A 57,197-nucleotide genomic window follows, 5' to 3' on the forward strand; every position below is an offset into this window, starting at 1 on the left:
TGTAGCGCCAGAGAAGTAGTGACCAATCCAAGCGTCTGGCTGGTCTTGCCAACCAGTTGCTGTGCCAGTCTGTTTGGGACATAGCGGAGGACCTCAATGGATTTCTCCACCTTGTGGCGTGTGGCTTCGGATACATTGGCAGATTTATTGAGTACCCTGGACACAGTCTGGTAGGAGACGCCCGCATGGCGAGCAACATCTTCCAAAGTTGCGCTTTTAGACTTCATCGTCCGGTTCCTTATGTTGTTATCGCTAGATTGTAACAGGGGTCACCCCAAAAAACGTCTACCGACCTGACTCATGGCATACGATAACACAAAAAAGATACACGCTCACACACAAGCACAATCATAACCCTCTTACACAACTAGTCAGAAATGGCTAATTTATTTGCAGTTAATCACACATCGAGAATCAAATGTTTGCCTGTTTTTACATTTAGGCATTTTATTACACACGTTATGTGAACGTAATACAAAACAAAATGAGGATAACAATGAAAACTACCCTACGCACGCTTTCTATTGCGTTGGCTACTGCGCTGACTTCACCTTCACTGCTGGCCGCAACGTCAGTACCGATTGATTTCCATGGCTACCTCCGTTCCGGTGTGGGGGTTTCTGGCGATGGCGGAATGCAGGAATGGCAAAAAAATAAATTGGGTCGTCTGGGGAACGAAGCCGACACCTACGGTGAGCTGGAACTGGGTTCTGAGGTGTATAAGAAAAACGATGTCAGCTTCTACCTCGATTCGATGGTCAGCATGGTCTCCGATGGTTCAAACGATAACGAAACCACGTTTAACGACGATGCACAGTTTGGTCTGCGCCAGTTGAACCTGCAGATCAAAGGGCTTGTACCAGGCGATCCAAACGCGGTGATTTGGGGCGGTAAACGCTACTACCAGCGTCACGATCTGCACATCATTGATACCAAATACTGGAATATTTCCGGCTCCGGCGCCGGGATCGAAAACTACACAGTCGGCCCAGGCGCAGTGTCATTGGCCTGGATCCGCGGCGACGCCAACGATGTCGACTATCGCGTAGATGGCGATAACGATGTCAACATCAACTATATCGACCTTCGCTATGCAGGCTGGAAGCCATGGAGCGGTGCCTGGACTGAGTTCGGTATCGACTACGCCATGCCAAACCCAACCAACAAGCAGAAGGATTACGGCGGCCTGTATGATGCCGACAACGGCGTGATGCTGACCGGCGAAATCAGCCAGGATATGTTCGGCGGATACAACAAACTGGTGCTGCAGTATGCGAATAAAGGCCTGGCGCAGAACATGGTCTCCCAAGGCGGCGGTTGGTACGACATGTGGAACAACGTCAACGATGCTACTGGCTACCGCGTTATCAACACCGGTCTGATTCCTATTACCGACAAGTTCTCCTTAAACCACGTGCTGACCTATGGTTCAGCGGATGACACCACCGAATTCACCGATAAATCACGTCTGGTGTCGCTGGTCGGTCGTGCACAGTATCAGTTTACCGAGTACGTGCGCTTAATTGGCGAAGTGGGTGGTTTCTACCAGAAAGATTCTTACACCAACGGCACCAGCTATAAGCAGAGCGGCGAGAAATACACCATCGCGTTAGGCCTGGCGGACGGCCCAGACTTTATGTCTCGGCCGGAGCTGCGCGTATTTGCCTCTTACCTGAATGATTCCGAACAGGGCAATGCCTTTAACGATGGTACCGCCAGCGATACCTGGAACTTCGGCGTACAGGTGGAAGCCTGGTGGTAATGTGTTTATCTGACTGAGTCATTATTTTTGCATTAATTCTATCTTCTGTTATTGGCAACAATTTTACTCTTTGCCACTCCATCATTGTTTCTATCATCTGGCCTTTGGGATAACGCTATTATTGGGTTATCCCTTTTTTTATATTTAAGGAAATAAAAAACCCCGATATCAAACCGGGGCTTTTAATACAACACACCGTACCGTTAATTATTCCCAGCGAAATGTTCATCCAATAACTGGCGTAACGTATCGGACTGTTTGCCAAATATCGCGTGCACCTGCTGCCCCAGAATAATCACCCCCAACGCACCTTCATTCTGTAATGCCTGAGAATCAACAACCGCCAGATCTTTGACCGTGACGCGCAGGCGAGTAATACAGGCATCGACATTCTCAATATTACTCTGACCGCCAAAGGCGCTAATCAGACGCTGAATTTGCTGCTGCTCACCCTCGCTTAACGGCACCGACGGCTTGGGCTGGGAGAAGTAGTGCAGGAAAGATTTAAGGCTAACCATCATCGACGCTCCTTGGTTATCTACAGAGGTAAAAAAGCCTGCTCGGTTGAGCAGGCTATGGATCACAGCGGATTAAGCTTTACGACGAACGATACGACAGTCCCAGGGCTGAAGCACCTGTGCACCGCTGGCATCGGCACCCGTCGCGGCAAGCTCATAGCCTTCCGGCAGTGAGATAGTCTGCGTCTGCGCGGTAAAGTTCTGCACAAAGACAAAGGCGCTTTCACCGTCAGTTCGCGCCGTTGCGACCACGCCCGGCGGGAAGTCGCTTGCCACCGCACGCGGTAGCGCCAGGTCATCCATCAGTGAAGTGAAGAAATCACGCTGGAAGGCCAGATCGTTGCGAGACGCAATATGCCACGCTTTCCCCTTTCCAACGCTATTCACCGTCACCGCCGGGCGACCTGCGTAGAAATCATCACGATAGGAGGCCAGCGCCTGCGCCGTCTCAGTGTGAATCAGCTCGCACAGATGTCGCACCTGGTATGGCCCCTGCAGCCCAGCCATATTGCCCGCCAGACCCTGAATCTGATTACGTTCACCGTCGTCAAGGCAATCTATCTCTTCCGCCCAGATACCCAGTAGCTTACGCAGTGGGCCAGGGAAACCGCCGAGGTGGCACAGATCGCTCTCATTCACGATCCCCGTCCAGTAGGTGGTCACCAGATGGCCGCCGTTCGCTACAAAAGCTTCGGCGCGCTCGGCAAAGCCTTCGCGCACCATATACAGCATCGGTGCAATAACCAGCTGATAGGCGCTCAGATCACCGTCGGCATCAATAACATCGACCGCGACCCCTTGCTCCCAGAACGGGCGATAGTGCTCATTCACCGTCTGCTCATACTCCATGCCCTTGTTGCGCGGCCCCTGCGCATCATCCATAGCCCAGCGGCTCTGCTGGTCAAAGATAATGGCGACCTTCGCATCAGTGCGACAGCCGACAACGCCCGGCAGCTGGCTCAGAATACTCCCCAGCTTGCTGACCTCGCGACCCACGCGGGTATCAAGATGCCCCACGTGGTCAATAATCGCGCCGTGGAATTTCTCCACCGAACCGCGGCTCTTGCGCCACTGGAAGTACTGCACCGAATCCGCACCGTGGGCCACCGCCTGCAGCGAAGAAAGGATGTGCATACCCGGTTTTTTCAGCTTGCTGGTCGGCTGCCAGTTGGTCACGCTCGGCGTCGACTCCATCAGCACGAACGGCTTGCCGCCCTTCAGGGTGCGCATCATGTCGTGATACATCGCGGTATAGCAGGCCAGCGTAGTCTCGTCTTTATCGCGATGCCACATCGGGTAGCTATCCCATGAGATAAAGTCCAGCGGTTCGGCGAGCTGCGAATAATCGTAGTCGTAGAAATACTCCATAAAGTTGGTGGTCACCGGCAGATCCGGGTTTACCGCCTTTAACGGCGCGATTTCATGACGACAGAATTCGGTCACCTGCGCGGTGTTAAAGCGCCGCCAGTCGAGATTCAGACCATGAATAGAGACTTCACCATGCGGTGACGGCGACTCAATCTGCTGCCAGTCGGTGTAGGTGTGGCTCCAGAAGGTGCTCCACCAGGCATGGTTCAGGTTATCCAGCGTTTTGTAGCGCGCTTTCAGCCAGTCACGGAACTTCACCTGGCAGCGTGGGCAATGGCATTCACCGCCGTATTCGTTAGAGATATGCCAGCCCAGCACCGCCGGGTGCTGTGAATAACGTTCCGCCAACAGCGTGTTGATTTTCAGCGTTTTTTCACGATAAACCGGCGAAGTCATACAGTGGTTATGTCGGCCGCCGTGCAGCGCAGGCACCCGATCGCGCCCTACGCGCAGCACTTCCGGGTACGCTTTTGACATCCACGCAGGCCGCGCGCCGCTTGGCGTCGCTAAAAAGACGTGGATCCCCGCGGCATACAGTTTATCGATAACGTCGTCCAGCCAGCCAAACTCAAATACGCCCTCTTGCGGTTCAAGTTTGGCCCAGCTAAATATCCCCACCGACATGACATTACAATTTGCCTGCTGCATCATCGTAATATCCTGGTCGATAATACCGGGATAATTCTCCCACTGCTCCGGGTTATAATCTGCGCCATGCAATAACGCATTAACCTTTGGGCTCAAAGGCGGAAATTTTTGCATAATAAAATCCTGAAAAAGAGTGTTGCGAATTAATTAAATACTTTTACCGACGGCAGGACTTTTCCTTTGCAGTCAAATAAGGCCTGATTCTCGCGGGCATTACCTTCTTTCCATTCGTCATGGATATATTTCATGCCCGCTTTCGTGGCCCAGGTATTTCCCGGAACAGCAATCCAGGTAGGTTCCCAATAAAATATCCCTTTGCCACGATGGTCAGGGACATCAATAACGGCCTGCATTAAGTCATGAATATAGTTATATTGCCCCTGAACCGTCCCCGGATAGCCGCCGTCTTTCTCTTCTTTCGCCTGGAAGCTGTTTTCCGCGTTATCGCAGTTTTCCAGCGTGTAGCCGTAAGCGGCTTCGACCACAATGACATCTTTGTTGTAGCGTTTGCTGATGTCATCCATGTTGGCCTTCAGCGCGCTAATAGGGCCATTCCAGTAGGTGTACATCGACAGGCCAATCACATCATACGGCACGTTGCGTTTGCTGATTTCATCAAACCACCAGCGGAAGGTATCGTTTTTGGTGCCTTCAGCCAGATGAAGCATAATTTTAACCTGCTCACCGCCCTTCAGATTCTCTTTCAGCCCGGAAATCGCCGCATTCAGCAGGCCGGCTAAACGGTCAAACTCGCCGCCGCCCTGCCCCCAGCTTTTGCCTTCCGGCCAGAGAATCCCGCCGTTAATTTCGTTGCCAATCTGTACCATATCCGGCAGTACGCCCTCCTGCTTGAATCGAGCGATGGTGTCACGGGTATAGTCGTGAATCTCAGTTTTCAGCTGCGGGTAATCCATCTTCTCCCAGGCTTTTGGTTTGTACTGTTTGCCTGGGTCAGTCCAGAAATCGCTGTAGTGGAAGTCCAGCAGCAGCTTCATGCCCTGCGCTTTTGCCCGCTTCGCCAGCGCCAGCGTGCTGGCAAGATCGTTATCACCGCCGCCGTACGCCTTACCGTCGGCATCTTTCGGGTCAACCCACAGGCGCAGACGAACATAGTTCACGCCGTTGGCTTTAAGAATAGCCAGCGCGTCCTGCTGCTGGTTTTGTTCGTTGTAGAAACGGGCGCCGTGCTTCTCAGCATCCAGCAGCGTCGAGATATCGGCCCCTTTAATAAAATCCGCTGGCATGGCGTTAAACGGCTTCGTTTGCAGCGTCTCAGCCGCCAGCAAAGAGGCGGAAAAACTACAGGAGAGACAAACAGCAAGCAGAGCGGGTGCAAATCTTTTCATGTGGTTATCCTTTGGTGCTGCCGGAGGTCAGGCCGGACACGAAGTATTTCTGTAATGCCAGATAGAGAATCGCCACCGGTACGGCAATCAGCACGGCTCCTGCCGCGTAGGTGGTGTAGCTGGCGCCCATTTTTTGCGCCACCAGGTTGTATAACCCGATAGGCAGCGTGTATTTATCCGGCGTACGCAGGATGGTGCTGGAGAGGATGAAATCCCCCAGCGGGCCGGTGAAGGAGAACAGCGCCACCACCGCCACAATCGGCTTCGACAGCGGCATGATGATTTCAATGAAGATGCGGAAGTTACTGGCCCCGTCCATGCGGGCGGACTCATCGAGATCTTTAGGGATCGCGTCGAGATAGCCCTTCATCAGATAGGTATTCATCGGGATCATCCCCGCCACGTAGATCAGCACCAGCGCGAAGTGGCTATTGATCAACCCCAGCAGTTGGGAGAGCACGAAAATAGCAATCAGCGCGGAAAACTGCGGGATCATCTGCAGCAGTAAAAACAGCATCAGCCCGTTCTGACGCCCTTTAAAACGGAAGCGTGAAAACGCATAGGCGGTAAAGCTGACGCTAATCAGCGTTAGCACCATGGTCAGGAAACTGATTTTCATCGAGTTCCAGTACCAGGTCATGTAGTTCACCTGGCCGTTAAACAGGTCGGCGTAGTGTTGGAACGACAGGTTTTCCGGAATAATCGACGTACTCAGCAGGCTGTTCCCGGCGTTGAGCGACGCGCCAATAGTCCAGATCAGCGGGTAAATAATGATGGTGGAAACCAGCACGATAACCAGCCAGGAGAGCGACAGCCGCACCCATTTTTCACGTTTAATACTTTGTGATTTAGCCATGTGATTCCCTTACGCCATATCGTCGTTTTTGAAAGATTTCGTGGCGCGGAACTGCCACAGCGCCAGACCGACGACAAAAATCGACAGCAGTATGGTAATGGTCGCCGCAATGGCGTACTGGGAAGAGGACATGGTCAGCTTATAGATCCACGATACCAGAATATCCGTACCGCCCGCGTTCGACCCGGCCACCGCCGGCCCACCGTTGTTAAACAGGTAGATGATGTTGAAGTTGTTAAAGTTGAAGGTGTATTGCGTGATGATGATTGGCGCAATCGAGTAGAGCACCAGCGGCAGCGTAATCGTGCGCAGCTTGGTCGTCGTGCTGGCACCGTCCATCGTTGCCGCCTCGTAGAGATCGTCAGGTATCGCCTGCAATACCCCGGTGGTCATCGCAAACACAAACGGGAAACCAAGCCAGGTCTGCATCATAATCAGCGCGGTTTTGGTCCAGAATGGGTCGGTCATCCACGCTTTTGGGCTGATCCCAAAGAACGACAGAATGGCATTGTTAATGACGCCAAACGAGTCGTTGAACATTCCGGCAAATACCAGAATGGTGACAAAGCCCGGCACCGCCCACGGCAGAATGAAGATCGTGCGGATAAGCGGTTTAAAGCGCAGATCTTTCTGGTTCACCAGAATCGCCAGCAGCACGCCCACGGTGCATTGCAGCGTGGTGGCCAGCAGCGTCCAGACTACCGTCCACTGCAGCACGTCGAAGAAGGTCGAGCGCCAGATGGAGAGCGTGAAAATATTGACGAAGTTCTTCAGCCCCACCCAGTCCACCAGCTTTGCCGGCGGCGTGTGGTAAAGGTTGTAGTTGGTAAAGGCGATAGAGAACCCAAACAGAATCGGGAAAATCACCACGAACACCAGCAGGATGAATCCTGGGGTGATCATTAAATAGGGAAAGCCATCGCTCAGCAGCATCTGATACTGTTTACGCACGCTGTTCAGCTGCTGGCCCTCATCACGCTTCTTCCCGTTCGTCCACGCATCGCGCAGGGAGAGATAATAAATAGTGACGCCAAAGCCGATAATCAGCACGCTGATGATCCCTTCGGCTAACAGGAAGATGGAGTTATCGCGCGGAACCTCCTCTCCCAGCGTGTACAGCCCCCACAGTCCTTCGCTCAGGAAGTCGTAAAACACGCCTATAAAGCTGCTAAGCAGCACCAGGAAGATAAGTCCCTTCAGCCACTGGCGGTGATAAAACTGGCCAAAGCCAGGCACAATGGCCAACAGCAGGCCGCACCACGCATGGCGTCCGGCCCCCTGTGCTCTGTTTACATTTTCGCTGGGATTGATAATCACACACGGCTCCTTCTGAAAACGGGAGGTCCCCCTCCCGTCCGTGACGTCAGTGCTTACTGGTTACTCGCCTGCATGGCTTCGATCTGCATTTTGATCTGTTTTTCGGCGTTATCGAGCGCGGCCTTCGGCTCTTGCTTGCCGGTCAGGCTCAGCTCAAGCGCAGCGTTGGCAGGACCCCACACTTCACCCATCTCTGGGATCCCCGGCATCGCCGTGGCGCGGGCAGCCTGCACCGCAACGGCGCTGGCTTTCTCATCATTCTTGATAATCGGATCGTCAATCATCGCCTTCTGCGGCGGGATTTCACGCGTCGCGATATAGCGCGTTTTCACGTACTGCGGCTGGTTGATAAATTCGATGAACTTCTGCGCCATCGCTTTATCTTTACTCCAGGTCGACACCACGTAGCCCTTCACGCCAAGGAAGGAGCTCATCGGTTTGCCGTCCGGCAGGTTTGGCAACGGCGCCACGCCGTAGTTGATGCCCGCCGCTTCATACGGCTGGAAGGCCCACGGCCCGTTGATCACCGCCGCCGCTTTCTTCTCGGTGAACAGCGAGTCGATAGCATTCAGGCCGTTGTCACCGATAATCCCCGACGGGAAAATCTTGTCGGCATAGAATTTCTTCAGGTAAGTGACCGCTTCTACCGCACCCGGCTTGTTCAGGCCAACGTCCTGGGCGTTGTAGCCACCTTTGCTGTTATCGCCAAAGATGTAGCCACCCATCGGGCCAATCGCCCCCCAGCTGTAATAAATCTGGTCGAACTTGGCGAGCAGGCCGTATTTATTCTGCGCACGTTGGCTTTTCGAGTAGTCGTACCATTCCGGGAGGCTGGCTAACGGCTTATCGATTAAATCTTTGTTGTAAATCAGCACCAGCGTTTCGACCGCCTTCGGCACGCCATACAGAGCGTTGTCCATACGAAAAGCGTTAATTGACGCAGGGGTAAACTCATCAATCTGCTTCTGGTCGAGCTTAATCGGCGCCAGCAGTCCCTGAACCACCGCCCCACCGAGCTGATCGTTTGGAATGACCAGTACGTCCGGGCCAATCCCCGCCGGGCCATCAAGACGAAGCTTTTCCAGCTGCTGCGCGTAAGGCATCTCCTGCACGTTGACCTTAACGTCGTACTGTTTTTCGAAATCGGCGATGGCATCCTTAATTCCGGCAGATTTCTTTATGTCTTCCCAGACGTTAAGCTGCGTAGCCGCATGAGCCTGCAGGCTAATCAACTGCCCCGCGGCCAGAGTGGTAAGGATAAGTGCGGCAATGGTGTTCTTTTTCATTATCAACCTCATGTGAAGGTGTAACAATTTATCGTTTTTAACTACAGGGTACAGCATGATTTGACGCTTATAATGCTTGCTTTGCAAAGGGTCACTCAGTTTTTTACGTTTTGTTATACGCTACGCTTTGAGTGATGATAAAACCACTGACAACTGCGAGTTGTGTGATCGTCATTGCAGAAATGAAACATCGATATAGGGCGCATAAATAGCGGAAGTTATAGTCGCATCATGATTTTCACGCTGTTGAGCATCGTTTAGCCAGATTGTCATACGTAATACACAAATGACATTCAACGGCCCTCATCCCAACGGCAGGCAAAGGTTAATAACTTCGGGGAACGTCGATGTCTAATATCCGACTGAGGAATGTCACGAAACGCTTTGGCAGCACCGTCACGCTGCATAATGTCAATCTCGATATTGAAGACGGCGAATTTGCCGTGTTTGTTGGCCCGTCCGGCTGCGGTAAGTCGACGCTGCTACGTATGATTGCCGGGCTGGAAGAGGTCAGCGACGGTGAAGTACTGATCGGCGACGAAGTCATGAACGATGTTGCGCCATCCCATCGCGGCGTGGCAATGGTGTTCCAGTCTTACGCGCTCTACCCCCATATGACCGTCGCGGAGAACATGGGCTACGGCCTGAAGGTCAACAAAGTGCCGAAAGAGGAGATTCGCCGGCAGGTAGAGATGGTGGCCAAAACGCTGCAGCTTTCACACCTGCTGGACCGTAAGCCAAAGCAGCTTTCCGGCGGCCAGCGTCAGCGCGTGGCTATTGGCCGTGCCATTGTGCGTAACCCGCGCGTCTTTATGTTCGATGAACCGCTGTCAAACCTCGATGCCGAACTGCGCGTGGATATGCGCCTGCACATTGCGCGCCTGCACCAGGAGCTGAAAACCACCATGGTGTATGTTACCCACGATCAGGTCGAAGCGATGACGCTGGCCGATAAAATCGTGGTGATGAACTACGGTAAGGTGGAGCAAATGGGCTCACCGATGGATCTCTACTACAACCCGATCAACAAATTCGTCGCCGGTTTTATCGGCTCACCGAAGATGAACTTCCTGCCCGCCACCGTCGCCGAGTGGCAGCCAGGTTCCTTGACCGTGAACCTGGCCCAGCAGCATACGCTGACCCTGGCGATAGAGACCGCCCCGCTCACGCCGGGTGCCACCGTGACCCTGGGTATTCGCCCGGAACACCTCTCTACCGATACCAGCCGCGGTACGGTACTGGCCTTTAACTGTGAAGTGGTCGAACGTCTTGGCAACAACACCTATCTCTTCGGTCAGTGTTACGGTCACGACAACGTGAAAATCCTGCTGCCGGGGGATGTCCACTTCCGCCCGTGGCAGCAAATTGACCTCGCTTTCGACAATCAGCACTGCATGATCTTCGACGAAGACGGTCTGCGCATCAGCGCCGATATTGCCGCCCCTAATCAGCATTAATCCCCCGCCTTCCGCGCACGGCCTGCCGCCGTGCGCTTTAGCTAATTTTCGCAAAAGCTCAGACCCCTACTCCGTCATAAATTAGAAAATAACGTTATTGGTCGAGCCCTTCGCCATCAGGCAGGCTGTCGTTATCAATCCGACGGAGATATCCCATGCAGCGCTGTTGTTGTCATCCCGCATTTGCACCACCCCAACATTACGGCATTTATCTGCAAAATGGAGAGTTCAATGAGTCTGACCACCCTGCCCATTCTCAGCCTGGCGCGCTACCACCAGCCGTCTGAACGCGCTGAGTTTCTGCTGGCGCTTCGCCACGCCGCCCGCGACGTTGGCTTTTTCTACCTGACCGAGCATGGTATCAACGATGCCCTTCAGCAGTCGCTGCAGTCAGAATCACGCCGCTTCTTTGCCCTGTCCGACGAACAAAAACAGCAGGTGGCGATGATCCACTCCCCGCACTTTCGCGGCTATAACCGCAGCGCTGCCGAGCTAACGCGCGGACAGCCTGACTGGCGGGAACAGTTTGATATCGGGGCCGAACGCCAGGCCGTTTCACTGCGAGAGCACGACCCGCGCTGGCTTCAGCTGCAGGGCCCTAACCTGTGGCCTGAGGCACTGCCGTCCCTGCGCCCGGTACTGCTGCAGTGGCAGCGCTCGATGACCGAGATGGCAATGACGCTGCTGCGCGCCTTTGCTGAGGCGCTCCAGCTGCCGCCCGAGGCGTTTGACACCCTATACGGCCAAAAGCCCAACGAACATATCAAGCTGATCCGCTATCCCGGCCAGCAGGAGACGCAAAACAGTACCCAGGGCGTGGGGGCGCATAAAGACTCCGGTTTCTTGAGCTTCCTGTTGCAGGACGACCAGCAAGGGCTGCAGGTGGAGGTCAGCGACGGCCAGTGGATTGACGCCAAACCGCTGCCCGGCAGCTTTGTGGTCAATATTGGCGAGCTGCTTGAGCTGGCAACCAACGGCTACCTGCGTGCCACCGTTCACCGCGTTGTCTCACCGCCGGCCAACAAGCAGCGCCTCTCCATCGCCTTCTTCTTAGGCGCGCAGCTGGACGCCGTGGTGCCGGTTTACTCTCTGCCGGAACCGCTAGCGCGAGAAGCCAACGGCCCGCAAAGCGACCCGCAGAATCCGCTGCTGCGCGACGTGGGCTGGAACTACCTGAAAGGCCGACTGCGCTCTCACCCGGACGTGGCGGAACGCTATTACCGTGATGTGCTGCGCGCGCGCAGTGAACAGCTGATTGCCTGATAACCATTAAAACAAGGAACACACCATGAAACATGCCGCATTCAAACTGGCAGGGGTTGCACTATCTCTTTCTCTGGCCTGGAGCGCATCTGCCGCGCCGCTGCGTATCGCCGCCGACCCGGTACCACACGCGGAAATTCTCAACTTTATTAAAAAGCAGGACCCGAAACTGGATCTGAAAATTGTCGAACTGACCAGCGGTGTTAACGCCAACGAACTGCTGGCCAACGGCGACGTCGATGCCAACTACTTCCAGCACGTGCCGTATCTGAAAGATCAGGAAAAGGCGCTGGGCAAAACCTTTGCCGTTGCTGCCACGGTGCACATCGAGCCGCTGGGGATCTATTCGCACAAACATAAAGATCTGCAATCGCTGCCGGAAGGGGCGACCGTCGCGGTACCGAATAACACCACCAACCTGAGCCGTGCGCTGTTCCTGTTGCAAAGCAAAGGGTTGATTAAGCTGGCAGCGAAGTTTACTGACCCGGCGACAACGCTCGCCACACCGAAAGATATCGCCGAAAACCCGCATAAACTGAAGATCCTCGAAGTGGAATCGCCGCAGATCCCACGCTCGCTGGACGACGTTGACCTGGCGGTGATCAACGGCAACTACGCGCTGGAGGCAGGGCTGAATCCGGCCAAAGATTCGCTGGGGCTGGAGAGCGCCACGCATAACCCGTACGCCAATATTCTGGTGACGACCCCGCAGCTGGCCAACGATCCGCGCATCAAACAACTCGCCAAAGACCTGACTTCGCCGCAGGTGGCGGACTTTATTCGCCAGCACTACAACGGCTCGGTGATCCCGGTTAGCGCGCCGCAGTCATGATCGTCATAGAAGGGCTGAGCAAGCAGTATGCCGGAAGCGGCCACCCGGCACTCAACGACGTTTCGTTTACCGTTCCCAAGGGGGCTATTTACGGCATTCTTGGGCGGAGCGGCGCGGGTAAAAGCACCCTGATTCGCTGTCTGAACTTACTGGAGCGGCCCAGCGCGGGCCGTATCCTGTTCAACGGGGAAAATATCGTGCAGTACGACAAGGCGCAGCTTCGCGCCCATCGTCTGCGCACCGGCATGATTTTTCAGCACTTCAACCTGCTACACGCCCGCAGCGTTGCCGACAACGTTGCCGTGCCGCTGGAAATAGCCGGCGTCCCGAAAGCGCAGCGCCAGCAGCGCGTGGCGGAACTGCTCGCACTGGTCGGGCTTGGCGATAAAGCCAACGCCTTCCCTTCCCAGCTTTCCGGCGGGCAAAAGCAGCGCGTAGGCATTGCCCGCGCGCTGGCCGCAGATCCCGACGTGCTGCTGTGCGATGAGGCCACCAGCGCACTGGACGCCGAAACCACCGCCAGCGTACTGGCGCTGCTGGAGACGATAAACCGTCAGCTAGGGCTGACCATTGTGCTGATCACCCATCAACTTGAAGTGGTCAAGAACCTTTGCGATCACGCGGCGCTTCTGGAAGGTGGGGAGTTACAGGAAAGCGGCAAAATCGCCGACCTGCTGGCCTCCCCCTGGTCACGCCTGCGGGAGATTTTACTGGGGGACGGTGATGAAGAGCGCCGCTTCCTCGCCCGCCACGGCATTGAAGGGAGACACCTATGCATAGTCGCATGAGCTGGGAAGATTTATGGCCGCTGCTGGTCGACGGCACGCTGGATACGCTGTACATGGTGGGGTTCGCCACCCTGTTTACCGTCTTAATCGGCCTGCCGCTGGGCGTGCTGCTGTTTCTCTCCCGCCGCCAGGGGATTGTCCCCATGCCACGCCTCAATGCAGTGCTGGGAGCGATTATCAACACCGGGCGTTCGCTGCCGTTTATCGTGCTGCTGATTGCCCTTATCCCCTTCACCCGTCTGCTGGTTGGCACCACGCTCGGCAGCACGGCGGCCATTGTGCCGATTACCATCGGGGCGTTTCCTTTCTTTGCTCGCCTGACTGAAAGCGCGCTGGATGAGGTGGACTACGGGCGCATTGAAGCGGTGCTGTCGATGGGCGGCAATGCCTGGCACGTGGTAAGCAAAGCGCTGCTGCCCGAAGCGCTTCCGGCGCTGCTGGCAGGTACCACGCTGACTATCGTCATGCTGATTGGCTTTTCATCTATGGCGGGGGTCATCGGCGGCGGCGGGCTGGGTGATTTAGCCATTCGCTACGGCTATCAACGGTTTAACGACCAGATAATGATCGGCACGGTGCTCATTCTGGTCCTGATGGTGCAGGGTGTGCAGATGGGAGGTGACAGGTTAGTCCGCGCGTTAGCACACCGCCGATAATTCAAGATAATTCTGATGGAGCGGGAGATTTCACGTAATAAGCATAAGAAATGTCGAGTATACTTGTACTACTTTGCCCCAGAAAAGGACTGGCAGTGACAACTCGACACCTGATCGGTCTGATAACCGGTGTGCTGATTATGGCGATTCTCCTGCCTATCCTGCTGAGCATCTGGCTTGCCCAGCGGGAAGCGCATCGGCAGTTTATCACCGAGCAGGAAACCTACGCATCGCGGGTCCTCATACGTACCGAGCAGGTTATGGATCAAGCCAAAGGGGCGCTACGGCAGATGGATACCCTGAAGGATACGGGCTGCAGCCCAGCGCATCTCCAGGAAATGCGCCGCCTCTCCTACTCGTGGCGCTATATTCAGGAAGTGCTCTATCTTGATGGGCTGACAACCAGGTGTTCCTCGCTCGAGAACGCCGGGAAGCCGTTCACCTTCCCGGAGCCCGACCGTATTATCCCATCCGGCTATCGTGCCTGGTACACCGAGCGTAACGATCTCGGTATTCACCGCTATATGGCCGCTTTCGCCTCCGATCACCATATGGTGATTATCGACCCCGTCTCGTTTATCGACGTTATCCCGTTCAGCAACTCGAAAACTCAGGTGGCGCTTATCAGCACCCATAACAGCCGGGTGCTCGCCAGCAGCGCACCGCTGGACCAACATGCCTGGCAGCAAATTCAGCTGCAGCATCTGGAGACGCTGACCAAAGACAACGTCGTTTATACGGTACGACAGTATCCCGACCTGCAGGTGTCGATCATGACCTGGTCTTCAACCCTGCCGCTGTCAGAGCGCCTGCGCCACCAGTTGCTGCTGTGGGTTCCGGCAGGCATGCTGTTGAGCCTGCTGGCAAGCTGGCTGATTTTCCAGGTGCTGCGCCGTTTGCAGTCACCGCGTCAGCGTATGCTCGATGCGCTGAACAATGCCGGGATTACGGTCGACTACCAGCCGATTGTGTCGCTAGCCGATGGCAAAGTGGTGGGATGTGAAGCGCTGGCGCGCTGGAAGCAACCGGACGGCAGCTATCTGTCACCGGAGATTTTTATTCCGCTTGCCGAACAGACCGGGCTGATTACACACCTGACCGAAAACGTGGTGAAATCGGTGTTCCGCGATCTCGGCAAATGGCTCAGCCTGCACCCGGATCAACACGTCTCCATCAACCTCTCCGTCGCCGACTTTCACTCCGTGATGCTCCAGACGTTGCTGCACCAGCAGATGCGAATCTGGCACGTACAGCCGCAGCAAATTGCCCTCGAATTAACTGAACGCGGCTTTGCTGACCCGAAAACCACGCTGCCGGCGATGTCCGCCTACCGCAAGGCCGGGCACGCCATCTATATCGATGACTTCGGCACCGGCTACTCCAGCCTCCGCTACTTGCAGGACCTTGAGGTCGATACCTTAAAGCTTGATAAATCCTTCGTTGATGCACTGGAATACGCCCAGGTGACGCCATACATCATTGAGATGGCGAAAACCCTGCAGTTGAACGTGGTAGCGGAAGGGATTGAGAGCCCCTGCCAGGAGAAGTGGCTGCGCGAGCACGGCGTGCAGTTTGGACAGGGCTGGCTTTACAGCAAGGCCCTGCCGAAAGAGGCGTTTATTATCTGGGCGGAAAACAACCTGCGGGCGCACGCTACTTCAGATAGGACTTAATCACCTGCATCACCACCTCGAGGTCGGCTTCGCGCTGGCCCTCTTCGGGCTCTTTGACCACGTGATCGGTAAGATGGCCCTGAATCACCTGCAGCATCATGCCGTTGACAGCCCCGCGAATCGCCGCCAGCTGCTGTAGCACCTCCGCGCACTCGTGCTCGCGATTGAGCATTTTCTCAAGCGCAACGCTCTGCCCCTGAATTTTCTTCAGACGCGTCAATAACATCTTCTTGTGACGAACGGTATGTGACATGGCCGGGATCCTGTTCTTAACTCCTGCGCAAGCATACCACGCGCGGCTATCACTGCGCATTTTTATACTAGGGGGTAGTATTACAATACTGGGTGGGAGTATAGTGATTTCACTTTTTTGCAAGGATCCTTCGCGATGACCGACTTCACGACACTCTTACAACAGGGCAATGCCTGGTTCTTTATCCCTGGAGCCATTCTGCTTGGGGCGCTGCACGGCCTTGAACCAGGCCATTCCAAAACCATGATGGCGGCATTTATCGTGGCGATCCGCGGCACGCTAAAGCAGGCGATATTGCTGGGGCTGGCGGCGACGCTGTCGCACACCGTAGTGGTGTGGGTCATTGCCATGGCCGGGATGTGGTTTGGCCGCGGCTGGGATGCACAAACCGCCGAGCCGTGGTTTCAATTGCTTTCCGGGATAATCATTATTGTTATCGCGCTGTGGATGCTATGGCGCACCTGGCGTGAGTCGCGCGGGGCGCATGATCATCATCATCACGACCATGATCACCACCATCACGATCATGCACATCATCATGACCACGATCTGGTTGATGCCGACTGGCAGGATGCCCACCAGCGCGCCCATGCCGAAGAGATCAACCGCCGCTTCAAAGGCCAGGAAGTCACCACCGGGCAAATTGTGGTGTTTGGTCTGACCGGTGGGCTCATCCCCTGCCCGGCCTCGATTACCATTCTGCTTATCTGCCTGCAGCTTAAACACGTGGCGCTGGGTGCGACGCTGGTACTGAGTTTTAGCATCGGGCTAGCGCTCACGCTGGTCGCCTCCGGGGCCATTGCCGCCATTGGTCTGAAGCAGGTAAGTAAACGCTGGAGTGGGTTTGGGGAACTATCGCGAAAAGCGCCGTGGTTCTCCGGCGCGCTGATTATTCTGGTGGGGCTTTACATGATGGGGCACGGCATCAGTGCACTGATCTGATGCCGTGTGCAGGGCTTAGCTTAACTGCCAGCTAAACTGGTAGCGAACCCGGCGGGCAGGCAGTAAAAACTCTGGCCCCATGCTCGGGCTCCAGGAGTCTCGCCGCCTACCTCCATATGGAAGGCATCGAGGTTCAGTCAGCAGCCCGGCTCCTCACGCAGCAGATGGTGATGTGTCGCCTCATGCAACTGCCGTTGGCTATAGCGACTGAGGCCGAAGTGGAACTCACCGCGCCAGCAGTGCGCGCCATATTCCAGCTGACGGGTTTCGCAGCGCAGCCCATTTTCCGTCGGACAGATATACAGCGTATGCAGCGCCAGGTCGGTAGTCAGCAAACCTAGCGCACGCGTCGCCTTTCCGGCCAGCTGCTGCGCGCCGCGATTGGGAACATAGTGCAGTTCCTGCATCGCCACCTGCGCCTTTTCCCGCGTGCGCGGCGACACGTGCGCAGCCTGGTTTATCATCCGCGACACGGTCTGGTAGGAGACGCCGGCAACGCGGGCCACATCATGCAGCGTGATTGTTTTCATACTTTTCCACTTAACTGTCATACCAGGTGCAGTGTAACCGGAAACGAGCATCACGCTGTGAGCGCTTCGTAAAATCAGGAAGGTTGCTCCACTTCAGCCGTCCGACGCTGCGCTACACGGGGAAGTTGGAACCACGGCAGGAAAATCTGAATCAACGGGCCAATCGCCAGCGCATACAGCACGGTGCCCACGCCGAAGGTGCCGCCCAGCAGCATCCCGATAACCAGCACCGACAGTTCGATAGTGGTACGAATTCGGCGGATTGGCCAACCGGTGCGGGCGTGAATGCCGGTCATCAGGCCATCGCGCGGCCCGGCGCCAAAACCAGCACCGATATACATCCCGGTCGCCATCCCGTTCAGCACCACCGCCAGCAGCAGCAGCACGGCGCGAAGCCAGAGTGATTCCAGCGGTGGCATCAGCGAGAGCGTGGCATCGGCCGCCAGCCCCAGCACGATAACGTTGCTGATGGTGCCTAGCCCCGGACGCTGGCGCAGTGGGATCCATAGCAGCAGAACGGCTGCGCCAGTGAGGATCATCACCATCCCAATATCAAGGGAGGTTAACCCGGATACGCCAAGGTGGAACACGTTCCACGGATCGGCCCCGAGGTTGGCACGAACATAAACGGCGGTCGATACCCCGTAGAGTATTAACCCAATGTAGAGCTGGATCAGTCGGCGTAGCATAGAGACCTCGGCCTGTAGAATGAGGCTTCCATCATCGGTAAAAATGGCATTATGATTAATGACCAGTTTTTAAAAAGTGGACTGCTCCCATGATTCGACGCTCCGCCACCCAATCATTAGTTCGCCTGCTCGGCCACTGGCAGGACGGCCCCTCTCCGACGCCGCTGTGGCGGCAGCTCACCGATGCGCTGCGGCTGCTAATTCTTGATGGCCGCCTGCCGCTCGGCACACGCCTGCCGGGAGAGCGGGAGTTTGCCAGCGCGTTAGGGGTCAGCCGCACCACCATTGCCAGCGCGCTGGCCCAGCTGCGCGACGAAGGCTATGTCCAGAGCAAGCAGGGTAGCGGATCGACGGTCACGCTCAGCGTCGAAGGCTACCAGCGTGCGCCGCGCATGCCGGCCTCGCCGACGCTGGATATGTCCACCGCTGCGCTGGCGGCCGGCGCGGAAATCCACCAGGCCTACAGTCACGCACTGGCGGTGCTGCCCGGCTATCTCAGCAATACCGGCTACGATCAGCAGGGGCTGCCCGCCCTGCGCGAAGCCATCGCTCAGCGCTATAGTGCGCGCGGGCTGCCAACGCAGGCCGACGAGATTATGCTGGTAAACGGTGCGGTCAGCGGGCTGGCACTCATTCTGCGCAACCTCACCGGGCCGGGCGATCGGGTGGTAGTTGAAACGCCGACCTATCCACTGGCGATTTCCGCGATTGAGGGTGCGTCCTGCCGCCCGGTCGCGCTACCATTGCCCGATAAAGGCTGGGACACCGACGGACTGGCGGCAGTTATCGCCCAGACCGCACCACGCCTGGCGTATCTGATGCCCGATTTTCAAAATCCCACCGGGCAGTGCATGGACAGCGCCACTCGGCAGATAGTGGCGGACCTGGCCGCGCGAACCTGCACGACGCTGGTCGTCGACGAAACGATGGTGGATTTGTGGTACAACGCCCCGCCGCCGCCACCGCTGGCGGCGTTTAACCGCGATGCGCCGATCATCACCGTGGGTTCAACCGGGAAAAGCTTCTGGGGTGGGCTTCGTCTGGGTTGGATCCGCGCTTCATCGCGCACCATCGCGGCGCTGGTCCAGACCCGCGATACCCTTGATTTAGGTTCACCGCTGCTGGAACAACTGGCAACCTGCTGGCTACTGGAAAATGAGCATCAGCTACTGCCCGAACGACGTCGGCTGCTGACGGCGCGGCGGGATATGTGCGCGGCGTTAATGCATGAATACTTCCCGCAGTGGAAATTTGTGCTGCCGGAGGGAGGACTGTCGTTCTGGGTTGAGTTGCCGGAGATGATGGCAACGCGGTTTGCTGCACGAGCGGAAGCTTGCGCGATTCATCTTGGGGTGGGAACACGATTTGGTCTGGCGGGCAGCGGAGAGCGCAATTTACGCATTCCGTTCACGTTGGACGATGAAACCCTGCATCGCGCCTTTTCGACGTTACAGCCGATTTGGGCAACGTTAGCAGGCCAGCATGGCGCAAACAAAGTGCGGAAAATAATTTAACCGCGCGCAAGGGGAGAACGCCCCAATATCATAACCGGCCTGAAACATTATATTCTTTAACGTTATAAAGTGCGGCTAAAGAATATATTAGTGCTGAGGAGGGATCGGAAAGCCTTTCAGGGAAATAACGAAAGATTCTCCCTCTTTTTTAATCTTAGCCCCGGTATCGCACCAGTCTGAGGCAATGCGGAAGAACTCATCGCTGCCAACATTCCAGTTGAGAAGAACATGCTTCACGTAGCCTGAACGTAACAGGTCGCAGGCTTCGCTATAGTTACACGCTATCGACGTTTGCTGTTTCATTTTCTCTTCTTTAGGATTTTACGTAATGCTTTGATTTCTTTAGGTGTGAATGGAGCAACATCCTCTTCCGTATGCTGGCTGTCGATGTCATCTTCACACACGCCCGCCTCTTCTTCTGCTACAAACCCCAGCAGCAGCAGTTTTTCTGCCGCAGCGCCTAAAGTCAGGCCATGGACTTCGGCAAAGTGGCGAAGTCTCTCTTTTACCGCTTCATCAATTTTTACGTTAAGCACTGCGACTGTCATATAAACCCCTTCCCGTAAAGACGCGCCGTCCGTATGCGGCTTTTGTGTTAACAAAATCAGCAAATCGACGCGGCCAAAAATGGTTTCTGTATTATTTCTGTAATAACTAATACATGAAACCAACAGCACATTCCAGAAATATATTTATAACACAAAGGGTAATATAAATACCCAATGTTAATTTAAAGGCAATTTATGACACATAAATGACAATATTATTACAGATAGATGAATGTTATTTGAATACAAAAGGTTGTTAGCGATAAATAACCACAATCAATATAGGGATTAGATTGGTCTTAGCGAGGGGGAATTTTACGGCGGTAGAAATGGGTGGGGGCCCTGCCAGCTACATCCCGGCACACGCGTCATCTGCCCTGGCTGCTTCCTTCCGGACCTGACCTGGTGAACAGAGTAGCGTTGCGGGAGAACCAACAGGGCCCCCATTGAGAGCGTTGTTATCCAACGCGCCGGCGCATTATCACTGCTGAGGCGGGCAATTGCAAGCTATCCGCTACTGCCTGCTGGATTCTTGCGCAATCCGCCCTTCACAGGGGGCATCAGGCTGATTATGCTGACGGTTCTGCTTTCAGGAACTCACTATGGACGAATTCGGCTCTTTCCCACAGCGCGTATGGCAAATCGTGGCTTCCATCCCGGAAGGTTACGTTACCACCTACGGCGATATTGCCCGACTGGCCGGCTCCCCACGCGCCGCGCGTCAGGTCGGCGGCGTACTGAAACGGCTGCCGGAGGGCTCCACGCTGCCGTGGCATCGGGTGGTGAATCGTCACGGCTTGATATCCCTGACTGGCCCGGATCTACAGCGCCAACGTCAGGCACTGCTTTCCGAAGGGGTGCAGGTGTCAGGAAGCGGGCAGATTGATATGCAGAAGTATCGCTGGAACTACTAGCATTTGTAGCTTGTAGGCCGGATAAGGCAACGCCGCCATCTGGCAATATGCGCCGTGATTGCCTGATGGCGCTTCGCTTATCAGGCCTACAAAAGTAATGCTGAATTCACGGCAAAAAAATGCCCTCTCGTGGAGGGCATTCGCGTTTATGGAACCTGTACCGGCGAGGCATCCTGAACCGGCACCGGCGTTTGCTGTACCGGCACCAACGTCAGGTCGGATTTGGTACCGCCATGGTTGATAACCTCTTGCACAGTATCGGTAATAAAGACCAGCTTATCGTTGATGGTCACCGCCGCGCTCAACAGAATACGTGCATTTGGCTGGATATCTGCCGGGTTATACGGCAGCACAAAGCTAAACGGCGCCTGTTTCCCTTCGGTACGCGTCACTTTCTGCGACAGTACTTTCGATGGTGCATCGGCCAGCGAGGCATCGGACAGGGTGACGGTCAGCACGGCATCCGGTGGCAGCGCCACTTTCTGGCGGATCCACACGTTACCGGAAACGTTCGGCCCCTGAATGGCCTGCGTAGCCGCCGCTGCTTCTGTCGCAGGTGTCTGATTCTGACTTTGCTGGTGCGTCTTCGCACAGCCAGCCAGGGCCAGTGCAATCGCCAAACCGCTTAAGATCGGCACGAGTTTCATTAGCATTCTCCTTATTGCTCACCCATCAAGAGGCTGTTTTCTCATTTGAGTGACAATGCATTAACAAACGTAACCGCTTTAGTGTGGCATATAATTCACATGATTACCTGCAAACGCCCCATTATTCAGACAATTGAACCCATCGGACCACTCGCGAAACTGCGTTATAATGAGAGTATTCACCTGCTGTTGTGACCGTAAAATTATAGAGGGTATCAATGAGCCAAGCGCTTTCGAATCTGCTGACATTATTAAATCTGGAAAGAATTGAAGAAGGACTGTTCCGTGGCCAGAGTGAAGATCTGGGGCTGCGTCAGGTCTTTGGCGGCCAGGTTGTCGGCCAGGCGCTGTATGCGGCAAAAGAGACCGTCCCTGCCGACCGTCTGGTGCACTCCTTCCACAGCTACTTCCTGCGCCCGGGCGACAGCCAGAAACCTATCGTCTATGACGTTGAGGTACTGCGCGATGGCAACAGCTTCAGCGCGCGTCGCGTGGCGGCTATCCAGAACGGCAAACCGATTTTCTATATGACCGCCTCCTTCCAGGGCCCGGAATCCGGCTACGAGCATCAGAAAACGATGCCTGCCGCGCCGTCACCGGACGGCCTGCCGTCGGAAACCGACATCGCCCGCTCGCTGGCACACCTGCTACCGCCACAGGCCAAAGAGAAATTTCTCTGCGATAAGCCACTGGAGATCCGCCCGGTCGAGTTCCACAATCCGCTGAAAGGGCACGTGGCAGAGCCGCGTCGTCAGGTGTGGATGCGCGCCAACGGCACCGTACCGGATTCCCTGCATATTCATCAGTATCTGCTCGGCTACGCCTCTGACTTCAACTTCCTGCCGGTTGCCCTGCAGCCGCACGGTGTGGGCTTCCTGGAACCGGGTATGCAGGTTGCAACCATCGACCACTCGATGTGGTTCCACCGTCCGTTCGATATGAACGAATGGCTGCTGTATAGCGTTGAAAGCACCTCTGCCTCCAGCGCCCGCGGTTTTGTGCGCGGCGAGTTCTACACTCAGGACGGCGTACTGGTGGCTTCGACGGTACAGGAAGGGGTTATGCGTAACCGCAACTAAGCGATATCAACCACGCCCGCGATAAAACGCGGGCGAGCAATACGGTGCAGAGAGTAGAGTGCGCGATGCAACGGGGTAATTAATGGATGATACGGCTCAGCAGGGAGCTAATTCCAGGCAGACGTTTCTTCTTGTTGAACGGCTTCACGCCGGTCGCACGGCAGTTATTGCAGTAGCAATCGAACGCATCGCGGGCGGCAATGGTCAACTCTTTCGCGTCTCCGGCGATAAACGTTGCCCTGCGGTCGGTGTTCAAAAACTCACCGCGAAACATTTCAATAATGGGGTCGTATTTAACGCGGGCTTTGTGACCATCGATAAATAATGTGCTGGTATGCATTTGAAACGTTCCTTGAATTGTTGTGCCATCCTGGCGCGGGTAAAGCTGGCTTTGCCCGCAAATCTTTGCCGATGATATCGACGGGGTGGGAGAATACTCTGCGGCGAAAAAGATAAACAGTTGTTTTAAGTAAAATGCTTTTACTGAGACGTATGTAATTACTTACGGTTCGTAAGGTTTTGCAGACACCATACCAGCCCATAGAGTGACGGCGATCACAAAAACCATTGGCGCTGCCGCACAAATAAACAACCCGCACGTAGGCGGGTTAAATAACGGTCAGAATAATTTTTTTCAACTTCTGATGCCTTCCCGGGGTCAGCATGAACGCCTCGCCCGGGCTACCTGGATTAGGCGTTGTAGGCATTCTCGCCGTGGCTGTTCACGTCCAGACCTTCACGTTCCTGGTCTTCCGGTACGCGCAGACCGACGGTCAAATCTGCCACTTTATAGCCGATGAAGGCCACGACACCGGACCAGACGATGGTGATGGCGATGCTTTCAAGCTGCACCAGCACCTGATGGCTCATGGTCACGCCTTCTGCATAGCCCACACCGCCCAGCGCCGTAGAAGCGAAGATGCCGGTCAGGATACAGCCGATAATGCCGCACACGCCGTGAACACCGAACACGTCGCATGGGTCATCCACGCGCAGCCAGCGTTTCAGGGAAGTCACGCCCCACAGACCCGCCAGACCAACCACGATACCCAGAATCAGCGCACCGCCGACACCGATATAGCCACACGCTGGGGTAATACCGACCAGACCAGCAATCGCACCGGAACACGCCCCCAGCAGAGAAGGCTTACCGCGCAGCGCCCACTCGCCAAATACCCAGCCAAGGATCGCCGCAGCGGTTGCCACCACGGTATTCACAAAGGCCAGACCGGCAATTTCGTTGGCCGCACTGGCAGAACCGGCGTTGAAGCCAAACCAGCCAAAGTAGAGGATCGCGGTGCCGATAAATACCATCGGCAGGTTGTGCGGTTTGAACGCTTCTTTGCCAAAGCCCACACGTTTGCCAATCAGGTAAGCACCCACCAGGCCTGCAACAGCGGCGTTAATATGCACCACCGTACCGCCCGCAAAGTCGAGCGCGCCGTGGCTCGCCAGCAGACCGCCACCCCATACCATGTGCGCAATCGGCACGTAGGAGAGGGTCAGCCAAATCACCACGAAAATCAGCACTGCGGAGAAGCGAATACGTTCCGCCAGCGCACCAACGATAAGGCCCACGGTGATACAGGCGAAGGATCCCTGGAACGCAACGTGGATGTACTGATAGAACGAGCCCATCAGGTCAGTAATCTTAATATTTTTCAGCATCACCCAGTCGAAGCTGCCGAAGAAGCTGCCGCCGGTGCCAAAGGCCAGCGAGTAGCCGTAAACGACCCACAGTACGCAGACTACCGCAAAGGTCACCGCAACCTGGGTCAACATGGAGAGCACGTTTTTACCGCGGATCAGTCCGCCGTAAAACAGCGCAATCCCCGGGATGGTCATAAACAGCACCAGCGCGGTACACAGCATCATAAAGGCGTTATCGGCTTTATCGACCACCGCCGGTGCCGCCATCGCCAGACCCGGCAGCAGCGCCAGTGCGCTCAACCCCGTTTTTACCATTGTTTTTTTCATCATCTCGATCCCTATCACTGTGCTGGCTGGGAATTACAGCGCCGCTTCGTCGGCTTCGCCGGTACGAATACGGATTACGCGCTGCAGTTCGGCGACAAAAATCTTACCGTCGCCAATTTTTCCGGTGTAAGCGGCTTTGCTAATCACATCGACAACCTCATCGAGCTGATCGTCGGCGATAGCCACATCAATTTTTACTTTCGGCAGGAAGTTAACGCTGTATTCCGCGCCGCGATAAAGCTCTGCATGACCCTTCTGACGACCGAAGCCTTTCACTTCCGTCACCGTTAAGCCCTGAATGCCAATGGAAGACAGCGCTTCGCGAACGTCTTCAAGTTTGAATGGTTTAATTACCACGGTAACCAGCTTCATAGATCCCCTCCAGTCAGAATTCGGTAATGGCTACGAACACGTAAGAGGTAAAGCAAGGGGCATGCCAAAAATGAAAAACGCCCTGCTCTGCGGTGAAAATCAGGGTTTATGGCGGCAAGATGATGGGCGTTAAATGAAAAACGCACCATGCGGGTGCATGATGCGTGTTACAACAGCAATCTGTTAGAAAAATGCCTGACGGTGGTGCATTACGCGGTCAGCGCATCATCCTGGGCGCTGGCCGCCAGCTCTTCACCGGCCAGCTGTAGCTGATACATCTGCCAGTAACGCCCTTTGGCTTCAAGCAGTTGCTGGTGAGTCCCCTGCTCGACGGCCTGTCCACGGTGAAGCACCATAATGGTATCCGCTTCCACGATGGTCGACAGACGGTGGGCGATGACCACCAGCGTCGTGTGCTGGCGTACAGCGGCCAGCGCGTGCTGTATGGCGCGTTCGGTGCCGGAGTCAATGTTGGCGGTGGCTTCATCCAGGATCAGCACCTGCGGGGTCTCAACCAGCACACGGGCCAGCGCCAGTAACTGCTTCTGCCCGACCGACAGGTTGTTACCCTGCTCGCCCAGATGGGTATAGATACCTTCACTCATCCCTCGCGCCAGTTCGGCCAGCTGCACCGTTTCCAGCACCTGCCAAACCTGTTCTTCACTGATATCACGCCCCAGCGTGACGTTGGCAAAGAAGGAGTCAGCCAGCACTACCGGATCTTGTTGCACCACGGCGATGCCCTGTCGCAGCACCTGATGGCTCAGGCTTTGTAACGGACGGCCGCCGAGGCGGATTTCCCCGGAGTTTGGCGGGTAATAGCCCATCAGCAGGCTGGCAAGCGTACTCTTGCCGCTGCCGGTATGCCCCACCAGCGCCACAAAACTGCGTGCTGGAATAGACAGCGAAATGTTTTGCAGCACCAGCTTGTCATCGCGATAGGCAAATGAAACATCGTCGATATCAATATCGCCGCGCTCCAGCGGAGCAATGTCCGTTCCATACTGCTGGCGCGGGCGGTCCATCAGTTCAAACACGCGCTCACCGGCCACCACCGCCTGCTGTAACATCGACTGCTGAGTGGTGAGTTCAATCAACGGCTCGTTCAGACGCCCCAGATAGCTGATAAACGCATACAGCACGCCGACCTCAATGGAACCCTGCGCGCTAAAGCCGAACAGCATCAGCAGGCCGCACAGCACCAGCGAAGAGAACAGGCTCAGCAGCGGGCGCAGCAGGAAGCCGTCCAGACGCAGCGTTTGCATACGCGCCAGATAGTGTGAACGGCTCACATCGCCGATCCGCTCGCCAAAGCGCACCTGCTGGCGGAACTGCTGAATCACGCTCATGCCGTTGATGACTTCGTTGAAGCCATCGTTAATATCCGCCAGATAGGCGCGAACGCGGCGCACAATCGGCGTGCTGTAGCGTTGATAAATCACCATCACGATCATCACCGCCGGGAAGATAGCGATCGCCACCAGCGCCATACGCCAGTCGAGGCTGAACATCGCCACCAGCATTGCGCCAATCAACGCCGCACTGCGCAGTACCGTCGCCACCACCGTCACGTACAGATCGCGGATCACTTCCGTGTCGTTGGTGACGCGGGAGATAAGCTGGCCTACCGGCTGGGTGTCAAATTCGCTCAGCGGCTGACGCAGCGCAGCGTCCATCACGTCACTACGCAACTGTTGCACCACGCCGACCGCCGCCCGGTTAAACAGCAGCGACTGGCTGTAGTGCAGCGAAGCAGCCAGCAGTTGAAGCCCGATATAGGCAGCCGCCAGCCCGGCAACCGTCCCCAGCGGCAGACTGTTTTTCGCTACCATATTGTCAATAAAGTAGCTTATCAACAGCGGCCCGCTCACCTCGGCGGCGGCAGCCACCCACAGCATCACCACCGCAATCGACAGCGGTTTACGCCACGGCGAACCGTAGGCCAGCAGGCGCTTCAGGGTTGGCCACAGTTGCCCAAAACTACGCATCGGCCACCTCCGATTTCTCTTCTTCCGGCACGTCGTTCAGCGCGGCCTCAAGCTGTTGATAACGGTGCATATCGCGGTACCAGCCCTGCTCCGCTGCCAGTTGGTCATGCTGACCGCGCTGGGCAATATGCCCGTGCTGCATCACGATAATTTCGCTGGCGTCAGACAACGCTGAGAGACGGTGCGCACTGATAATCACCGTGCGGCCTTCGCCCCACTGGCGCAGGTTGTGCAGGATCTGATGCTCCGTACGGCCATCAACCGCCGACAGCGCGTCGTCGAGGATCAGAATTTCCGCCTCCAGCAGCAGCGCGCGCGCAATAGAGATACGCTGCTTCTGTCCGCCGGAGAGCATCACACCGCGCTCGCCGACTTCGGTATCGTAACCCTGCGGCAGGCGTAGAATATCTTCATGCACACAGGCCAGCCGCGCCGCGTGCTCAATTTCTTCCTGCGTCGCGCTCGGATGGCCCAGCGCAATATTGCTGGCGACGGTGTCGGAAAAGAGGAACGGCGTCTGGCTGACCACTGCCAGGCGGCTGCGCCAGGCATCCAGCTGCAATTGACGCAGAGGAATATCGTGGAAGCGGATCTCACCTTCATCAACGTCAAAATGGCGCTGGATAAGCGACAGGATGGTGGATTTCCCTGACCCCGTCGGCCCGCAAATGCCGAGCATACGGCCCGGTTTCAGGGTCACATTGACGTCACAGAGCGTTGGTTTGTCGGTTTGCGGGTAGCTAAAGCGACCAATCGCCAGTTCCAGCGTACCACGCCCTTCGGGTACCGGCTGCGTGCCATCGTCCACCACCGGCGCTTCCGCCAGCAGAGTACGAATGCGGCTGTAGGCGGCGCTGCCACGTTCGACAATGTTGAACATCCAGGCCAGCGCTAACATGGGCCAGATCATCAGCCCAAGATACATCATAAAGCTGGTGAGCTGGCCGAGTGTCAGTTCGCCCTGCATCACCATCCAGCTGCCGCCGGCAATCGCCAGCAGGTTAGCCATCCCAATGGCAATGTAAATCGTTGGGTCAAAACGGGCATCAATGCGCGCCACGCGCATGTTCTTCACCCCGGTGTCCGCCGCATCGGCGGCAAACTGGGCGGACTGACGGTCCTCAAGGCCAAAGGCTTTGATCATGCGGATGCTGGTCAGGCTCTCCTGGGTGCGGTCGTTGAGGCTGGAGAACGCTGCCTGCGCCACTTTGAAGCGCTCGTGCAGCAGGTTGCCGTAACGATGGATAACCAGCGCCATGATGGGCATCGGCAGCAGCGCCAACAGAGTTAACTGCCAGCTAAGCTGCGTAGACATCACAATCAGCACCGCGCAGCCCATCACCAATGAGTCCACCAGCGTCAGCACCCCCTCCCCGGCGGCAAATACCACGCGGTCTACATCGTTGGTGGCGCGGGCCATCAGGTCGCCGGTGCGGTGACGCAGGTAGAATTCCGGATGCTGACGGCTTAGCTGACGGTAGAAATCTTCACGCAGTTCGACCGCCAACTGATAGGAGGCACCGAACAGCAGTACGCGCCAGACGTAGCGCAGCAGGTAGACCACCACGGCAATCAGTACCATGGTGCCGAGCCACATCATCACCTTCCCGGCAGTGAAGTGGTGTTGTGTCACGCCATCCACCACGATCCCGACCACTTTCGGCGGGATGAGCTGGAGTATGGCGATGATAATCAGCAAGGCGACAGCGCCGAGATAGCGCCGCAATTCCCGGCGGAAGTACCAACTTAGTTGAGCAAATAATCGCACGCGGTAAAATCCTGAACGTCGATTCTCTTCGTCCTGCGCTGCCGCCCTGGCAGCTCGACGGGCGAAGAGAAAATCCCAGAAAAAGTATTATTCGATGGGGAGAGCAGTGGTGTATTTAATCTGTTCCATCGCAAAGCTTGAGGTGACATCCGACAGTCCGGGGACGCGGTTCACCAGGCTTTTATAAAAGTCATCGTAGCGTTTCATGTCCGCCACCTGGACGCGCATCAGGTAGTCATACTCCCCGGCCATGCGCCAGAAGCCCAACACTTCGGGCATTTGCGTCACTTCGCTCACAAAAAGGCTGTACCAATCGCTGCTGTGGTGCTGGGTCTTTATCAGCACAAACGCCGTTAACCCAAGCCCAAGCTTTTCCGCATCCAGTAAGGCGACGCGGCCAAGCAGTATACCGTCATCTTCCAGACGTTTTAGTCGTTTCCAGCACGGTGTGGTGGTCAGATTAACGGCATCTGCTAACGCCTGCAAAGAGAGCGTGCAGTCATTTTGTAGTAGGGCCAACAGCTTTCGGTCAATTTTATCTAACATTTCGGTCACCGGGAGAATATTTTTCTCTCTTAATTCTATTTTAAAGGCTAGATGGCAACAAATTTTTCTGCACTTTTCGCTAAGCTAGGCACAAAATGACAAACGGAAAATAATGATGAACAGCACCTGGGTCAAACACGCCATCAGCGAAATTAACGCCGACTACCAACGCAGCGCCGACACGCATTTAATCCGCCTGGCGCTGCCTGCCTTTCCCGGCATCCAGCTCTACCTGAAAGATGAAAGCACGCACCCGACCGGCAGCCTCAAGCACCGTCTGGCGCGCTCGCTGTTCCTTTACGGTCTGTGCAATGGCTGGATCAAAGAGGGCACCACCATTATTGAATCGTCGTCCGGGTCAACGGCGGTTTCCGAAGCCTACTTCGCTCGCCTGCTCGGCCTGCCGTTTATTGCGGTGATGCCTTCCTGCACGGCAAAACGTAAGGTTGAGCAGATTGAGTTTTACGGCGGCCGCTGCCACTTTGTCGAAAGCGCGTGTGAAATCTACGCAGCTTCTGAAACGCTGGCCCGCGAGCTGAACGGCCACTATATGGATCAGTTCACCTACGCCGAACGCGCCACCGACTGGCGCGGCAACAACAACATTGCCGACAGCATTTTCCGCCAGATGTCGCACGAACCCAACCCGGTACCAGCGTGGGTGGTGATGAGCGCGGGTACCGGCGGCACCTCAGCTACCATTGGCCGCTACATTCGCTGTCAGGGCTATGAAACGCAGCTGATGGTGGTGGACCCGGAGAACTCCGTGTTTATGGACTACTGGCAGCACCGCGATGTAAATCTTCGCGGCAACGTCGGCAGCAAAATTGAAGGTATTGGCCGCCCGCGCGTCGAGCCGTCGTTTATTCCTGACGTGGTGGATAGCATGCTGCGGGTGCCGGATGCCGCAAGCGTCGCCACCGCCCAGTGGCTGGAAACGCAGCTTGGCCGTAAGGTCGGCGCATCTACCGGGACGAATATGTGGGGTGCGCTGCAACTGGCCGCGAAAATGCGTGATGAAGGGAAAACCGGGTCTATCGTGACCCTGCTGTGCGACAGCGGCGAGCGCTACCTCGATACCTATTACAACCCTCAATGGGTGGCGAATAATATTGGCGACACCGCACCGTGGCATCAGGCAATCAACACGCTGCTCGGGAAATAAAAAAAGCCAGGCATCAACTGAGCCTGGCTTGCTGGAAGGTCTCTCTATTCGGGGGAATAAGGAAGATTAGGTGTGTCCAGCCAATGAGCTAAATAGTGAGAAACCGCCTGGTTTTTGCAGTTCCCGATAATTGGTAGATGGGGTAACGCCGCTTTCAGCTGCCCCATCGCATTCCCCATGATCACGCCGCGCCCTACGAGCCCCAGCATTTCACGGTCGTTCATCGCATCGCCAAAGGCCATGCACTCATCCATGCCCACGCCCAAGTGACGACTCAGCACCGACAGCGCCGCGCCTTTATTACTGCCAAGCGGTAGGACTTCCAGACAGTCAACGGCGGAGAAGCAGATATCAGCACGCTTATCGAACGCTTCGACTAGCTGAATTCGCAGACGACAGAGATCGTCGTGATCGCCGCAGAAGCAGACCTTCGTCACCTGATGCGCCGGCATCATGCGCAGGTCACGAAGCTGATAGCGGAAACCGCTATAAACGTGCGCCTTGAGCATTTCCGGAATTTCACGACCGGTAAACCAGCCGCTATCGTTAAAGACATGCATGCTGGCCTGCGTATCCCAGTGGGTATGCAGCACCTCTTCCGCCACCTCCGGCGCGAGATCGCTACGATGCAGCACTTCACCCTGCTGGGTATGAATACGCGTACCGTTGCCGGTTATCAGGAAGGCATTCAGCGACAGTTTCTCCACCAGCGGACGCATTTCCAGCACGTGACGACCGGTGGCAAAGGTCAGCGTGATATTTCGTTCGCGCAGGCGCTTCAGTACCGCCACGGTTCTCTCGCCTAAACGATGGTCCGGCATCAAAAGGGTGCCATCCATATCAAATGCTGCCAGTCTTGCCATCTTTTATCCCGCCTGTGATCGCTCTCTCTTGCCACGTAGTATCGGCTGGGATATACGGAAGTAATACTGAATAGTTGATATTTATTGTTCCGGGTTTATATGCGCCAGTTAAATCGTTTAAATCAGTTCCAGCGCCTGTGGCAACCGTCGCAGGGAGAAGATCAGCAGGCCACCATCGCCGAACTGGCCGCCCGCTGTTTTTGCAGCGAGCGCCACGTGCGTACCCTGCTGCGTCAGGCACAAGAGGCGGGCTGGCTTAGCTGGCAGGCACAGTCAGGGCGCGGCAAGCGCGGGCTGTTACGATTCCACACTGCGCCGGAAACGCTGCGTAATGAGATGATGGAAACGGCATTGAACCGCGGTGAACAGCATAACGCGCTGGAGCTGGCGCAGATTGCCCCGGTTGAGCTGCGGGCGCTGCTGCACCCGTTTCTCGGCGGCCAGTGGCAAAACAATACGCCAACGCTGCGTATCCCTTACTACCGTCCGCTGGAGCCACTGCATCCCGGCTTCCTGGCTGGTCGCGCCGAGCAGCACCTTGCCGGACAGATATACTCCGGCCTGACTCGCTTTAACCATGAAGCCTCACAGCCGCAGGGAGACCTGGCGCACCACTGGTCGGTTTCAGACGATGGGTTGTGCTGGCAGTTTTATATTCGTTCGACCCTGCACTGGCACAACGGCGATACCGTTGAGACCGAGCAGCTTCGCCGACGATTGCTGATGCTGCTGGAGTTGCCCGAACTGGCGAAGCTTTTTTCCAGCGTGAAAGCCATTACCCAAACGCACCCGCAGTGTCTGACCTTTACGCTCCATCACCCGGACTATTGGCTACCGCACCGGCTGGCAAGCTACTGTAGCGTGCTGGCACATCCGGACGAACCGTCGCTGGGTACCGGCCCGTTTATGCTGAAAATTTTTGAACCGGAACTGGTGCGTATTGAGAGCCATCATCGCTTTCACCAGGGCCACCCGCTGCTGCAGGCTATTGAATACTGGATCACCCCACAGCTTTTCGAGCAGGGATTGGGGACCAGCTGTCAGCACCCGGTGCAGATTGCCATTGGCAAACCAGAGGAGCTTGGCGAGCTCAGACTGGTCAGTCACAGCATCAGCCTTGGATTCTGCTATCTGGCGCTGCGTCAGAGCCAACACCTGAGCAGCGCGCAGGCTCAGCGGATCATCGGGCTGATTCATCGTTCCGGCCTACTGCAAAGCCTGCCGCTCGGGGAAAACCTGATTACCCCGAGCGAAGAGATGCTGCCCGGCTGGGATATCCCGCTACCAAAAGACGCGCCCGACGTTGCCCTGCCGTCCCATCTGACGCTTCTCTACCATCTGCCGGTGGAACTGCACACCATGGCCGAAGAGCTCAAAACCGCGCTGGCGCAGCTTGGCTGTGACCTGACGGTGATTTTCTATGATGCAAAAAGCTGGACCGGTTGTCCGGACCTGCCGCAGGCGGACCTGTTTATGGGCGACCGCCTGATTGGCGAAATGCCGGAATACGCGCTGGAGCAGTGGCTTCGCTGCGATGCGCTATGGCCCGCGCTGTTTACCGAGTCACAGTCCCGTCGCGTTCACCTGGCGCTGGATGAAGCGCAATCGCTGTCGGATGATACTCAGCGCATCGCCGCCCTGAAGGCTATTTTTACCCGCCTGATGAGTGAAGCGATGTTGACGCCGCTGTTCAACTACCAGTATCAGGTCAGCGCACCGCCGGGGGTCAACGGCATTCGCCTGAACGCGCGCGGCTGGTTTGACTTTTCCGCCGCCTGGTTACCGCCGACCACGCGGTGAAGAAGCTGGTCGCCACGCGCCGCAGGCGTTACCATAGCGGCTTTTAGAGTTACTGACAGGAAAAGCCATGAAACGTGCCGTTGTCGTCTTTAGCGGTGGACAAGATTCCACAACATGCCTGGTGCAGGCGCTGCATCAATATGATGAAGTTCACTGCGTCACGTTTGATTATGGCCAGCGCCATCGCGCTGAAATTGACGTTGCCCGTGAACTGGCCTTAACGCTGGGCGCTCGCGCGCATAAGGTGCTAGACGTCACCCTGCTCAATGAACTGGCGGTCAGCAGCCTGACCCGTGACAGCATTCCCGTACCGGACTACGAACCAGATGCTGACGGTATTCCGAATACCTTCGTGCCAGGGCGCAATATTCTGTTCCTGACGCTGGCGGCTATTTATGCCTATCAGGTAAAAGCCGAAGCTGTTATTACCGGCGTATGTGAAACCGACTTCTCTGGTTATCCGGACTGCCGCGATGAGTTTGTGAAGGCGCTGAACCATGCGGTTAGCCTGGGCATGGCAAAAGACATTCGCTTTGAAACGCCGCTGATGTGGCTCGACAAAGCCCAGACCTGGGCGCTGGCGGACTACTGGGGCAAGCTGGAACTGGTGCGTAACGAAACGCTCACCTGCTACAACGGCATTAAAGGCAATGGCTGCGGCCACTGTGCGGCCTGTAATCTGCGGGCAAACGGGCTGAATCATTATCTGGCGGATAAGCCAGGGGTGATGGCGATGATGAAGCAGAAGACCGGGCTGAAATAAGTCTGGAGACAATCTCGGGGTCGCTTGCGCTCGCCCGGGCTACCGTCATGTCATGTAGCCCGGGCAAGGCGTTTACGCCGCCCCCGGGACAAGCACATTACTCAACCATCGCTTCCAGATGCTCCCGCAACTCCCCTTCCAGCGCCAGCGCCTTCTGCGTTTTCAAATCGATACAGACGAAGGTAATCAGCGCGTCGGCAACCACCTGCCCTTCGGGCTCCAGCGTTACTACCTGACTTAACACACCGCTTTTACCGTTCAATTGCTGCACCTTGCTGGACACCGTTAACAGATCGCCCAGCACCGCCGGGCGGCGATAATTAATATTGATGTTCACCACCACAAAAGCGATGTGGTTCGCGCTCATCCACTGGAACCCCGCGCTGCTCTCCAGCCCATCCCAGCGGGCCTCCTCGAGAAACTCCAGATAGCGAGCGTTGTTAACGTGCTGGTAGACGTCCAGGTGATAACCGCGAACTTTGATTTGTGTCTGCATAGCGCCATAGCCTTATTATTTTGTTTTTAAATAGAGTCAGAGGTCACACCACTGGTATGACCTCTTTAGTCTGGCAAATTTTCAGACGAGTGCAAACACCTGATGCAAATTAAAGCGTGAGGTGCGCCAGATTACGCTCAACGAGCGAGCTACCCATTCCCGGCACTTGCTTGAGATCGTCCACCGTTTTGAACGGGCCGTACTCTTCACGGTAGCTGACAATAGCCTGCGCCTTTTTCAACCCTACGCCGTTCATCGCCTGCGCTAACGCCTCTGCCGACGCGGTATTAATGCTGACCCTGGTGCCTTCATCCTCCACCGCTTTAGTGGCAGGCACGGCTTTCACCTGCTCTGTGGTATCCGCACTGGCTTTTGTCTGCGACGCCTGCGTTTTCGCCACAGCAGGCGCTGCCGCCTGAACGCTAAAACTCATCCCCGCACACGCCAGTACCGCCGCCATAACAGACATTTTGATTCCACGTTTCATCTTGATTTCTCCTTGTTGATTGATAGCGAAAGCACCATAACGGTTAGCGCGAGACGGTTCAAAAGGCAGATTTCAAATGTGGAAAAGGCCGCGAAAGCGGCCTTTGATATGTACATCGCATTACAAAATTATGCGAAGCGAATTCCGATTATTACTGCTGGTCGATGATGTCGCCGAGCTTAATCTTCGCGGATTTACGCAGGTTGTTCATCATCGCTTCGAAGGCGATTTGCGCATTGTTCTGGGTAATGCCCTGAACCATCGCTTTCTTCTGCGCTTCCGGCATTTCGCCCGCTTTCACTTCGTCCAGCGCCAGCAGAACCACGTTGCCCTGCATATCGTTGCCGATACCGTAGCTTGGTTTATCTTTCTGCGGCAGCGGCAGTGCGAAGGCGGCCTGGCTCAACGGATCCTGACCGGCACGGCTCAGGGTCTTGCTGGCGCTAAAGGTCAGGCCTGCGGCTTTCATTGCGTCATCGCCTTTACCGTCCTTCAACGCCACCAGCAGTTTTTCAGCATCCAGTTTAGCCTGCTGTTCTGCTTTGTTGTGCTTAACGATATCGGTCACTTGCGCTTTCACTTCCACCAGCGGTTTCACCGCTTCGGCTTTGTGCTCGCTCACGCGAATGACGAAGGCACGGTCACCGTCAACGGTGATAATGTCAGAGTTGCTGCCCGGCATGCCGTTCTCACCAACCAGACCACCGTTGAAGATAGCGTCAGATACCGGCTTGAAGTTCAGCTCGGCCGGCAGGCTATTACGGTCAAACCAACCGGTCTCAACCGCTTTCACGCCAGCCGCCTGCTCTGCACCTGCCAGAGATTCGTTGTCGTTGCTTGCCGCATCGCTCACTTTCTGCTGCAGTGCATAGTAAGCGTCGAGAGATTTTTCCTGCTTCACTTTGTCCGCAATCTCTTTGCGCACGTCAGCCAGCGGTTTCACCTGCGCTGCCTGAACGTCGTCAAGACGCGCAACCAGGAAGCCCACGGAGGACTTGATCACGCCAGACAGCTGGCCTTTTTCTTTCAGGCCGGCATTTTTCAGCTCGTCAGGCGTAGTAGAGGCTTCCAGCCAACCCATATCACCGCCGTTACGTGCGGAGATGATGTCAGCCGATTTCTCTTTTGCCAGTGCAGCGAAGTCCGCGCCTTTGTTCAAGGCGTCCAGTACCGCTTTCGCATCAGCTTCAGTTTTGGTCTGAATCACGCTGTAGCGGTCGCGCTGTGGCTGAGTGAACTGATCCTGATGCTGGTCGTAGTAGGACTGAATTTCGTCGTCAGTGACAGGCTCGCTCATGGAGGTCGCGTCCAGCTTGATATAGCTCACGCGGAACTGCTCCGGCGCCACAAACTGGCTCTTGTTCTGCTCGTAGTAGCTAGAGACTTCCTGATCGGAAACCTGCTGCTTTGCCGCCAGCGCATTCACGTCGATCGTCGCTTCACGAACCAGACGCTGCTGCGCAACCAGTTCAGCCAGTTGGTCGGTTTCACCTGGCAGCATAAAGTCGGTACCAGCAACGGCGTTAATCAGCTGTTGGGTCGTCAGTTGGTTACGCAGGGCCTGCGCGTATTGATCTGCCGTCATGCCCATCTGATTCACCAGCGCGTTGTAGCGGGTGTTATCAAATTTGCCGTCGGTCTGGAAAGCTGGGGTGGCGAAAATCGCTTTACGCACCTGCTCATCGCTGATGCTAAGACCTAAGGTCTTCGCGTACTGATCCAGCAGCGATTCGTCGATAAGGCGGTTCAGCACCTGCTGACGCATCGTTTTGATGTAGTTTTCGTTGGCCGCCAGCTCTGAGTACTGGTCGCCAAGCTGCTGCTGCATGCGGTTACGCTCGCTAGCAACGGCATTTTCAAACTGGCCGCGGCCAATTTCCTGGCCATTTACTTTCGCGGCAAAATTATTGTTACCGCCGATCAGGTAACCACTCACGCCGGTCAAAATGAACGACACGATAATGAGCCCGAAAATGACTTTGATCACGACGCTGTTGGCTGCCGTGCGTAAATTGTCCATCATGGTGTAACAACACTCCGCTGTAGGTGACAAATACCTCGTGCAGCATAGCACGTGTGGCCGCTATTTTGACAAGAAACCGGGGCGCTTGTCAGCATGACACCGAATATAAACGCTTAAAAGTACACAATAAGCCATAAAAAAAAGGCACATCAGATGATGCGCCCTTGTACTGTGCCACATTCCCTACGCGGGAAAGCGATCAGTTTACCGCGTCTTTCAGTGCTTTACCTGCACGGAACGCTGGTACTTTAGCAGCGGCGATAGTGATCTCTTTACCGGTCTGAGGGTTACGGCCAGTACGGGCAGCACGCTCTTTAACAGCAAAGGTACCAAAACCTACCAGTGCAACATCATCCCCGGCCTGCAGAGATTCAGTAACAGAAGCAATTAAAGCATCTAACGCACGTCCAGCTGCAGCTTTGGAGATATCCGCGCCAGCAGCAATTTTGTCAATCAGTTGAGATTTATTCACTGTTCTCTTCCTCTCTTTATTATTTATATCGCACCTGAATCCTTCACGATGCAATCGCGGAGCAGTTATATCAGGACTCCCATGCCCTTACAACACCCGTCGTCATCGACACACCTGCCAGCCGTCTAAATTAGCGAGACAAAAAAAGGCTGGCAAGTCAGTTTACGCTTGCCAGCCCTGTTTTTATTAACGCTCTTTGCGCGAGGTCACTATTTTGCGCTTACAACCTGCATGCCAGATGGCTCATTTTGCAGCGCCAGCGTCAGAACTTCCTCAATGCGCTTAACCGGATGAATCTCCAGATCGGCCAGAACGTTGTCCGGAATCTCTTCCAGATCGCGTTTGTTCTCATCAGGAATCAGAACAGTCTTAATACCACCGCGGTGCGCCGCGAGCAGTTTTTCCTTCAGACCACCGATTGGCAGAACCAGGCCACGCAGGGTAATTTCCCCTGTCATCGCCACGTCTGCGCGCACCGGGTTACCGGTCAGACAGGAAACCAACGCAGTGCACATCGCGATACCCGCACTTGGACCGTCTTTCGGCGTTGCCCCTTCCGGTACGTGAACGTGAATGTCGCGTTTTTCGTAGAAATCTGGGTTGATACCCAGTTTTTCTGCACGCGCACGCACCACGGTCAGCGCAGCCTGAATGGACTCCTGCATCACTTCACCCAGAGAGCCGGTGTAGGTCAGCTTGCCTTTACCCGGTACGCAGGCGGTTTCAATGGTCAGCAGATCGCCGCCCACTTCCGTCCACGCCAGGCCGGTGACCTGACCAACGCGGTTTTCTTCATCCGCGCGACCATAGTCGAAGCGCTGAATACCGAGATAATCGTGCAGGTTGTCGCCGTTAATATCGATGTGCTTCAGCTCTTTATCCAGCAGCAGCTGTTTAACCGCTTTACGGCACAGTTTCGAAATTTCACGTTCCAGGCTACGGACGCCCGCTTCACGGGTGTAGTAACGAATGATGCCAACAATCGCGCTGTCATCAACCGTCAGCTCGCCTTTTTTCAGCGCATTACGTTCAATCTGCTTCGGAAGCAGGTGACGTTTAGCAATGTTCAGCTTCTCATCTTCGGTATAACCGGACAGACGGATCACTTCCATACGATCCAGCAGCGGCGCTGGAATGTTCATGGAGTTCGAGGTCGCTACGAACATCACGTCGCTGAGATCGTAATCCACTTCCAGGTAGTGATCGCTGAACGCTACGTTCTGTTCTGGATCAAGTACTTCCAGCAGAGCAGAGGCCGGGTCACCGCGCATGTCCGAAGACATTTTGTCGATTTCATCAAGCAGGAACAGCGGGTTTTTAACGCCCACTTTGGCCATTTTCTGGATCAGTTTACCCGGCATAGAGCCGATGTAGGTACGACGGTGACCGCGGATTTCCGCTTCGTCACGCACGCCGCCCAGCGCCATACGAACGTATTTACGTCCTGTCGCTTGAGCAATGGACTGCCCCAGAGAGGTTTTACCCACGCCAGGAGGCCCTACCAGGCACAGGATTGGCCCTTTCAGCTTGTTCACACGGCTTTGAACCGCGAGATACTCAAGAATGCGGTCTTTGACGCGCTCAAGGCCGTAATGGTCGGTATCGAGAATTTCCTGCGCCTGGCGAAGGTCTTTTTTGACCTTGCTGCGCGTATTCCACGGCACCTGCACCATCCAGTCGATATAACCGCGAACCACGGTCGCTTCAGCTGACATCGGAGACATCATTTTCAGCTTCTGCAGTTCGGCTTCGGTTTTCTCTTTCGCCTCTTTCGGCATTTTCGCCGCGTCGATCTTACGCTTCAACGCTTCGTTTTCGTCAGGAACTTCGTCCATCTCGCCGAGTTCTTTCTGAATGGCTTTCATTTGCTCGTTCAGATAGTACTCGCGCTGAGATTTTTCCATCTGCTTTTTCACGCGGTTGCGAATGCGCTTCTCAACCTGCAGCAGATCGATTTCTGACTCCATCATCGCCATCAGATATTCCAGACGCTCGTTGATGTCGGACATCTCGAGCACGGACTGTTTATCTGCCAGCTTCAGCGGCATGTGGGCCGCGATGGTATCCGCCAGACGTGCAGGGTCGTCGATACTGTTCAGCGACGTCAGCACTTCTGGTGGAATTTTCTTGTTCAGCTTGATATAGCCTTCAAACTGACCGATTGCGGTGCGTACCAGTACTTCCTGCTCGCGCTCTTCAATGGCCGGCGATTCCAGGTACTCTGCTTTCGCGGAGAAGTGTTCGCCGTTATCAGAGAGCGTAGAGATACGCGCACGCTGCAGCCCTTCGACCAGTACTTTGACCGTACCATCAGGCAGCTTCAGCATTTGTAAAATAGAGGCCACGGTCCCGACGGTGAAAAGATCGTTTACACCCGGCTCATCCGTTGAAGCATCTTTCTGCGCGACCAGCATGATTTTTTTATCATGATCCATGGCCGCTTCCAGACAACGGATAGATTTTTCCCGCCCTACAAATAAGGGGATGACCATGTGCGGATAAACCACCACATCGCGCAACGGCAATACGGGGATTTCAATGCGTTCAGAACGCTCAGGATTCATAGAGCTCTCTCTTAGTTTAGTGTCCGCCAGGTAAACTGGTCATGCGACTGTGCTTCACACAACCATTAACATGTAACCAGTATATGGGGATGTATTCCACACATTCAACGCCATGAATACGGAAAAATAAAAGGGGAGATAAAATCCCCCCTTTTTGATTAACTGATTGTATGATCTGGTGAATTATTCGCCAGATGCCTGCTGCGCTTCCGGCTTGCCGTAAATCAGCAGCGGTTCGCTTTGACCGGCAATCACCGACTCGTCGATAACCACTTTCTCGACGTCTTCCATAGAAGGCAGATCGTACATGGTTTCAAGCAGAGCGGCTTCTACGATGGAACGCAGACCACGAGCACCGGTTTTACGCGCCATCGCTTTCTTGGCGATAGCGTCCAGCGCTTCGTCACGGAATTCCAGATCCACACCTTCGAGGTTAAACAGCGCCTGATACTGCTTAGTCAGGGCGTTTTTCGGCTCTTTGAGGATCTGAATCAGCGCTTCTTCGCTCAGTTCAGTCAGCGTTGCAACCACCGGCAGACGGCCGATGAACTCAGGGATCAGACCAAATTTGATCAGATCTTCTGGCTCAACCTGAGTCAGCAGTTCGCCTTCGCTGGCTTTATCCGTTTTGGATTTCACCGTTGCGCCAAAGCCAATACCCGAACCGGTTTCAACGCGGTTGCCGATCACTTTATCCAGACCGGCAAACGCGCCGCCGCAGATAAAGAGGATCTTCGAGGTATCAACCTGCAGGAACTCTTGCTGCGGATGCTTACGGCCACCCTGTGGCGGAACGGCCGCCACGGTACCTTCAATCAGCTTCAGCAGTGCCTGCTGTACACCTTCGCCGGACACGTCACGGGTAATCGACGGGTTGTCAGACTTACGAGAAATCTTGTCGATTTCATCGATATAAACAATACCGCGCTGTGCTTTCTGTACGTCGTAGTCGCACTTCTGCAGCAGCTTTTGAATAATGTTTTCAACGTCTTCACCCACGTAACCTGCTTCGGTCAGGGTGGTTGCATCGGCCATAGTGAACGGAACGTCCAGCAGGCGTGCCAGCGTTTCGGCCAGCAGGGTTTTACCGGAACCGGTTGGGCCAATCAGCAGAATGTTACTTTTGCCGAGCTCAACGCCGTTGTTAGTATCACCGTTACGCAGACGTTTGTAGTGGTTGTAGACCGCAACGGCCAGCACCTTTTTCGCCTGTTCCTGCCCGATAACGTAGTCATCTAAGTGGTGGCGAATTTCGTGTGGCGTCGGCAGAGCACTGCGTTCACGATGCGGCGCCACTTCTTTAATCTCTTCGCGAATGATGTCGTTACATAAGTCGACGCATTCGTCGCAGATATACACGGATGGGCCGGCGATGAGCTTACGCACTTCGTGCTGGCTTTTGCCGCAAAAAGAGCAGTACAACAGTTTGCCCGAGCCATCTTTGCGTTTATCTGTCATGAGTCAAAACCTCTTTTTAAGTTCTTTGTGCCGCATATGACGACGCAAATGCCATTCTTAAGCGCAAGCTGCTACGCAAGCGTTGTGCCGCCCTTAGTATTATATACCGTGCAGCGGCACGTGCCGTCATGACATTAGTTACGTTGGCTCAAAATTGAGTCAACCAGGCCATACTCGACGGCTTCAGAAGCAGACAGGAAGCGGTCACGTTCAGTGTCGCTCTCAATCTGCTCCAGAGATTTGCCAGTATGGTGCGCCATAAGCTCATTCATGCGTCCTTTCACCTTCAGGATCTCACGGGCGTGGATTTCGATATCCGTCGCCTGGCCCTGATAACCGCCCAGCGGCTGGTGAATCATTACGCGGGAGTTTGGTAAGCAGAAGCGCTTACCTTTTGCGCCTGCCGTCAGCAGGAACGCGCCCATCGATGCCGCTTGCCCCATACAGATGGTGCTGACATCCGGCTTGATGAACTGCATGGTGTCATAAATAGACATCCCTGCTGTAATCACGCCGCCTGGGGAGTTGATGTACAGATAAATGTCTTTTTCCGGGTTTTCCGCTTCCAGAAACAGCATTTGCGCCACAATCAGGTTAGCCATGTGGTCTTCGACCTGACCGGTCAGAAAGATTACGCGCTCTTTAAGCAGACGGGAGTAGATATCAAAAGAACGTTCGCCACGTGAGGTCTGTTCAATGACCATCGGCACCAGGGCCATGTGGGGTGCAAAATTATCTCGTTCGCCACTGTATGACATTTCCGTCTCCTGGATAATAAATAAAATAGCCACAGCTTGCTAATTATAGAGATGCGGCGAGTGATTCGTTCCCTCAGTAATGGGTACGATCTTACCCTATTTCAAGCATAACAATATTTTGTTGATACGCTAACACCGAAAAGCCGTTTTATCACGCAAGCTTTGGTTATTACTGCAATAAAAAAACCCGTCACCAAAAGGCAACGGGTTTTTCTCAAAACCGTAAACCGGGAAGCGAGATTACGCCTGCTGGTTCATCAGTTCGTTGAAGGAAGTTGCTTTTTCAGTCACTTTCGCTTTTTCCAGAACCGCTTCAACAGCCTGTTCTTCCAGAGCGACACTGCGCATGTTTTCCATCAGCTCTTTGTTTTTGCTGTAGAATTCAATAACTTCTTTCGGATCTTCGTAGGCGGAAGCCATTTCTTCGATCAGGGTAGCAACGCGTGCTTCGTCAGCTTTCAGCTCGTGGGTACGAATCACTTCGCCCAGCAGCAGGCCAACCACTACGCGGCGTTTCGCCTGCTCTTCGAACAGTTCGCGAGGCAGTTCCATCGCTTGCTGCTGGTTGCCACCGAAACGCTGTGCAGCCTGACGACGCAGAACGTCGATTTCGCTGTCGATCAGGGCAGCAGGAACGTCGATTTCGTTCGCTTTTACCAGACCTTCGATTGCCTGAGATTTAACGCGGTTACGCACTGCGCCTTTCAGTTCGCGTTCCATGTTTTTACGCACTTCAGCGCGCAGGCCTTCAACGGAACCATCTTCAACGCCGAAACGTTTGATGAATTCTGCAGTCAGTTCTGGCAGTTCACGCTCTTCAACTTTCTTCAGGGTAATCGCGAATTTAGCCGCTTTACCTTTCAGGTTTTCTGCGTGGTATTCTTCTGGGAAGGTGACGTCGATAACGAATTCTTCGCCTGCTTTGTGACCTTTGATACCGTCTTCAAAGCCTGGGATCATACGACCCTGGCCCATTGCCAGTACGAAATCAGTCGCTTTGCCGCCTTCGAATTCTTCGCCGTCTACGGAGCCGGAGAAGTCAACGGTAACACGGTCTTCAGCGTCAACAACGCCGTCTTTGTCTTTCCAGGTTGCCTGCTGCTTACGCAGAGTGTCCAGCATGCCGTCAACGTCAGCTTCGGTCACTTCAACCACTGGTTTTTCAACTTCGATAGCGTCCAGACCCTGCAGTTCAACTTCTGGGTACACTTCGAATTCTACTGCGTAGGTGAAGTCTTCACCCAGCTTGTATTCACCTGGAACATAGTTAGGCGCACCAGCTGGATTGATCTTCTCTTTGATGATCGCGTCAACGAAGTTGCGGCTCATCAGGTCACCCAGAACGTCCTGACGCACGGAAGCGCCATAACGCTGAGCAACAACATTCATCGGTACTTTACCTTTACGGAAACCGTCAATGCGTACTTTTTTCGCTACGTTGACCAGCTCGCTTTTTACAGCGGTCTCGATGCTGTCAGCAGCGATAGTAATCGTTACACGGCGGCCAAGGCCCTGAGTGGTTTCAACTGAAACTTGCATCTTGTTACCTCAAAAAAATCACAGTGCTCGGTCAACTCTACTCCGCAAGCTCGAAAAGCTGGCGTTGCGGACCTGGGATGCTCTCGTAATCAATCACATTCCCTGTCGTCAGAATCATCCCGAAGACATTCCGAAAAATAAGACGCAGCATTATAGCGGCATCACTTTTATGAGTCGAGAACGGTTATCACGCGTTGCTGCGGCATTTTTCACAATTCCCGGCTAATTTTTGTCTGAACGCTGTCGAAATAGCTCAAAATTCAGACAAAACAAAACGGCCCGCAGGCCGTTTTCTCATAATCTGTACGCAACATACTGGAAAAGTTCCGTGTTGCAAATGCCTTTTCTACGCGATAGTACCCGCTCCGCGGCATGGCGGTGAGGTAATGACGGTATCTTGCAAACCTTCCCACTCTTTTCGCGTATAAGTATGCAATGCCAGCGCGTGGACGGTGGAGGCAAACTCCTCTGTTAGCGTTCCGTAGATCATCCGATGACGATTCAGAAAACGTTCCCCGGTAAACTTATCGCTTACCAGCACAACTTTAAAGTGGCTCTCAGAGCCGGCCGGTACGTTGTGGCGGTAGCTTTCGTCTACAACTTCCAGGAAAACAGGTTCAAACGCTGCCCTCAGTTTTTCTTCGATTTGTTCACGCATCATCATGATATTACTCCTCCGACAACGTTAAGGTGCCGCCTATCCCTTTAAATGTTAGCCGCTTTTACTGATTCCATTACAGGAAGGCAACAAAAAATTAGCTTTCGCACCCTTTTATTTGTCAAGTAGATGAAGTTAACGCCTTTTACAATCGCTTCTCATCCGAAATCCCGTCGTAGATTGTCCGGGTGCGGAGAAAAAGACCAACACGATGAAATTACATGCATTGCCTACTTCCCCTGACCGATGGCGATGTTATGATGGCGGGAATTTTCAGTAAACAATGCGTTTGAGACCCCTAATATGTTAAAAAAAATCCTCTTCCCACTGGTAGCACTGTTTATGCTGGCTGGATGCGCAACGCCTCCGACCACGGTTGAAGTGTCGCCAAAAATCACCCTGCCTCAACAGGATCCAAGCCTTATGGGCGTGACCGTTAGCATCACCGGCGCTGACCAGCGTCAGGATCAGGCGCTGGCAAAAGTCACCCGTAACAACCAGTTGGTTACCCTGACCGCTTCCCGCGACCTGCGTTTCCTGATGCAGGAAGTGCTGGAAAAACAGATGACCGCGCGCGGCTACATGATTGGCCCGAACGGTGCGGTTAACCTGCAGATTATCGTTAATCAGCTGTACGCCGACGTTTCCCAGGGTAACGTGCGTTACAACATCTCTACCAAAGCCGACATCGCGATTATCGCGACCGCTGCTAACGGTAATAAGATGACTAAAAACTACCGTTCTAACTACTCCGTTGAAGGCGCATTCCAGGCTTCCAACAAGAACATTTCCGATACCGTTGATAGCGTGCTGGGCGATACCATCGCCGATATGGCACAGGACACCTCTATCCACGATTTCATCAAGCAGAACGCTCGCTAATCCCGTCACAGACCCGGCTTAGGCCGGGTCTGAACGTAGAACACTATGTCTGGTCACTATCTCCGCATTTTTCAGCAACCGAAATCAGCCATTCTGCTGATTCTTGGCTTTGCTTCCGGCTTACCGCTCGCCCTGACCTCAGGGACGATGCAGGCGTGGATGACGGTCGAAAATATCGATCTGAAAACCATCGGCTTTTTCTCGCTTGTCGGCCAGGCATACGTCTTTAAGTTTCTCTGGTCACCGGTCATGGACCGTTACACGCCGCCGTTTTTAGGGCGTCGTCGCGGCTGGCTGTTGACGACCCAATGTTTACTGCTTATCGCCATTGCCGCGATGGGCTTCCTTGAGCCCTCCACGCAGTTGCGCTGGATGGCGGCGCTGGCGGTCATCATCGCCTTCTGTTCCGCCTCGCAGGATATCGTTTTCGATGCCTGGAAAACCGATGTGCTTCCAGCGGAAGAGCGCGGTGCAGGCGCGGCGATTAGCGTGCTGGGCTATCGCCTTGGGATGCTGGTTTCCGGCGGTCTCGCGCTATGGCTGGCCGATAAATGGCTGGGCTGGCAGGGTATGTACTGGCTGATGGCGGCACTGCTGGTGCCGTGCATTATCGCCACGCTGCTGGCCCCCGAACCGAGCGACGTTATCCCGGTTCCGAAAAGCCTTGAGCAAGCGGTGGTACAACCGCTCAAAGATTTCTTCGGCCGTAACAACGCGTGGCTAATTCTGCTGCTCATCGTGATGTATAAGCTCGGCGACGCCTTCGCCATGAGCCTGACCACCACCTTTCTGATCCGTGGCGTAGGGTTTGATGCCGGCCAGGTCGGGATGGTGAATAAAACCCTCGGCCTGTTTGCCACTATTATCGGGGCGCTGTACGGCGGAGTATTAATGCAGCGCCTGACGTTGTTCCGCGCGTTGCTGATTTTTGGCATTTTGCAGGGCGTATCGAACGCCGGCTACTGGGCGCTTTCGGTCACAGATAAGCATATTTATTCGATGGCGGCCGCGGTCTTCTTTGAAAATCTGTGCGGCGGCATGGGTACGGCAGCATTCGTCGCATTGCTGATGACGTTGTGTAATAAATCGTTTTCTGCCACCCAGTTTGCGCTACTGTCGGCGCTGTCCGCCGTCGGCCGTGTCTACGTTGGGCCAATTGCCGGCTGGTTTGTCGAAGCGCACGGCTGGCCGACGTTCTATCTCTTCTCGGTGATCGCCGCCGTTCCGGGCATTCTGCTGCTGCTTATCTGCCGTCAGACCCTGGAATATACTCAGAGAACCGAGCAATTTATGCCGCGTGATAGCTATACGGGCGCCTACAAATTCGCTCTCCGTCTGTTGATGCTGGGTGCCGCACTGCTTGGGATCTGGCTGGTGATACTGCTGGTAAATGCTCTGAATCTCACCGCCATTGAGTGGTCCGGAATCGTACTCGAGATAGGGGTTGTGATTGCTTTTATCGGCATCATTTACGGCTGTCTGCTGGACTACCTTGCCCTGCGTAAAACGCAGTTCCGATAAAATAAGCGAAAAATGTGAAGACTACGTTGTAATCACGAAGCGTAATAATAACTTTTGCATCGTATGTAAAAAAAATATTTGTGCTTTTGTGCGCTTTAGAATTCTGGAAATTATTGGAACGTCTAAAATATGCTTTATTTCTTTAACCGATTCAGCACCAGACCAATTAATTTTTCGTTTTTGAATTGTCCATTATTTGATGATTAATTGTTAATTATTTGTATATTTTTAGCAATGGTTATACCAATTGCCATCTTAACCCCTTCCCCATACCCCCTTTCGTTATAACGCCCGTCAAATGGGCTTTCTGCTCGGAAAATAGACATATTTAGCAACATCTGTGACAGGTGCGGCAGAACCCGGTAACACATAACTGACAGAGCACCAATGATGTTTACAGTAATGTAACCTTCCCGTAAAATGACCCCACACTTTAAACGCCACCAACACCCCGTGGAATTGAGGTCGTTACATGAGACTCAGGAAATACAATAAAAACTTGGGATGGTTGTCATTAATCGCTAGCACTGTATTACTCAGTGGTTGTGATTCTGCGCTACTTGACCCCAAAGGACAGATTGGACTGGAGCAGCGTTCGCTGATTCTGACGGCTTTCGGCCTGATGATGATCGTCGTGATTCCCGCCGTCTTAATGGCCGTTGGTTTCGCCTGGAAGTATCGTGCGAGCAATAAAGATGCGAAGTATAGCCCTAACTGGTCACACTCCAATAAAGTGGAAGCTGTGGTCTGGACCGTGCCTATTCTTATCATCATCTTCCTCGCCGTACTGACCTGGAAAACCACTCACGCTTTAGAACCGAGCAAACCGCTGGCTCATGATGAGAAACCAATCACTATCGAAGTGGTTTCCATGGACTGGAAATGGTTCTTCATCTATCCGGAGCAGGGCATTGCTACCGTTAACGAAATCGCCTTCCCGGCGAACGTTCCGGTGCAGTTCAAAGTGACCTCTAACTCCGTGATGAACTCCTTCTTTATCCCGCGTCTGGGTAGCCAGATTTACGCGATGGCCGGTATGCAGACCAACCTGCATCTGATCGCTAACGAAGCAGGTATCTACGACGGTATCTCTGCGAGTTATAGCGGCCAGGGCTTCTCTGGAATGAAGTTCAAAGCCATTGCTACGCCGGATCGTGCCGCATTCGATCAGTGGGTCGCGAAAGCGAAACAATCTCCGAACACCATGGATGACATGGCCACCTTCGAGAAATTGGCTGCACCGAGCGAATATAACAAGGTGGAGTACTTCTCCAGCGTGAAACCAGATTTGTTTAAAGCAGTGACCAGCAAATTCATGGATCACGGCAAGAGCATGGACATGACCAAACCTGAAGGCGAACACGCATCGCACGAAGGAATGGAAGGCATGGACATGAGCCACGCGGAATCCGCTCACTAAGGGGCCGAGGAAGAATACGATGTTCGGAAAACTGACACTGGATGCAGTGCCCTACCACGAACCCATTATCGTGGTTACGGTGGCTGCCATTATCGTCGGGGGACTCGCTCTCCTGGCGGCCATCACTTACTTTGGTAAGTGGTCCTATCTATGGAACGAGTGGCTGACCTCCGTCGACCACAAACGTCTTGGCATCATGTATGTCATCGTTGCTATCGTCATGCTGCTGCGTGGCTTTGCCGATGCCGTGATGATGCGTAGCCAGCAGGTTCTGGCCTCGGCCGGGGAAGCTGGGTTCCTACCGCCGCATCACTACGACCAGATCTTTACCGCCCACGGCGTTATCATGATCTTCTTCGTGGCGATGCCGTTCGTTATCGGTCTGATGAACCTGGTGGTTCCACTGCAGATCGGTGCGCGCGACGTAGCGTTCCCGTTCCTGAACAACCTGAGCTTCTGGTTCACCGTTGTTGGTGTGGTTCTGGTTAACCTGTCCCTGGGCGTTGGTGAGTTTGCTCAGACTGGTTGGCTGGCCTATCCGCCGCTCTCGGGAATTGAGTACAGTCCGGGCGTAGGTGTCGATTACTGGATTTGGGCGCTGCAGCTCTCCGGTATTGGTACCACACTGACCGGTATTAACTTCTTCGTGACCATCATCAAGATGCGTGCACCAGGAATGACGATGTTCAAGATGCCGGTATTTACCTGGGCATCTCTGTGCGCCAACATCCTGATTATCGCCTCGTTCCCAATTCTGACGGTTACCATCGCGCTGCTGACCCTGGATCGCTATCTGGGCACCCATTTCTTTACCAACGATATGGGCGGCAACATGATGATGTACATCAACCTGATTTGGGCCTGGGGTCACCCGGAAGTGTACATCCTGGTACTGCCTGTCTTCGGTGTGTTCTCTGAAGTTGCAGCGACCTTCTCACGTAAACGCCTGTTCGGTTACACCTCACTGGTGTGGGCGACCGTGTGTATTACCATCCTGTCGTTCATCGTTTGGCTGCACCACTTCTTCACCATGGGTGCGGGCGCGAACGTCAACGCCTTCTTCGGTATTACCACGATGATCATCGCCATCCCTACCGGGGTGAAGATCTTCAACTGGCTGTTCACCATGTATCAGGGCCGTATCGTCTTCAACTCAGCGATGATGTGGACCATCGGCTTTATCGTGACCTTCTCGGTCGGCGGTATGACCGGCGTTCTGCTGGCGGTGCCGGGTGCGGACTTCGTGCTGCACAACAGCCTGTTCCTGATTGCGCACTTCCATAACGTTATCATCGGCGGTGTGGTCTTTGGTTGCTTCGCTGGCCTGACCTACTGGTGGCCGAAAGCTTTCGGCTTCACGCTGAACGAAACCTGGGGCATCCGTGCTTTCTGGTTCTGGATCATCGGCTTCTTCGTCGCATTCATGCCGCTGTACGTGCTGGGCTTTATGGGTATGACCCGTCGCCTGAGCCAGCAGATTGACCCGCAGTTCCACCCAATGCTGGTTGTTGCCGCATGCGGCGCTGCGCTGATTGCCTGCGGTATCCTGTGCCAGCTGATTCAGTTCTACGTCTCTATTCGCGACCGCGAGCAGAACCGTGACCTGACCGGTGACCCATGGGGCGGCCGTACGCTGGAGTGGGCAACCTCTTCCCCTCCTCCGTTCTACAACTTTGCCATTGTGCCGCAGATTCACGAACGCGATGCATTCTGGGAAATGAAAGAGAAAGGTGAAGCGTACAAGCAGCCGGCTCACTATGAAGAAATTCATATGCCGAAAAACAGCGGTGCGGGCATCGTGATTGCCGCCTTCGCAACCATCTTTGGTTTCGCCATGATCTGGCATATCTGGTGGTTGGCGATTGCTAGCTTCGCAGGCATCGTGATCACCTGGATTATCAAAAGCTTTGACGAGGACGTGGATTACTACGTGCCGGTTGCAGAAGTCGAAAAACTGGAAAATCAGCATTTCGATGAGATTTCTAAGGCAGGGCTGAAAAATGGCAACTGATACTCTGGCGCATAACGCCCACGCGCACGAACACGGGCACCACGATACAGGGCCGATGAAGATCTTCGGCTTCTGGATCTACCTGATGAGCGACTGCATCATCTTCGCCACCCTGTTCGCTACCTATGCCGTTCTGGTGAACGGCACGGCTGGCGGCCCGGCGGGTAAAGATATCTTCGAGCTGCCGTTCGTTCTGGTTGAAACCGCACTGCTGCTGTTCAGCTCCATCACCTACGGCATGGCGGCTATCGCCATGTACAAAAACAACAAGAGCCAGGTTGTTTCCTGGCTTGCCCTGACCTTCCTCTTTGGCGCAGGGTTCATCGCGATGGAAATCTATGAATTCCATCACCTGATTGTTGAAGGTATGGGCCCGGATCGCAGCGGCTTCCTGTCAGCGTTCTTCGCACTGGTAGGGACTCACGGTCTGCACGTTACCTCCGGTCTTATCTGGATGGCGGTGCTGATGGTGCAGATTTCCCGCCGCGGCCTGACCAGCACTAACCGTACTCGTATCCTGTGCCTGAGCCTGTTCTGGCACTTCCTGGATGTAGTGTGGATCTGTGTGTTCTCCGTTGTTTACCTGATGGGGGCAATGTAATGAGTCATTCTAACGATCACAGCGGCGCATCCCACGGCAGCGTGAAGTCGTACATGACAGGTTTCATCCTGTCCATCATCCTGACGGTGATCCCGTTCTGGATGGTGATGACCGGTAGCGCGTCGCATGCGGCGATTCTGGGTACCATTCTGGTAACCGCTGTTGTGCAGATTGTGGTGCACCTGGTGTACTTCCTGCACATGAACAGCAAGTCTGACGAAGGCTGGAACCTGACCGCGTTTGTCTTTACCGTGATAATCATTGCCATCGTGGTGGTAGGCTCCATCTGGATTATGTGGAACCTGAACTACAACATGATGGTTCACTAAGAGCGGCGAGTATGTTTAAGCGATACCTGCAAGTAACGAAGCCTGGCATCATTTTTGGCAACCTGATCTCCGTGATCGGCGGTTTCCTGCTGGCCTCCAAAGGTCACATCGACTATCCGCTGTTCGCCTGGACTTTGATCGGCGTGTCTCTGGTGGTCGCCTCGGGTTGTGTTTTCAACAACTACATCGATCGTGACATCGACCGTAAGATGGAGCGAACGAAGAACCGAGTGCTGGTTAAGGGACTGATTGCGCCAAAAACGTCACTGGTCTACGCCACCTTGCTGGGTCTCGCTGGCTTCATGCTGCTGTGGTTCGGCGCCAATCCCCTCGCCTGCTGGCTGGGGGTAATGGGGTTCGTGGTTTATGTCGGCGTTTACAGCCTGTACATGAAGCGCCACTCCGTTTACGGCACGCTGATTGGTTCACTCTCCGGCGCTGCACCGCCGGTGATTGGCTACTGCGCAGTGACCGGTGATTTCGACAGCGGCGCACTGATTCTGCTGGCGATTTTCAGCCTGTGGCAGATGCCTCACTCTTACGCTATCGCGATTTTCCGCTTCAAGGATTATCAGGCAGCGAACATTCCGGTTCTGCCGGTGGTGAAAGGCATCGCAGTGGCGAAAAACCACATCACGCTGTACATCGTGGCATTTGCTCTGGCCACGCTGATGCTCTCCCTGGGCGGTTACGCTGGGTATAAATACCTGGTCGTTGCCGCTGCGGTGAGCGTCTGGTGGCTTGGCATGGCGCTGCGCGGTTACAAAGTGGAAGATGATAAGGTCTGGGCGCGCAAGCTGTTCGGCTTCTCCATCATCGCCATTACCGCGCTCTCCGTGATGATGTCCGTCGACTTTATGGTGCCGAATTCTCAGAACCTGCTGACGTACGTTTGGTAAAGAGACACCGTTTGACAAAAACCTCGCTTCGGCGGGGTTTTTTATTGCCTGAAGAAAATTGCCCAATATTGATGTTTTCCTAAATAGCGGCGAGGCCAGCGTTTAGGCAGCTCATTCAAGGGGAAGAGGTATAGAATCGCGGCGGGTGCTTGAGACTGTTTGTCTTGAGCATAATGTGAAAGGCAGATAGACAAAAGCCCCAGATAACATTCAGCGTCCGGCAAGACGCTTAACATTAATCTGAGGCCCCTAATGCACAACAACTTTAGGTTAGCCTCTTACCGACCTTCGGGTCAAGGAGAAGTAGCCTATGAAACGGAACAAGGTAGTGATTGTTGCCCTGATAGTCCTCTGTATTACCGTCGTGATGTCGGTACTGGTCACACGCAAAGATCTTTGCGCGGTCCGTATCCGCAGCGGGCATACGGAGGTCGCCGTCTTCACAGCCTACGAATCTGTTAAGTAAGAGACCCGGCGGGGAGTCATCCCCGCCACTCTTGATGTTGCCAGGTATTCTCAACGCACCCAATTTTTCATCTTCCTGGCCCTTCAGCATTACCTGGGCGCTGTGCCGCAGGTCCAGAGATGAACCCGGAGAGGCTGAGCCAATCATTGATGCGACAGATGCTTTTCGTTCACTGAAAGTGATCGACGGCATTTGCCAGATATCGCAGAAAGCCGCCTGACCGGGCTTTGACTCCGGCGGCCTTCGGGCTGCAGGGTTATTGTTTCTGTCTCTATTCCGCACAAATGATTCAATAATGTAATATTTGTTAATTATGCGTCTGTTTACCCTGCCCTCTCCCCGCACTACACTACTCCCAGCTTTTATATAGAGGTGGGAATGAACGATTACAAAATGACGCCGGGTGAGTTACGCGCCACCTGGGGTTTAGGGACCGTATTTTCTTTGCGTATGCTCGGCATGTTTATGGTCCTTCCGGTTCTGACCACATACGGCATGGCATTACAGGGCGCAAGCGAAGCGCTGATTGGCCTGGCGATTGGTATTTACGGACTGGCGCAGGCCGTTTTCCAGATTCCCTTTGGACTTATCTCCGATCGCATTGGCCGCAAACCGTTGATTGTCGGCGGGCTGGCGATTTTTGTGCTCGGCAGCGTGATTGCGGCGATGTCGGATTCTATCTGGGGTATTATCCTCGGCCGCGCGCTACAGGGCTCGGGCGCGATTGCCGCTGCAGTTATGGCGCTGCTTTCTGACCTGACCCGTGAACAAAACCGTACCAAGGCGATGGCGTTTATCGGCGTCAGCTTTGGCGTCACCTTTGCCATTGCAATGGTGCTGGGCCCGATTATCACCCACAAGCTCGGCCTGCACGCGCTGTTCTGGATGATTGCCGGGCTGGCGACGCTGGGCATCCTGCTTACCCTTTGGGTGGTACCGGAAAGCAAAAACCACGTGCTCAACCGCGAATCAGGGATGGTCAAAGGCTGCTTTAGCAAAGTGCTGATGGAGCCAAAACTACTGAAGCTGAACTTCGGCATCATGTGTCTGCACATTCTGCTGATGTCGACCTTCATGGCGCTGCCAGGTCAACTGGAGTCTGCCGGCTTCCCAGCCGCCGAACACTGGAAAATCTACCTGGTGACCATGGTCGTCTCGTTTGTCGCGGTCGTGCCTTTTATTATCTATGCCGAAGTGAAGCGCCGCATGAAGCGCGTATTCGTGCTGTGCATCGCCCTGCTGCTGATTGCCGAAATCGTGCTGTGGGGGTCCGGTACCTACTTCTGGGAACTGGTCGCTGGCGTACAGATTTTCTTCCTCGCGTTTAACCTGATGGAAGCGCTGCTGCCTTCGCTTATCAGCAAAGAGGCCCCGGCGGGCTACAAAGGCACGGCGATGGGGATTTACTCCACCAGCCAGTTCCTTGGCGTCGCCATCGGCGGTTCGTTGGGCGGCTGGATTGACGGCTTATTCGACTCACAAACGGTGTTCCTCGCCGGTGCGCTACTGGCAACGGTCTGGCTACTGGTCTCTATGACGATGCAGGAGCCGCCGTATGTTAGCAGCCTGCGCGTGCAGATCCCGGATGATGTCGATGCCGACGACGCGCTGCGCGAGCGCCTGCTGGCGACTGAGGGCGTTAAAGAGGTATTGGTGGTGGCGCAGGAGCACTCCGCCTATATCAAGATTGACAGCAAAGTGACGAACCGCTTTGAGGTTGAGCAGGCGATAGCCGTCAGGTAAGACGAGACTGCCCACACCGGAGTGTGGGCAGCACTTTCACGATCAGTCGCGGAAGTTTTTAAACTGGAACGGCTGACCGAGGTCACCGCCGCGCACCAGCGCCATCGCGGCCTGCAGATCGTCGCGGGATTTCCCGGTAACACGAATCTCTTCGCCCTGAATCTGCGCCTGCACCTTCAGCTTGTTGTCTTTGATAAGCTTAACGATTTTCTTCTGAATCGCGCTTTCAATACCCTGCTTCAACTTCGCTTCCACAAACCAGGTTTTCCCGCTGTGGACGAACTCTTCCGGTACATCAAGAGATGTACCTTCGATGCCGCGCTTGAGCAGCTTGGCGCGCAGGATATCCAGCAGCTGGTTTACCTGGAAATCAGACTCGCTCAGCACCTTAATGGTCTTATTCGCTTCGTTCAGCTCGATTTTCGCTTCTACGCCGCGAAAATCGAAGCGAGACTCAACCTCACGGGCTGCGTTATCCACGCCGTTACGCGCTTCCTGAAGATCGACTTCAGAGACAATATCGAAAGATGGCATCTTTTCCCCTCCCTTAGTTTCTTTTGCGTTGCATAATACCTGCAACACGGCATAACTCAACTTGTTATCCCCGGAAGCTTAGTTGATAACGCTATACTCATTCGAGTGCTCGCGTGAAGTATGACATACCAGCAGCATCTGGTGTGGTAAGGAGGATGTTTGAAAATTACCGTTTTGGGATGTGGTGCGCTAGGCCAACTCTGGATGACGGCGCTCCATAAAAAAGGATTTGAAGTACAAGGATGGTTACGTGTACCTCAGCCCTACTGTAGCGTCAATGTGATGGAGTTGGACGGTAGCGTATTCAACCACTCATTTATCGCCAACGACCCCGACTTCCTGGCGCAGAGCGATCTGCTGCTGGTGACTCTCAAAGCCTGGCAGGTCTCAGATGCGGTCAGAAGCCTGGCGGCGACGCTTCCGACAACAACGCCCATCTTGTTGATTCATAATGGTATGGGAACGCTGCAGGAGCTTAACGGCCTGCATCAGCCAATTCTGCTGGGGGCTACCACGCAGGCCGCCCGCCGCGACGGCAATATCATCATTCATGTCGCCAACGGCACCACCCACATCGGCCCGGCCAAACGCTACGATGACGACTACAGCCAGCTTGCGGAAACCCTCCAGGAGGTGCTGCCGGACGTTGCCTGGCACGACAATATTCACTCCGCTATGTGGCGTAAGCTCGCCGTAAACTGCGTGATTAACCCAATGACGGCGCTGATGAACTGCCCTAACGGTGAGCTTCGCCACCATCAGGAGCAGGTGGCGCGTATTTGCGATGAAGTGGCGATGACCATGACGCGGGAAGGATTTCATACCTCTCCGGAAAGTCTGTTATTTTATGTTAACCAGGTGATTGATCTGACGGCGGAGAACATTTCCTCCATGCTGCAGGACATCCGCGCACTTCGGCATACGGAAATCGACTATATCACCGGTTTCCTGCTCAAGCGCGCGCGGGCGCACGGCATTCCGGTGCCGGAAAATACCCGGTTGTATGAGCAGGTTAAACGTAAGGAGAGTGAATATGAGCGCGTCGGCACTGATTTGCCTCGCTCCTGGTAGTGAAGAGATGGAAGCGGTCACCACTATCGATCTGTTAGTGCGTGGCGGGATCAGCGTTACCACCGCCAGCGTCGCCAGCGATGGCAACCTGACGATTACCTGCTCCCGTGGCGTAAAGCTGCTGGCCGATGCCCCGCTAGTTGAAGTGGCGGACGGTGATTTCGATATCATCATTCTGCCGGGCGGTATGAAAGGTGCGGAGTGCTTCCGCGATAGCCCGCTGCTGGTAGAAACGGTGAGACAGTTTCACAACTCCGGGCGCATTGTCGCCACTATCTGTGCGGCCGCGGCCACCGTGCTGGTTCCCCATAAGCTCTTCCCTATCGGCAATATGACAGGTTTCCCGGCCCTGAAAGACCAAATACCTGAAGGTCAGTGGCAGGATAAGCGTGTGGTCTGGGACCCGCGCGTCAACCTGCTGACCAGCCAGGGACCTGGCACGTCGATTGATTTCGGGTTGAAGATTATCGACCTGCTTGTTGGACGCGAGAAGGCGTACGAGATTGCGTCACAGCTGGTGATGGCGGCGGGGATTTATAATTTTTACGAAGAGTGAACTGTAGGCCCGATAGGCGTAGCGCCATCGGACACAAAGCCGGATGGCGACGTAAACGCCTTATCCGGCCTACAGGTGGCTTGAAATAAAAAAACCGGCCAGGCCGGTTTTTTTATTTATGGGCGATAAACCTTAACGTTGGTAAAGCCCTGCTCGCGCAGATAAAGCGCCTGCAGGCGGCTCATCACACCGCGCTCACACCACAGCAGGTAGGTCTTGCTCTGGTCGAGGTCGCCGAACTGGGTGCTCAGCTTGTAGAATGGCAGAGAGGCAATTTCCACGCCTTCCAGCTTCAGCGGTTTATCATCCTGCTCGTCAATAGAGCGGATATCCAGAATCACGTCGTTCTCGCTAAAGCCGCTGACAGTTTCAACTTCCACCACCTCTTGCTGCGTCTGCTGCGCGATTTCGCGGATGTCGACGTTGTTCGCTTCGGCAACCACTTTATCCAGAATCGCAAAATCGAAGTTCGCTTCTTCCGCTTCGATTTTCGCCTTCACCGCTTTGATGGTTGGGCTCTTCGAAATCACACCGCAGTATTCCGGCATGGTACGGGCAAAGTCTTCAGTACCGATTTCACG

The 57,197-nt window shown here is 54.8% G+C and carries 56 protein-coding genes and 1 other RNA gene (2 of these 57 cut by a window edge); 25 read left to right on the plus strand and 32 right to left on the minus strand.

What is annotated here, in order from left to right; all coding sequences use genetic code 11:
• Positions 1-227, minus strand: the 5' end (the start) of a protein-coding gene (locus ACLGE8_RS02780; RefSeq protein ID WP_410996268.1) for a LacI family DNA-binding transcriptional regulator. Its footprint begins 847 nt before the window's first position; only the first 227 of its 1,074 coding nucleotides appear in the window; it begins with the start codon at positions 225-227; the stop codon falls past the left edge of the window.
• 269 nt (positions 228-496) lie between these two features.
• On the opposite strand from ACLGE8_RS02780, the gene ACLGE8_RS02785 reads away from it, so the two are divergent.
• Positions 497-1,762, plus strand: a complete 1,266-nt coding sequence (locus tag ACLGE8_RS02785) for a maltoporin (protein ID WP_410996270.1) — start codon at positions 497-499, stop codon at positions 1,760-1,762.
• Between the two features lie 203 nt (positions 1,763-1,965).
• Here the strand turns inward: ACLGE8_RS02785 and ACLGE8_RS02790 are convergent, their stop codons facing one another.
• From ACLGE8_RS02790 to ACLGE8_RS02815, 6 genes are all read right to left on the minus strand, one after another.
• Entirely contained in the window at positions 1,966-2,280 is a 315-nt protein-coding gene (locus ACLGE8_RS02790) for a glucose PTS transporter subunit EIIB (protein ID WP_410996623.1), read from the minus strand.
• A 72-nt stretch (positions 2,281-2,352) separates the two neighbouring features.
• Positions 2,353-4,410, minus strand: a complete 2,058-nt coding sequence (locus tag ACLGE8_RS02795; protein ID WP_410996272.1) for a beta-galactosidase — start codon at positions 4,408-4,410, stop codon at positions 2,353-2,355.
• 29 nt (positions 4,411-4,439) lie between these two features.
• Positions 4,440-5,642 (minus strand): arabinogalactan endo-beta-1,4-galactanase, encoded by a 1,203-nt coding sequence (locus ACLGE8_RS02800; RefSeq protein ID WP_410996274.1) that lies wholly within the window; start codon positions 5,640-5,642, stop codon positions 4,440-4,442.
• Positions 5,643-5,646: 4 nt separating this feature from the next.
• Positions 5,647-6,498, minus strand: a complete 852-nt coding sequence (locus ACLGE8_RS02805; protein WP_035891868.1) for a sugar ABC transporter permease — start codon at positions 6,496-6,498, stop codon at positions 5,647-5,649.
• Between the two features lie 9 nt (positions 6,499-6,507).
• Positions 6,508-7,815 (minus strand): carbohydrate ABC transporter permease, encoded by a 1,308-nt coding sequence (locus ACLGE8_RS02810; RefSeq protein WP_410996276.1) that lies wholly within the window; start codon positions 7,813-7,815, stop codon positions 6,508-6,510.
• 53 nt (positions 7,816-7,868) lie between these two features.
• On the minus strand, positions 7,869-9,101 hold the full coding sequence (locus ACLGE8_RS02815) for an extracellular solute-binding protein (RefSeq protein WP_410996278.1): 1,233 nt from the start codon (positions 9,099-9,101) through the stop codon (positions 7,869-7,871).
• Positions 9,102-9,448: 347 nt separating this feature from the next.
• Between ACLGE8_RS02815 and ACLGE8_RS02820 the strand changes: the two genes are divergently transcribed.
• From ACLGE8_RS02820 to ACLGE8_RS02845, 6 genes are all read left to right on the plus strand, one after another.
• Positions 9,449-10,558 carry an ABC transporter ATP-binding protein gene (locus ACLGE8_RS02820; RefSeq protein WP_410996280.1) on the plus strand — a complete coding sequence of 370 codons (1,110 nt, stop codon included), beginning with the start codon at positions 9,449-9,451 and terminating at the stop codon, positions 10,556-10,558.
• A 231-nt stretch (positions 10,559-10,789) separates the two neighbouring features.
• Positions 10,790-11,821, plus strand: a complete 1,032-nt coding sequence (locus tag ACLGE8_RS02825) for an isopenicillin N synthase family dioxygenase (RefSeq protein ID WP_410996282.1) — start codon at positions 10,790-10,792, stop codon at positions 11,819-11,821.
• 25 nt (positions 11,822-11,846) lie between these two features.
• Entirely contained in the window at positions 11,847-12,653 is an 807-nt protein-coding gene (locus ACLGE8_RS02830; RefSeq protein WP_410996284.1) for a MetQ/NlpA family ABC transporter substrate-binding protein, read from the plus strand.
• Positions 12,650-13,441 (plus strand): methionine ABC transporter ATP-binding protein, encoded by a 792-nt coding sequence (locus tag ACLGE8_RS02835; protein WP_410996286.1) that lies wholly within the window; start codon positions 12,650-12,652, stop codon positions 13,439-13,441. The genes ACLGE8_RS02830 and ACLGE8_RS02835 overlap by 4 nt, the downstream gene beginning before the upstream one ends.
• Positions 13,438-14,097: a methionine ABC transporter permease gene (locus ACLGE8_RS02840; protein WP_333495321.1), complete on the plus strand. Its 660-nt coding sequence runs from the start codon at positions 13,438-13,440 to the stop codon at positions 14,095-14,097. The genes ACLGE8_RS02835 and ACLGE8_RS02840 overlap by 4 nt, the downstream gene beginning before the upstream one ends.
• Before the next feature lie 95 nt (positions 14,098-14,192).
• Positions 14,193-15,770 carry an EAL domain-containing protein gene (locus tag ACLGE8_RS02845; protein WP_410996288.1) on the plus strand — a complete coding sequence of 526 codons (1,578 nt, stop codon included), beginning with the start codon at positions 14,193-14,195 and terminating at the stop codon, positions 15,768-15,770.
• On the opposite strand, the gene ACLGE8_RS02850 is transcribed toward ACLGE8_RS02845, so the two are convergent.
• Positions 15,751-16,023: a metal-sensing transcriptional repressor gene (locus tag ACLGE8_RS02850; protein WP_185667125.1), complete on the minus strand. Its 273-nt coding sequence runs from the start codon at positions 16,021-16,023 to the stop codon at positions 15,751-15,753. The two genes, ACLGE8_RS02845 and ACLGE8_RS02850, sit on opposite strands and share 20 nt — an antisense overlap.
• Before the next feature lie 135 nt (positions 16,024-16,158).
• Here ACLGE8_RS02850 and ACLGE8_RS02855 point away from each other — a divergent pair, with 135 nt between their 5' ends.
• The gene (locus ACLGE8_RS02855) at positions 16,159-16,965 is read left to right on the plus strand and encodes a nickel/cobalt efflux protein RcnA (protein WP_410996290.1); all 807 of its coding nucleotides are present in this window, start codon (positions 16,159-16,161) and stop codon (positions 16,963-16,965) included.
• Positions 16,966-17,102: 137 nt separating this feature from the next.
• On the opposite strand, the gene ACLGE8_RS02860 is transcribed toward ACLGE8_RS02855, so the two are convergent.
• Together ACLGE8_RS02860 and ACLGE8_RS02865 are read right to left on the minus strand one after the other, a co-directional pair.
• Entirely contained in the window at positions 17,103-17,495 is a 393-nt protein-coding gene (locus tag ACLGE8_RS02860; protein WP_410996292.1) for a LacI family DNA-binding transcriptional regulator, read from the minus strand.
• A 74-nt stretch (positions 17,496-17,569) separates the two neighbouring features.
• The gene (locus tag ACLGE8_RS02865) at positions 17,570-18,184 is read right to left on the minus strand and encodes a YczE/YyaS/YitT family protein (RefSeq protein WP_410996294.1); all 615 of its coding nucleotides are present in this window, start codon (positions 18,182-18,184) and stop codon (positions 17,570-17,572) included.
• A gap of 89 nt (positions 18,185-18,273) precedes the next feature.
• On the opposite strand from ACLGE8_RS02865, the gene ACLGE8_RS02870 reads away from it, so the two are divergent.
• Complete coding sequence (locus ACLGE8_RS02870; RefSeq protein WP_410996296.1) at positions 18,274-19,698, plus strand: PLP-dependent aminotransferase family protein; 1,425 nt, start codon at positions 18,274-18,276, stop codon at positions 19,696-19,698.
• Between the two features lie 87 nt (positions 19,699-19,785).
• On the opposite strand, the gene ACLGE8_RS02875 is transcribed toward ACLGE8_RS02870, so the two are convergent.
• From ACLGE8_RS02875 to ffs, 3 genes are all read right to left on the minus strand, one after another.
• On the minus strand, positions 19,786-20,001 hold the full coding sequence (locus tag ACLGE8_RS02875) for a hypothetical protein (protein WP_035895186.1): 216 nt from the start codon (positions 19,999-20,001) through the stop codon (positions 19,786-19,788).
• The gene (locus tag ACLGE8_RS02880; protein WP_185667131.1) at positions 19,998-20,246 is read right to left on the minus strand and encodes a hypothetical protein; all 249 of its coding nucleotides are present in this window, start codon (positions 20,244-20,246) and stop codon (positions 19,998-20,000) included. The genes ACLGE8_RS02875 and ACLGE8_RS02880 overlap by 4 nt, the downstream gene beginning before the upstream one ends.
• A 340-nt stretch (positions 20,247-20,586) precedes the next feature.
• Positions 20,587-20,683, minus strand: an RNA gene (gene ffs, locus ACLGE8_RS02885) — signal recognition particle sRNA small type.
• A gap of 165 nt (positions 20,684-20,848) precedes the next feature.
• On the opposite strand from ffs, the gene ACLGE8_RS02890 reads away from it, so the two are divergent.
• The gene (locus ACLGE8_RS02890; protein WP_410996298.1) at positions 20,849-21,160 is read left to right on the plus strand and encodes an MGMT family protein; all 312 of its coding nucleotides are present in this window, start codon (positions 20,849-20,851) and stop codon (positions 21,158-21,160) included.
• A 146-nt stretch (positions 21,161-21,306) separates the two neighbouring features.
• On the opposite strand, the gene ACLGE8_RS02895 is transcribed toward ACLGE8_RS02890, so the two are convergent.
• Entirely contained in the window at positions 21,307-21,807 is a 501-nt protein-coding gene (locus ACLGE8_RS02895) for a YbaY family lipoprotein (RefSeq protein ID WP_410996300.1), read from the minus strand.
• A gap of 218 nt (positions 21,808-22,025) precedes the next feature.
• On the opposite strand from ACLGE8_RS02895, the gene tesB reads away from it, so the two are divergent.
• Entirely contained in the window at positions 22,026-22,886 is an 861-nt protein-coding gene (gene tesB / locus ACLGE8_RS02900) for an acyl-CoA thioesterase II (RefSeq protein WP_410996302.1), read from the plus strand.
• 79 nt (positions 22,887-22,965) lie between these two features.
• On the opposite strand, the gene ACLGE8_RS02905 is transcribed toward tesB, so the two are convergent.
• The 6 genes from ACLGE8_RS02905 to ACLGE8_RS02930 form a co-directional block, all read right to left on the minus strand.
• A complete protein-coding gene (locus ACLGE8_RS02905; protein ID WP_410996304.1) occupies positions 22,966-23,226 on the minus strand; it encodes a type II toxin-antitoxin system HicB family antitoxin in 261 nt (86 codons plus the stop codon).
• Positions 23,227-23,576: 350 nt separating this feature from the next.
• On the minus strand, positions 23,577-24,863 hold the full coding sequence (gene amtB / locus ACLGE8_RS02910) for an ammonium transporter AmtB (protein ID WP_035895173.1): 1,287 nt from the start codon (positions 24,861-24,863) through the stop codon (positions 23,577-23,579).
• A 33-nt stretch (positions 24,864-24,896) separates the two neighbouring features.
• On the minus strand, positions 24,897-25,235 hold the full coding sequence (glnK, locus tag ACLGE8_RS02915; RefSeq protein ID WP_004858743.1) for a P-II family nitrogen regulator: 339 nt from the start codon (positions 25,233-25,235) through the stop codon (positions 24,897-24,899).
• Positions 25,236-25,444: 209 nt separating this feature from the next.
• The gene (locus ACLGE8_RS02920) at positions 25,445-27,223 is read right to left on the minus strand and encodes a SmdB family multidrug efflux ABC transporter permease/ATP-binding protein (protein WP_410996306.1); all 1,779 of its coding nucleotides are present in this window, start codon (positions 27,221-27,223) and stop codon (positions 25,445-25,447) included.
• Complete coding sequence (locus ACLGE8_RS02925) at positions 27,216-28,991, minus strand: SmdA family multidrug ABC transporter permease/ATP-binding protein (RefSeq protein ID WP_410996308.1); 1,776 nt, start codon at positions 28,989-28,991, stop codon at positions 27,216-27,218. Before ACLGE8_RS02925 ends, ACLGE8_RS02920 begins: the two co-directional genes overlap by 8 nt.
• Positions 28,992-29,078: 87 nt before the next feature.
• A complete protein-coding gene (locus tag ACLGE8_RS02930; protein WP_185667138.1) occupies positions 29,079-29,537 on the minus strand; it encodes an Lrp/AsnC family transcriptional regulator in 459 nt (152 codons plus the stop codon).
• A gap of 115 nt (positions 29,538-29,652) precedes the next feature.
• On the opposite strand from ACLGE8_RS02930, the gene ACLGE8_RS02935 reads away from it, so the two are divergent.
• Complete coding sequence (locus ACLGE8_RS02935; RefSeq protein ID WP_410996625.1) at positions 29,653-30,702, plus strand: PLP-dependent cysteine synthase family protein; 1,050 nt, start codon at positions 29,653-29,655, stop codon at positions 30,700-30,702.
• Positions 30,703-30,746: 44 nt separating this feature from the next.
• Here ACLGE8_RS02935 and cof read toward each other — a convergent pair whose 3' ends face one another.
• The gene (cof, locus tag ACLGE8_RS02940) at positions 30,747-31,565 is read right to left on the minus strand and encodes an HMP-PP phosphatase (protein ID WP_410996311.1); all 819 of its coding nucleotides are present in this window, start codon (positions 31,563-31,565) and stop codon (positions 30,747-30,749) included.
• Positions 31,566-31,664: 99 nt separating this feature from the next.
• Here cof and ACLGE8_RS02945 point away from each other — a divergent pair, with 99 nt between their 5' ends.
• Together ACLGE8_RS02945 and queC are read left to right on the plus strand one after the other, a co-directional pair.
• Entirely contained in the window at positions 31,665-33,365 is a 1,701-nt protein-coding gene (locus ACLGE8_RS02945) for an SgrR family transcriptional regulator (protein WP_410996312.1), read from the plus strand.
• A gap of 67 nt (positions 33,366-33,432) precedes the next feature.
• Complete coding sequence (gene queC, locus ACLGE8_RS02950; protein WP_410996314.1) at positions 33,433-34,128, plus strand: 7-cyano-7-deazaguanine synthase QueC; 696 nt, start codon at positions 33,433-33,435, stop codon at positions 34,126-34,128.
• A gap of 97 nt (positions 34,129-34,225) precedes the next feature.
• Here queC and ACLGE8_RS02955 read toward each other — a convergent pair whose 3' ends face one another.
• The 9 genes from ACLGE8_RS02955 to bolA form a co-directional block, all read right to left on the minus strand.
• Entirely contained in the window at positions 34,226-34,624 is a 399-nt protein-coding gene (locus ACLGE8_RS02955) for a YbgC/FadM family acyl-CoA thioesterase (RefSeq protein ID WP_410996316.1), read from the minus strand.
• A gap of 109 nt (positions 34,625-34,733) precedes the next feature.
• Positions 34,734-35,111 carry a helix-hairpin-helix domain-containing protein gene (locus ACLGE8_RS02960; RefSeq protein WP_410996318.1) on the minus strand — a complete coding sequence of 126 codons (378 nt, stop codon included), beginning with the start codon at positions 35,109-35,111 and terminating at the stop codon, positions 34,734-34,736.
• 151 nt (positions 35,112-35,262) lie between these two features.
• On the minus strand, positions 35,263-37,134 hold the full coding sequence (gene ppiD, locus ACLGE8_RS02965; protein WP_410996320.1) for a peptidylprolyl isomerase: 1,872 nt from the start codon (positions 37,132-37,134) through the stop codon (positions 35,263-35,265).
• Between the two features lie 199 nt (positions 37,135-37,333).
• Positions 37,334-37,606, minus strand: a complete 273-nt coding sequence (hupB, locus tag ACLGE8_RS02970) for a nucleoid-associated protein HU-beta (protein ID WP_035895161.1) — start codon at positions 37,604-37,606, stop codon at positions 37,334-37,336.
• A gap of 209 nt (positions 37,607-37,815) precedes the next feature.
• A complete protein-coding gene (gene lon, locus ACLGE8_RS02975; protein ID WP_410996322.1) occupies positions 37,816-40,170 on the minus strand; it encodes an endopeptidase La in 2,355 nt (784 codons plus the stop codon).
• A 183-nt stretch (positions 40,171-40,353) separates the two neighbouring features.
• Positions 40,354-41,628: an ATP-dependent protease ATP-binding subunit ClpX gene (gene clpX / locus ACLGE8_RS02980; RefSeq protein WP_220439719.1), complete on the minus strand. Its 1,275-nt coding sequence runs from the start codon at positions 41,626-41,628 to the stop codon at positions 40,354-40,356.
• Between the two features lie 134 nt (positions 41,629-41,762).
• A complete protein-coding gene (gene clpP, locus ACLGE8_RS02985; RefSeq protein ID WP_035894303.1) occupies positions 41,763-42,386 on the minus strand; it encodes an ATP-dependent Clp endopeptidase proteolytic subunit ClpP in 624 nt (207 codons plus the stop codon).
• 240 nt (positions 42,387-42,626) lie between these two features.
• Entirely contained in the window at positions 42,627-43,925 is a 1,299-nt protein-coding gene (gene tig, locus ACLGE8_RS02990; protein WP_185667148.1) for a trigger factor, read from the minus strand.
• 346 nt (positions 43,926-44,271) lie between these two features.
• Positions 44,272-44,589 carry a transcriptional regulator BolA gene (gene bolA / locus ACLGE8_RS02995; RefSeq protein WP_035894301.1) on the minus strand — a complete coding sequence of 106 codons (318 nt, stop codon included), beginning with the start codon at positions 44,587-44,589 and terminating at the stop codon, positions 44,272-44,274.
• 297 nt (positions 44,590-44,886) lie between these two features.
• Here bolA and ACLGE8_RS03000 point away from each other — a divergent pair, with 297 nt between their 5' ends.
• From ACLGE8_RS03000 to ACLGE8_RS03040, 9 genes are all read left to right on the plus strand, one after another.
• Positions 44,887-45,465 (plus strand): lipoprotein, encoded by a 579-nt coding sequence (locus ACLGE8_RS03000; protein WP_185667149.1) that lies wholly within the window; start codon positions 44,887-44,889, stop codon positions 45,463-45,465.
• A gap of 45 nt (positions 45,466-45,510) precedes the next feature.
• Positions 45,511-46,986: a muropeptide MFS transporter AmpG gene (gene ampG, locus ACLGE8_RS03005; protein WP_410996325.1), complete on the plus strand. Its 1,476-nt coding sequence runs from the start codon at positions 45,511-45,513 to the stop codon at positions 46,984-46,986.
• Positions 46,987-47,458: 472 nt separating this feature from the next.
• A complete protein-coding gene (gene cyoA / locus ACLGE8_RS03010) occupies positions 47,459-48,406 on the plus strand; it encodes a cytochrome o ubiquinol oxidase subunit II (RefSeq protein WP_368300393.1) in 948 nt (315 codons plus the stop codon).
• Between the two features lie 19 nt (positions 48,407-48,425).
• Positions 48,426-50,417, plus strand: a complete 1,992-nt coding sequence (gene cyoB / locus ACLGE8_RS03015; protein ID WP_410996327.1) for a cytochrome o ubiquinol oxidase subunit I — start codon at positions 48,426-48,428, stop codon at positions 50,415-50,417.
• Positions 50,407-51,018, plus strand: a complete 612-nt coding sequence (locus ACLGE8_RS03020) for a cytochrome o ubiquinol oxidase subunit III (RefSeq protein ID WP_035894295.1) — start codon at positions 50,407-50,409, stop codon at positions 51,016-51,018. The genes cyoB and ACLGE8_RS03020 overlap by 11 nt, the downstream gene beginning before the upstream one ends.
• Positions 51,018-51,347 carry a cytochrome o ubiquinol oxidase subunit IV gene (locus tag ACLGE8_RS03025; RefSeq protein ID WP_106927992.1) on the plus strand — a complete coding sequence of 110 codons (330 nt, stop codon included), beginning with the start codon at positions 51,018-51,020 and terminating at the stop codon, positions 51,345-51,347. The genes ACLGE8_RS03020 and ACLGE8_RS03025 overlap by 1 nt, the downstream gene beginning before the upstream one ends.
• 11 nt (positions 51,348-51,358) lie before the next feature.
• Positions 51,359-52,246, plus strand: coding sequence for a heme o synthase (cyoE, locus tag ACLGE8_RS03030; protein ID WP_333495160.1), 888 nt, complete (start codon positions 51,359-51,361; stop codon positions 52,244-52,246).
• 310 nt (positions 52,247-52,556) lie between these two features.
• Entirely contained in the window at positions 52,557-52,712 is a 156-nt protein-coding gene (locus ACLGE8_RS03035) for a Hok/Gef family protein (RefSeq protein WP_035894290.1), read from the plus strand.
• Positions 52,713-53,090: 378 nt separating this feature from the next.
• Positions 53,091-54,455, plus strand: coding sequence for an MFS transporter (locus ACLGE8_RS03040; protein WP_410996330.1), 1,365 nt, complete (start codon positions 53,091-53,093; stop codon positions 54,453-54,455).
• A gap of 42 nt (positions 54,456-54,497) precedes the next feature.
• Here ACLGE8_RS03040 and ACLGE8_RS03045 read toward each other — a convergent pair whose 3' ends face one another.
• Entirely contained in the window at positions 54,498-54,989 is a 492-nt protein-coding gene (locus ACLGE8_RS03045; RefSeq protein ID WP_220439711.1) for a YajQ family cyclic di-GMP-binding protein, read from the minus strand.
• A 159-nt stretch (positions 54,990-55,148) separates the two neighbouring features.
• Here ACLGE8_RS03045 and panE point away from each other — a divergent pair, with 159 nt between their 5' ends.
• Positions 55,149-56,060, plus strand: a complete 912-nt coding sequence (gene panE, locus ACLGE8_RS03050; RefSeq protein ID WP_410996332.1) for a 2-dehydropantoate 2-reductase — start codon at positions 55,149-55,151, stop codon at positions 56,058-56,060.
• Positions 56,023-56,616 (plus strand): protein deglycase YajL, encoded by a 594-nt coding sequence (yajL, locus tag ACLGE8_RS03055; RefSeq protein WP_410996334.1) that lies wholly within the window; start codon positions 56,023-56,025, stop codon positions 56,614-56,616. The genes panE and yajL overlap by 38 nt, the downstream gene beginning before the upstream one ends.
• A 116-nt stretch (positions 56,617-56,732) precedes the next feature.
• On the opposite strand, the gene thiI is transcribed toward yajL, so the two are convergent.
• Positions 56,733-57,197 carry the 3' portion of a tRNA uracil 4-sulfurtransferase ThiI gene (gene thiI, locus ACLGE8_RS03060; protein ID WP_410996336.1) on the minus strand. 984 nt of this gene lie beyond the right edge of the window, so the window shows 465 of its 1,449 coding nt (coding positions 985-1,449); its start codon lies beyond the right edge, outside the window; the stop codon is at positions 56,733-56,735.

The organism is Kluyvera sp. 142486 (assembly GCF_046569695.1).
Lineage (GTDB): Bacteria > Pseudomonadota > Gammaproteobacteria > Enterobacterales > Enterobacteriaceae > Kluyvera.

Coding starts and splice junctions, on each gene's coding strand:
- ACLGE8_RS02785 (WP_410996270.1), top strand. CDS start 497: ATGAAAACTACCCTACGCACGCTTTCTATTGCGTTGGCTACTGCGCTG.
- ACLGE8_RS02790 (WP_410996623.1), bottom strand. CDS start 2,280: ATGGTTAGCCTTAAATCTTTCCTGCACTACTTCTCCCAGCCCAAGCCG.
- ACLGE8_RS02795 (WP_410996272.1), bottom strand. CDS start 4,410: ATGCAAAAATTTCCGCCTTTGAGCCCAAAGGTTAATGCGTTATTGCAT.
- ACLGE8_RS02800 (WP_410996274.1), bottom strand. CDS start 5,642: ATGAAAAGATTTGCACCCGCTCTGCTTGCTGTTTGTCTCTCCTGTAGT.
- ACLGE8_RS02805 (WP_035891868.1), bottom strand. CDS start 6,498: ATGGCTAAATCACAAAGTATTAAACGTGAAAAATGGGTGCGGCTGTCG.
- ACLGE8_RS02815 (WP_410996278.1), bottom strand. CDS start 9,101: ATGAAAAAGAACACCATTGCCGCACTTATCCTTACCACTCTGGCCGCG.
- ACLGE8_RS02820 (WP_410996280.1), top strand. CDS start 9,449: ATGTCTAATATCCGACTGAGGAATGTCACGAAACGCTTTGGCAGCACC.
- ACLGE8_RS02825 (WP_410996282.1), top strand. CDS start 10,790: ATGAGTCTGACCACCCTGCCCATTCTCAGCCTGGCGCGCTACCACCAG.
- ACLGE8_RS02830 (WP_410996284.1), top strand. CDS start 11,847: ATGAAACATGCCGCATTCAAACTGGCAGGGGTTGCACTATCTCTTTCT.
- ACLGE8_RS02835 (WP_410996286.1), top strand. CDS start 12,650: ATGATCGTCATAGAAGGGCTGAGCAAGCAGTATGCCGGAAGCGGCCAC.
- ACLGE8_RS02840 (WP_333495321.1), top strand. CDS start 13,438: ATGAGCTGGGAAGATTTATGGCCGCTGCTGGTCGACGGCACGCTGGAT.
- ACLGE8_RS02850 (WP_185667125.1), bottom strand. CDS start 16,023: ATGTCACATACCGTTCGTCACAAGAAGATGTTATTGACGCGTCTGAAG.
- ACLGE8_RS02855 (WP_410996290.1), top strand. CDS start 16,159: ATGACCGACTTCACGACACTCTTACAACAGGGCAATGCCTGGTTCTTT.
- ACLGE8_RS02860 (WP_410996292.1), bottom strand. CDS start 17,495: ATGAAAACAATCACGCTGCATGATGTGGCCCGCGTTGCCGGCGTCTCC.
- ACLGE8_RS02865 (WP_410996294.1), bottom strand. CDS start 18,184: ATGCTACGCCGACTGATCCAGCTCTACATTGGGTTAATACTCTACGGG.
- ACLGE8_RS02870 (WP_410996296.1), top strand. CDS start 18,274: ATGATTCGACGCTCCGCCACCCAATCATTAGTTCGCCTGCTCGGCCAC.
- ACLGE8_RS02875 (WP_035895186.1), bottom strand. CDS start 20,001: ATGAAACAGCAAACGTCGATAGCGTGTAACTATAGCGAAGCCTGCGAC.
- ACLGE8_RS02880 (WP_185667131.1), bottom strand. CDS start 20,246: ATGACAGTCGCAGTGCTTAACGTAAAAATTGATGAAGCGGTAAAAGAG.
- ACLGE8_RS02890 (WP_410996298.1), top strand. CDS start 20,849: ATGGACGAATTCGGCTCTTTCCCACAGCGCGTATGGCAAATCGTGGCT.
- ACLGE8_RS02895 (WP_410996300.1), bottom strand. CDS start 21,807: ATGAAACTCGTGCCGATCTTAAGCGGTTTGGCGATTGCACTGGCCCTG.
- tesB (WP_410996302.1), top strand. CDS start 22,026: ATGAGCCAAGCGCTTTCGAATCTGCTGACATTATTAAATCTGGAAAGA.
- ACLGE8_RS02905 (WP_410996304.1), bottom strand. CDS start 23,226: ATGCATACCAGCACATTATTTATCGATGGTCACAAAGCCCGCGTTAAA.
- amtB (WP_035895173.1), bottom strand. CDS start 24,863: ATGAAAAAAACAATGGTAAAAACGGGGTTGAGCGCACTGGCGCTGCTG.
- glnK (WP_004858743.1), bottom strand. CDS start 25,235: ATGAAGCTGGTTACCGTGGTAATTAAACCATTCAAACTTGAAGACGTT.
- ACLGE8_RS02920 (WP_410996306.1), bottom strand. CDS start 27,223: ATGCGTAGTTTTGGGCAACTGTGGCCAACCCTGAAGCGCCTGCTGGCC.
- ACLGE8_RS02930 (WP_185667138.1), bottom strand. CDS start 29,537: ATGTTAGATAAAATTGACCGAAAGCTGTTGGCCCTACTACAAAATGAC.
- ACLGE8_RS02935 (WP_410996625.1), top strand. CDS start 29,653: ATGAACAGCACCTGGGTCAAACACGCCATCAGCGAAATTAACGCCGAC.
- cof (WP_410996311.1), bottom strand. CDS start 31,565: ATGGCAAGACTGGCAGCATTTGATATGGATGGCACCCTTTTGATGCCG.
- ACLGE8_RS02945 (WP_410996312.1), top strand. CDS start 31,665: ATGCGCCAGTTAAATCGTTTAAATCAGTTCCAGCGCCTGTGGCAACCG.
- queC (WP_410996314.1), top strand. CDS start 33,433: ATGAAACGTGCCGTTGTCGTCTTTAGCGGTGGACAAGATTCCACAACA.
- ACLGE8_RS02955 (WP_410996316.1), bottom strand. CDS start 34,624: ATGCAGACACAAATCAAAGTTCGCGGTTATCACCTGGACGTCTACCAG.
- ACLGE8_RS02960 (WP_410996318.1), bottom strand. CDS start 35,111: ATGAAACGTGGAATCAAAATGTCTGTTATGGCGGCGGTACTGGCGTGT.
- ppiD (WP_410996320.1), bottom strand. CDS start 37,134: ATGATGGACAATTTACGCACGGCAGCCAACAGCGTCGTGATCAAAGTC.
- lon (WP_410996322.1), bottom strand. CDS start 40,170: ATGAATCCTGAGCGTTCTGAACGCATTGAAATCCCCGTATTGCCGTTG.
- clpX (WP_220439719.1), bottom strand. CDS start 41,628: ATGACAGATAAACGCAAAGATGGCTCGGGCAAACTGTTGTACTGCTCT.
- clpP (WP_035894303.1), bottom strand. CDS start 42,386: ATGTCATACAGTGGCGAACGAGATAATTTTGCACCCCACATGGCCCTG.
- tig (WP_185667148.1), bottom strand. CDS start 43,925: ATGCAAGTTTCAGTTGAAACCACTCAGGGCCTTGGCCGCCGTGTAACG.
- bolA (WP_035894301.1), bottom strand. CDS start 44,589: ATGATGATGCGTGAACAAATCGAAGAAAAACTGAGGGCAGCGTTTGAA.
- ACLGE8_RS03000 (WP_185667149.1), top strand. CDS start 44,887: ATGTTAAAAAAAATCCTCTTCCCACTGGTAGCACTGTTTATGCTGGCT.
- ampG (WP_410996325.1), top strand. CDS start 45,511: ATGTCTGGTCACTATCTCCGCATTTTTCAGCAACCGAAATCAGCCATT.
- cyoA (WP_368300393.1), top strand. CDS start 47,459: ATGAGACTCAGGAAATACAATAAAAACTTGGGATGGTTGTCATTAATC.
- cyoB (WP_410996327.1), top strand. CDS start 48,426: ATGTTCGGAAAACTGACACTGGATGCAGTGCCCTACCACGAACCCATT.
- ACLGE8_RS03020 (WP_035894295.1), top strand. CDS start 50,407: ATGGCAACTGATACTCTGGCGCATAACGCCCACGCGCACGAACACGGG.
- ACLGE8_RS03025 (WP_106927992.1), top strand. CDS start 51,018: ATGAGTCATTCTAACGATCACAGCGGCGCATCCCACGGCAGCGTGAAG.
- cyoE (WP_333495160.1), top strand. CDS start 51,359: ATGTTTAAGCGATACCTGCAAGTAACGAAGCCTGGCATCATTTTTGGC.
- ACLGE8_RS03035 (WP_035894290.1), top strand. CDS start 52,557: ATGAAACGGAACAAGGTAGTGATTGTTGCCCTGATAGTCCTCTGTATT.
- ACLGE8_RS03040 (WP_410996330.1), top strand. CDS start 53,091: ATGAACGATTACAAAATGACGCCGGGTGAGTTACGCGCCACCTGGGGT.
- ACLGE8_RS03045 (WP_220439711.1), bottom strand. CDS start 54,989: ATGCCATCTTTCGATATTGTCTCTGAAGTCGATCTTCAGGAAGCGCGT.
- yajL (WP_410996334.1), top strand. CDS start 56,023: ATGAGCGCGTCGGCACTGATTTGCCTCGCTCCTGGTAGTGAAGAGATG.